The 57,671-nt window shown below is 57.9% G+C and carries 51 protein-coding genes and 3 tRNA genes (2 of these 54 only partly in view); 18 read left to right on the plus strand and 36 right to left on the minus strand.

What is annotated here, in order from left to right:
* From HNQ72_RS08325 to HNQ72_RS08335, 3 genes are all read left to right on the plus strand, one after another.
* Positions 1-7: the 3' portion of a DNA polymerase IV gene (locus tag HNQ72_RS08325; protein WP_183991537.1), read on the plus strand. 1,280 nt of this gene lie to the left of the window's left edge; 7 of the gene's 1,287 nt are visible here — the last part of the coding sequence; the start codon falls outside the window, past its left edge; its stop codon occupies positions 5-7.
* A gap of 138 nt (positions 8-145) precedes the next feature.
* Positions 146-1,477, plus strand: coding sequence for a L,D-transpeptidase family protein (locus HNQ72_RS08330; protein WP_183991539.1), 1,332 nt, complete (start codon positions 146-148; stop codon positions 1,475-1,477).
* Between the two features lie 526 nt (positions 1,478-2,003).
* A complete protein-coding gene (locus tag HNQ72_RS08335) occupies positions 2,004-3,188 on the plus strand; it encodes a GGDEF domain-containing protein (protein WP_183991546.1) in 1,185 nt (394 codons plus the stop codon).
* Between the two features lie 160 nt (positions 3,189-3,348).
* On the opposite strand, the gene dnaE is transcribed toward HNQ72_RS08335, so the two are convergent.
* Positions 3,349-6,843 (minus strand): DNA polymerase III subunit alpha, encoded by a 3,495-nt coding sequence (gene dnaE, locus HNQ72_RS08340; RefSeq protein WP_183991548.1) that lies wholly within the window; start codon positions 6,841-6,843, stop codon positions 3,349-3,351.
* A gap of 701 nt (positions 6,844-7,544) precedes the next feature.
* Here dnaE and HNQ72_RS08345 point away from each other — a divergent pair.
* Positions 7,545-8,108: a manganese efflux pump MntP gene (locus tag HNQ72_RS08345; protein WP_183991550.1), complete on the plus strand. Its 564-nt coding sequence runs from the start codon at positions 7,545-7,547 to the stop codon at positions 8,106-8,108.
* Positions 8,109-8,189: 81 nt separating this feature from the next.
* Here the strand turns inward: HNQ72_RS08345 and HNQ72_RS08350 are convergent, their stop codons facing one another.
* The 25 genes from HNQ72_RS08350 to HNQ72_RS08470 form a co-directional block, all read right to left on the minus strand.
* Positions 8,190-8,876 carry an ABC transporter ATP-binding protein gene (locus tag HNQ72_RS08350; protein ID WP_183991552.1) on the minus strand — a complete coding sequence of 229 codons (687 nt, stop codon included), beginning with the start codon at positions 8,874-8,876 and terminating at the stop codon, positions 8,190-8,192.
* Between the two features lie 14 nt (positions 8,877-8,890).
* Complete coding sequence (locus tag HNQ72_RS08355) at positions 8,891-10,198, minus strand: lipoprotein-releasing ABC transporter permease subunit (RefSeq protein WP_183991554.1); 1,308 nt, start codon at positions 10,196-10,198, stop codon at positions 8,891-8,893.
* 97 nt (positions 10,199-10,295) lie between these two features.
* Entirely contained in the window at positions 10,296-11,618 is a 1,323-nt protein-coding gene (proS, locus tag HNQ72_RS08360) for a proline--tRNA ligase (protein WP_183991556.1), read from the minus strand.
* A gap of 468 nt (positions 11,619-12,086) precedes the next feature.
* Complete coding sequence (locus HNQ72_RS08365; RefSeq protein ID WP_183991558.1) at positions 12,087-12,452, minus strand: hypothetical protein; 366 nt, start codon at positions 12,450-12,452, stop codon at positions 12,087-12,089.
* A 29-nt stretch (positions 12,453-12,481) separates the two neighbouring features.
* Complete coding sequence (locus HNQ72_RS08370) at positions 12,482-12,751, minus strand: DUF1467 family protein (RefSeq protein ID WP_183991560.1); 270 nt, start codon at positions 12,749-12,751, stop codon at positions 12,482-12,484.
* A gap of 112 nt (positions 12,752-12,863) precedes the next feature.
* Positions 12,864-13,268, minus strand: a complete 405-nt coding sequence (mce, locus tag HNQ72_RS08375) for a methylmalonyl-CoA epimerase (RefSeq protein ID WP_183991562.1) — start codon at positions 13,266-13,268, stop codon at positions 12,864-12,866.
* A 169-nt stretch (positions 13,269-13,437) separates the two neighbouring features.
* On the minus strand, positions 13,438-13,731 hold the full coding sequence (locus HNQ72_RS08380; RefSeq protein WP_183991564.1) for a hypothetical protein: 294 nt from the start codon (positions 13,729-13,731) through the stop codon (positions 13,438-13,440).
* 290 nt (positions 13,732-14,021) lie between these two features.
* On the minus strand, positions 14,022-15,692 hold the full coding sequence (locus tag HNQ72_RS08385; RefSeq protein WP_183991566.1) for a ribonuclease J: 1,671 nt from the start codon (positions 15,690-15,692) through the stop codon (positions 14,022-14,024).
* A gap of 8 nt (positions 15,693-15,700) precedes the next feature.
* Positions 15,701-16,471 carry a biotin--[acetyl-CoA-carboxylase] ligase gene (locus tag HNQ72_RS08390; RefSeq protein ID WP_183991568.1) on the minus strand — a complete coding sequence of 257 codons (771 nt, stop codon included), beginning with the start codon at positions 16,469-16,471 and terminating at the stop codon, positions 15,701-15,703.
* Positions 16,472-16,473: 2 nt separating this feature from the next.
* On the minus strand, positions 16,474-17,916 hold the full coding sequence (gene nuoN, locus HNQ72_RS08395; RefSeq protein ID WP_183991570.1) for an NADH-quinone oxidoreductase subunit NuoN: 1,443 nt from the start codon (positions 17,914-17,916) through the stop codon (positions 16,474-16,476).
* A 19-nt stretch (positions 17,917-17,935) separates the two neighbouring features.
* A complete protein-coding gene (locus HNQ72_RS08400; RefSeq protein WP_183991572.1) occupies positions 17,936-19,447 on the minus strand; it encodes an NADH-quinone oxidoreductase subunit M in 1,512 nt (503 codons plus the stop codon).
* Positions 19,447-21,438 (minus strand): NADH-quinone oxidoreductase subunit L, encoded by a 1,992-nt coding sequence (nuoL, locus tag HNQ72_RS08405; protein ID WP_183991574.1) that lies wholly within the window; start codon positions 21,436-21,438, stop codon positions 19,447-19,449. Before nuoL ends, HNQ72_RS08400 begins: the two co-directional genes overlap by 1 nt.
* A 7-nt stretch (positions 21,439-21,445) precedes the next feature.
* The gene (gene nuoK, locus HNQ72_RS08410) at positions 21,446-21,754 is read right to left on the minus strand and encodes an NADH-quinone oxidoreductase subunit NuoK (RefSeq protein WP_112511603.1); all 309 of its coding nucleotides are present in this window, start codon (positions 21,752-21,754) and stop codon (positions 21,446-21,448) included.
* A 25-nt stretch (positions 21,755-21,779) separates the two neighbouring features.
* Positions 21,780-22,394: an NADH-quinone oxidoreductase subunit J gene (locus HNQ72_RS08415; RefSeq protein WP_183991576.1), complete on the minus strand. Its 615-nt coding sequence runs from the start codon at positions 22,392-22,394 to the stop codon at positions 21,780-21,782.
* 124 nt (positions 22,395-22,518) lie between these two features.
* Positions 22,519-23,007, minus strand: a complete 489-nt coding sequence (gene nuoI, locus HNQ72_RS08420) for an NADH-quinone oxidoreductase subunit NuoI (protein ID WP_139672471.1) — start codon at positions 23,005-23,007, stop codon at positions 22,519-22,521.
* A 39-nt stretch (positions 23,008-23,046) separates the two neighbouring features.
* Positions 23,047-24,090 (minus strand): NADH-quinone oxidoreductase subunit NuoH, encoded by a 1,044-nt coding sequence (gene nuoH / locus HNQ72_RS08425; protein ID WP_183993048.1) that lies wholly within the window; start codon positions 24,088-24,090, stop codon positions 23,047-23,049.
* Between the two features lie 7 nt (positions 24,091-24,097).
* Positions 24,098-26,179: an NADH-quinone oxidoreductase subunit NuoG gene (gene nuoG / locus HNQ72_RS08430; protein ID WP_183991586.1), complete on the minus strand. Its 2,082-nt coding sequence runs from the start codon at positions 26,177-26,179 to the stop codon at positions 24,098-24,100.
* Positions 26,180-26,267: 88 nt separating this feature from the next.
* A complete protein-coding gene (gene nuoF, locus HNQ72_RS08435; protein ID WP_183826928.1) occupies positions 26,268-27,572 on the minus strand; it encodes an NADH-quinone oxidoreductase subunit NuoF in 1,305 nt (434 codons plus the stop codon).
* Positions 27,573-27,582: 10 nt separating this feature from the next.
* The gene (locus HNQ72_RS08440; RefSeq protein WP_183991588.1) at positions 27,583-28,725 is read right to left on the minus strand and encodes an NADH-quinone oxidoreductase subunit E; all 1,143 of its coding nucleotides are present in this window, start codon (positions 28,723-28,725) and stop codon (positions 27,583-27,585) included.
* Positions 28,726-28,822: 97 nt separating this feature from the next.
* Positions 28,823-30,013, minus strand: a complete 1,191-nt coding sequence (locus HNQ72_RS08445; RefSeq protein ID WP_183991590.1) for an NADH-quinone oxidoreductase subunit D — start codon at positions 30,011-30,013, stop codon at positions 28,823-28,825.
* Between the two features lie 88 nt (positions 30,014-30,101).
* On the minus strand, positions 30,102-30,704 hold the full coding sequence (locus tag HNQ72_RS08450) for an NADH-quinone oxidoreductase subunit C (RefSeq protein ID WP_183991592.1): 603 nt from the start codon (positions 30,702-30,704) through the stop codon (positions 30,102-30,104).
* Between the two features lie 18 nt (positions 30,705-30,722).
* Positions 30,723-31,304, minus strand: coding sequence for a NuoB/complex I 20 kDa subunit family protein (locus HNQ72_RS08455; RefSeq protein ID WP_148147961.1), 582 nt, complete (start codon positions 31,302-31,304; stop codon positions 30,723-30,725).
* The gene (locus HNQ72_RS08460; protein ID WP_112457281.1) at positions 31,295-31,660 is read right to left on the minus strand and encodes an NADH-quinone oxidoreductase subunit A; all 366 of its coding nucleotides are present in this window, start codon (positions 31,658-31,660) and stop codon (positions 31,295-31,297) included. The genes HNQ72_RS08455 and HNQ72_RS08460 overlap by 10 nt, the downstream gene beginning before the upstream one ends.
* Before the next feature lie 676 nt (positions 31,661-32,336).
* Positions 32,337-32,413: transfer RNA gene (locus HNQ72_RS08465), tRNA-Asp, on the minus strand.
* Positions 32,414-32,472: 59 nt separating this feature from the next.
* Positions 32,473-32,549 (minus strand) — tRNA-Asp (locus HNQ72_RS08470).
* 272 nt (positions 32,550-32,821) lie between these two features.
* Here HNQ72_RS08470 and HNQ72_RS08475 point away from each other — a divergent pair.
* From HNQ72_RS08475 to HNQ72_RS08495, 5 genes are all read left to right on the plus strand, one after another.
* Positions 32,822-32,897, plus strand: a tRNA-Val gene (locus tag HNQ72_RS08475).
* A gap of 196 nt (positions 32,898-33,093) precedes the next feature.
* The gene (locus HNQ72_RS08480) at positions 33,094-33,402 is read left to right on the plus strand and encodes a hypothetical protein (protein WP_183991594.1); all 309 of its coding nucleotides are present in this window, start codon (positions 33,094-33,096) and stop codon (positions 33,400-33,402) included.
* Positions 33,403-33,798: 396 nt separating this feature from the next.
* Positions 33,799-33,975, plus strand: coding sequence for a hypothetical protein (locus HNQ72_RS08485; protein ID WP_183991596.1), 177 nt, complete (start codon positions 33,799-33,801; stop codon positions 33,973-33,975).
* On the plus strand, positions 33,972-35,390 hold the full coding sequence (locus HNQ72_RS08490) for a hypothetical protein (protein ID WP_183991598.1): 1,419 nt from the start codon (positions 33,972-33,974) through the stop codon (positions 35,388-35,390). The genes HNQ72_RS08485 and HNQ72_RS08490 overlap by 4 nt, the downstream gene beginning before the upstream one ends.
* 242 nt (positions 35,391-35,632) lie before the next feature.
* The gene (locus tag HNQ72_RS08495) at positions 35,633-36,757 is read left to right on the plus strand and encodes a glycosyltransferase family 4 protein (protein WP_183991600.1); all 1,125 of its coding nucleotides are present in this window, start codon (positions 35,633-35,635) and stop codon (positions 36,755-36,757) included.
* Here HNQ72_RS08495 and HNQ72_RS08500 read toward each other — a convergent pair.
* The 7 genes from HNQ72_RS08500 to HNQ72_RS08530 all read right to left on the minus strand — a co-directional run bounded on the left by HNQ72_RS08500 (position 36,754) and on the right by HNQ72_RS08530 (position 42,575).
* On the minus strand, positions 36,754-38,061 hold the full coding sequence (locus HNQ72_RS08500; protein WP_183991602.1) for an oligosaccharide flippase family protein: 1,308 nt from the start codon (positions 38,059-38,061) through the stop codon (positions 36,754-36,756). The two genes, HNQ72_RS08495 and HNQ72_RS08500, sit on opposite strands and share 4 nt — an antisense overlap.
* Before the next feature lie 64 nt (positions 38,062-38,125).
* Positions 38,126-38,995 carry a glucose-1-phosphate thymidylyltransferase RfbA gene (gene rfbA, locus HNQ72_RS08505; RefSeq protein ID WP_183991605.1) on the minus strand — a complete coding sequence of 290 codons (870 nt, stop codon included), beginning with the start codon at positions 38,993-38,995 and terminating at the stop codon, positions 38,126-38,128.
* An 18-nt stretch (positions 38,996-39,013) separates the two neighbouring features.
* Entirely contained in the window at positions 39,014-39,910 is an 897-nt protein-coding gene (rfbD, locus tag HNQ72_RS08510) for a dTDP-4-dehydrorhamnose reductase (RefSeq protein WP_183991607.1), read from the minus strand.
* Complete coding sequence (gene rfbB / locus HNQ72_RS08515; RefSeq protein WP_183991609.1) at positions 39,907-40,974, minus strand: dTDP-glucose 4,6-dehydratase; 1,068 nt, start codon at positions 40,972-40,974, stop codon at positions 39,907-39,909. The genes rfbD and rfbB overlap by 4 nt, the downstream gene beginning before the upstream one ends.
* 98 nt (positions 40,975-41,072) lie before the next feature.
* A complete protein-coding gene (rfbC, locus tag HNQ72_RS08520; RefSeq protein ID WP_183991611.1) occupies positions 41,073-41,630 on the minus strand; it encodes a dTDP-4-dehydrorhamnose 3,5-epimerase in 558 nt (185 codons plus the stop codon).
* A 94-nt stretch (positions 41,631-41,724) separates the two neighbouring features.
* A complete protein-coding gene (locus tag HNQ72_RS08525; RefSeq protein ID WP_183991613.1) occupies positions 41,725-42,216 on the minus strand; it encodes a glycosyltransferase in 492 nt (163 codons plus the stop codon).
* Entirely contained in the window at positions 42,213-42,575 is a 363-nt protein-coding gene (locus tag HNQ72_RS08530; RefSeq protein WP_244654247.1) for a UDP-N-acetylglucosamine transferase subunit ALG14, read from the minus strand. Before HNQ72_RS08530 ends, HNQ72_RS08525 begins: the two co-directional genes overlap by 4 nt.
* A gap of 397 nt (positions 42,576-42,972) precedes the next feature.
* On the opposite strand from HNQ72_RS08530, the gene HNQ72_RS08535 reads away from it, so the two are divergent.
* From HNQ72_RS08535 to HNQ72_RS08550, 4 genes are all read left to right on the plus strand, one after another.
* Entirely contained in the window at positions 42,973-44,679 is a 1,707-nt protein-coding gene (locus HNQ72_RS08535; RefSeq protein ID WP_244654246.1) for a type I secretion system permease/ATPase, read from the plus strand.
* Positions 44,679-45,989: an HlyD family type I secretion periplasmic adaptor subunit gene (locus HNQ72_RS08540; protein ID WP_183991617.1), complete on the plus strand. Its 1,311-nt coding sequence runs from the start codon at positions 44,679-44,681 to the stop codon at positions 45,987-45,989. Before HNQ72_RS08535 ends, HNQ72_RS08540 begins: the two co-directional genes overlap by 1 nt.
* 176 nt (positions 45,990-46,165) lie before the next feature.
* Positions 46,166-47,302 carry a glycosyltransferase family 4 protein gene (locus tag HNQ72_RS08545; RefSeq protein ID WP_183991619.1) on the plus strand — a complete coding sequence of 379 codons (1,137 nt, stop codon included), beginning with the start codon at positions 46,166-46,168 and terminating at the stop codon, positions 47,300-47,302.
* 31 nt (positions 47,303-47,333) lie between these two features.
* Positions 47,334-48,407, plus strand: coding sequence for a glycosyltransferase family 4 protein (locus tag HNQ72_RS08550; RefSeq protein WP_210319546.1), 1,074 nt, complete (start codon positions 47,334-47,336; stop codon positions 48,405-48,407).
* Between the two features lie 126 nt (positions 48,408-48,533).
* Here the strand turns inward: HNQ72_RS08550 and HNQ72_RS08555 are convergent, their stop codons facing one another.
* Complete coding sequence (locus HNQ72_RS08555; protein WP_183991621.1) at positions 48,534-48,935, minus strand: glycosyltransferase family 2 protein; 402 nt, start codon at positions 48,933-48,935, stop codon at positions 48,534-48,536.
* An 8-nt stretch (positions 48,936-48,943) separates the two neighbouring features.
* On the minus strand, positions 48,944-49,555 hold the full coding sequence (locus tag HNQ72_RS08560) for a glycosyltransferase (protein ID WP_183991623.1): 612 nt from the start codon (positions 49,553-49,555) through the stop codon (positions 48,944-48,946).
* 321 nt (positions 49,556-49,876) lie between these two features.
* On the opposite strand from HNQ72_RS08560, the gene HNQ72_RS08565 reads away from it, so the two are divergent.
* From HNQ72_RS08565 to HNQ72_RS08585, 5 genes are all read left to right on the plus strand, one after another.
* Positions 49,877-50,932, plus strand: a complete 1,056-nt coding sequence (locus tag HNQ72_RS08565; protein ID WP_183991625.1) for an acyltransferase family protein — start codon at positions 49,877-49,879, stop codon at positions 50,930-50,932.
* A 254-nt stretch (positions 50,933-51,186) separates the two neighbouring features.
* Entirely contained in the window at positions 51,187-53,970 is a 2,784-nt protein-coding gene (locus tag HNQ72_RS08570) for a glycoside hydrolase family 5 protein (RefSeq protein ID WP_183991627.1), read from the plus strand.
* A 102-nt stretch (positions 53,971-54,072) separates the two neighbouring features.
* A complete protein-coding gene (locus HNQ72_RS08575) occupies positions 54,073-55,242 on the plus strand; it encodes an acyltransferase family protein (protein WP_280518250.1) in 1,170 nt (389 codons plus the stop codon).
* Positions 55,243-55,350: 108 nt separating this feature from the next.
* Positions 55,351-56,496 carry a glycosyltransferase family 4 protein gene (locus HNQ72_RS08580; protein ID WP_183991630.1) on the plus strand — a complete coding sequence of 382 codons (1,146 nt, stop codon included), beginning with the start codon at positions 55,351-55,353 and terminating at the stop codon, positions 56,494-56,496.
* A 494-nt stretch (positions 56,497-56,990) separates the two neighbouring features.
* Positions 56,991-57,581 (plus strand): transglutaminase-like cysteine peptidase, encoded by a 591-nt coding sequence (locus HNQ72_RS08585; protein WP_183991632.1) that lies wholly within the window; start codon positions 56,991-56,993, stop codon positions 57,579-57,581.
* Between the two features lie 88 nt (positions 57,582-57,669).
* On the opposite strand, the gene HNQ72_RS08590 is transcribed toward HNQ72_RS08585, so the two are convergent.
* Positions 57,670-57,671, minus strand: partial view of a hypothetical protein gene (locus tag HNQ72_RS08590; protein ID WP_183991634.1) — a 2-nt sliver only. Its footprint extends 676 nt past the window's final position; only 2 of the gene's 678 nt are visible here; its start codon lies beyond the right edge, outside the window; only part of the stop codon is in view: it crosses the right edge, with 2 bases visible at positions 57,670-57,671.

Genomic DNA, 57,671 nt, shown 5'->3' on the forward strand with positions numbered 1-57,671 from the left:
TCGTTGAGCCTTAAAAAGCGTGTCCGGAATTCATTTCGAAATCGCAGGAACGTGATGAATTGACACGATCCTGCCACTTTTCAGAAAATTTTCATTAAGTTTAACACGCTAAATTGCCGGCCATTGTAATGCGTAAGAGGTCTTCATGTTGCGTGGCGTTTTGTTCAGCCTCGGACTCCTGTCCGGGACCATCCTTTCTCAGTCTGCTTTTGCCGACACCGCAACGCTCCAGATCATCGTATCGAAAGACCAGCAGTCGATGACGATCTATGACGGCGAGAAGGTCGTGACGACCACGAAGGTCTCTACCGGAAAAGCCGGACACACAACGCCGAGCGGCATCTTCTCGATTCTGGAGAAGCGCAAATACCATGAATCGAACATCTATTCGAACGCTCCCATGCCCTTCATGCAGCGCCTGACGTGGTCGGGCATCGCACTTCACGAAGGCAACGTGCCGAACTATCCGGCATCGCATGGCTGCGTTCGCATTCCGACCGGAACCGCCAAGGCGATCTACGACATGACGGAACGCGGCGTGCATGTGGTGATCTCCGATGCACCGGTAAAGCCGGTCAAGGTCGAGAACGCCAACCTTTTCATGCCGCTCAAGGCCCTGCCGGCCGAACCGCTGTTCCCGAATACGGACTTGCGCCCGACCGCGATGAAGAAGGCTGCAGACGGCTCCTATGATGTGGCGATGGCCGGCACCGATCCGATGACCACGGGCTCGCTGCAATCTGTCGTCCCCGACGACGCGGCCCCCTTGCGCATCCTCGTCCATCGCCGCGGCGCGCGCGAAACCATGCTTGACGTCCAGACGCACCTGACCGATCTCGGTTTCGATGCGGGCGTCGCCGATGGCATTGCCGGTCCGATGACCCGTGACGCCATCGCCGGCTACAAGCGCTGGAAGGGCCTTCCGGCCGGTGGCGCGCTAATCAGCAAGGATTTTCTCGCGGCACTTTATCAGTCGGCAGGAGAAAAAGAGCCGCCGGCAGGCCAGATCCTGGTGCGCCGCAATTTCGAACCGCTGTTCGAGGCCCCTATCGGCATCAAGGACGCAGACCGAGCGCTCGGCACCCATTTCTTCACCGCCGATCATCTCCAGCGCAATGCTGAGACGGCGGAATGGCATGCGGTCACGCTGAAAAACGAAATGACCGCCGACGAGATGAAGGAACTCGGCATCGACAAGTCGGCAGACAGCAACCTGCAGAACGCAGCATCGCTGGCGCTCGACCGGATCGAGATCCCGAAGGATGTGCGCGAGCGGATCGGCGAACTGATGGCGAACGGGACCTCGCTGACGATTACCGACCAGGGCCTCGGCCCTGAAACGGGCAAGGGCACCGACTTCGTTACCCTCACCCGCTCGCAGGCGAATATCGCTCAGGCAGGCCTCAATCAGAGCGAACCAAAGCCTGCCCGCCGTTCGAAAAGAGAATCATATATCGGCGGCATCGGTTTGTATTAATTGAAAAAACAGGTCTTCGGCCTGTTTTTTTCCTCGCAGGCATCGCATCACAGCCGCTCGGCTGCGATGCGATGCCGGAATGCCGGAATGCCGGAACGGTGGCTAGACCAAAGTCGCATGCACAAGGCCGTCACCACGCCACATTGCAACCACGTTCATTTTCTACCTACGCAGCATGGAAGTACCCCCGAAACCCGTGTCCCCCATGGGTTGCGCTTCCATCAGTGCTGGACGGTTATGTGTTGTTTTTCTTCCATGACCGTCCTCCGGGAGGACGGGTTCTCAGCCGACACCTGAACGAACGATCTCGATTTTCGAAAAGCACAGGCTCTCGGTCCAACATCGATTGCCGTCGCACCACAACACACCTTATCGCGCTGCCCCCTATGCACAATGGGTGGCATATCTGCTAATTGATCACGCCGTGCGACCCGATATAACGGGCTCCAAAAACAATCAGTTTTCCTTTTCAGGAAACGGCGCGTCGACCCTGCAGTTGCGCCCCTTTGATTGCCGCGATGGATTGATGAACGGTGTAACCTTTTTCCTGGGTGTTAATTTCGTCGTTGCAGTCTGCTTCAGCGCCGTCTTTACCGTTGTTGCCACCCGCAGCCGGTCGCGCCGGGCGGCGCTGTGGCTGGCTGCCGGGTTCGGGATAGCCTCGCTTTCGGCCTTGTGCGAGCTTCTGGTCGCCTATACAGCCACGCCGAAGATCTGGGCACTCGGCGCCTTCGCGACGGTTCTGATCGGCATGATGCTGCTCAGGGTCGGCATGGGGCACCTTTACGGTCGCCGACTGGACAAGCGGATCGCGGCCTTCTTCGTCGGCGCAAGCATCGTGCTCAGCTACGTGATCTACGACCTGCCGCGCGGTACGCCGCTTCAGGCATTTTCCTACCAGAGCCCGTTTGCAATCGTACTGCTCGATAGCGCCTTCGTTGTCCTTTCCTTCCGCGGGCGGCAGATGATCGACCGCTTTCTCGGCGTGCTGATGCTGTTCACCGGCCTGCATTTTCTCGCCAAGGCTGGGCTGGCTGTCTGGGTAGGCGCCGGCTCCGGCGCGAAGGACTATATCCACACGAATTACGCGCTGATTTCACAAAGCACCACGGCCATTCTCGTTGTCGCCGTCGGGCTGACGCTTCTGGCAGCTCTCGTGCTCGAAATCATGGCGGACCAGCGGAGTGAATCGGAGAGAGACACGCTGTCGACGATCGCAAACAGGCGCGGTTTCAACCGGCAGGTTCAAGCCTTTCTGGGCGCAGCATCGCATGGTCAACATGCCGTCATTCTCTGCGACCTCGACCATTTCAAGCGCATCAACGACACCTACGGTCACCATGTCGGGGATATGGTGATCCAGAGTTTCGGGCAATTGATGAACGACAGTGCGCCCAAGAGGGCCGCGCTCGGTCGTATCGGCGGCGAGGAATTCGCGATATTCCTGCCCGACACGGATATCAGCGCCGCGGCGCTGTTTGCTCAGGCACTCAGGGCTGCAACGATGACACTGCCCGATCTGCCCGATGGCCTGATCGTTACCGCGAGCTTCGGCATATCTCCCGTGACATCGGCTGCCGGACTGGTCGACTCCTACCGGCAGGCGGACCTTGCGCTCTATGCCGCGAAAAATGCCGGACGTAATCAGGTCAGGCTCACAGCCCTCAACGAGGCCGAAGCAAGCGACAAGCACGTGGACACCCGCGTCTAAAGCACGTCGCGATCTTTCAGATCCGCTTGTCGCGCTTTAGCTCCTTGTTATTCCGCATGTCCTTTGCGCAAAACCGCTGCACAGCTTTGCGTGACATGATTTGCCCCATGCTTTTCACAAGACATTCAGCGTTCGCCGAACGGCCGGACAACCGAGTCTGCTACTGGACGAGTTCGACATCCAGCACGCCGGGGGCCGCCTTAAGCGCGGCCGCCATTTCCGGCGAAAGCCGATATCTCTGGGTCAGTTCCACCTCGATCTCGCGGCGGCCGTCTTCCTTGATGACGATGAAATAAACGAGGCCTTCGCCGCGCATGTTCAGATGGTTGGCAACAGTCTTGAGCGGTCCGGCATCGCGGACGAAGACGCGCAGCGCCTTCTGCATACGGATCGACTGTTCTTCCAGCGACTGGGCCGTCTGAATGCGCAGGCCGATACCTTCCGGCCGCTCGTCAGCCTGAACGGTGATGACCAGCGACTTTCCGGGCTCCAGCAGGTCGCGATACTGCGCCAGCGCTTCGGAGAACAGAACGGCCTCGAACTGGCCGGATGAATCCGAAAATGTGATGATACCCATCTTGTTGCCGGTTTTGGTCTTGCGCTCCTGACGGCCGGTCACCGTGCCCGCAAGCCGCCCGGCGGTTGCGCCCTGGCGAACGGACGTCGCAAAATCGGCGAAGGTCTGCACTCTGAGTTTCGACAGCGTTTCCTTGTAGGTATCGAGCGGATGGGCCGACAGGTAGAAGCCGAGAACCTGATATTCGCGCATCAGCATTTCGGACGGCATCCATGGATTGAATGTCGGCAGGATCAGTTTTTCCGGGCCGCTGCTGGAGCCGGAGCCGAAGAAATCGGACTGGCCTGAGACCTTCTCCTCCTGCGCGCGCTGCGCATAACCGATGATCCGGTCGAGGCCGGCGATCAGCTGGGCGCGGTCATGACCGAAGCAGTCGAAGGCGCCGGCGGAAATCAGGCTTTCCAGAACGCGACGGTTGATCTGCTTCGGGTCGATCCGCATACAGAAATCCTCGATGCCGGCGAAAGGTTTGTCGCCTCGGACTTCCGTGATGTGCTCGACAGCGGATTCACCAACGCCCTTGATAGCGGCAAGCGCATAATAGATCTTCGCCTCGCCCGTCTCAAAATGGCGGAACGAGGTCTGAACCGAGGGCGGGAAAACCTTGATGCCGAGGCGGCCGGCATCCTCGCGGAAATCGTTGAGCTTTTCCGAGTTGGCCATATCGTAGGTCATGGTCGCGGCGAGGAACTCGACCGGATAATGCGCCTTCATATAGGCCGTCTGGTAAGAGACGATGGCGTAGGCGGCTGCGTGGGACTTGTTGAAGCCGTAGTTGGCGAACTTGGCGAGCAGTTCGAAGATGTTCTTCGCCTGTGGTTTGGACACGCCATTCTTGACGGCGCCGTCGACAAAGCGCTCGCTCTGCTTGTCCATCTCCTCCTTGATCTTTTTACCCATGGCGCGACGCAGAAGATCGGCCTCGCCGAGCGAATAGCCCGACAGGACCTGGGCGATCTGCATGACCTGTTCCTGGTAGACGATAACGCCTTGGGTTTCCTTCAGGAGATAATCGATCGACGGATGGACAGACTCGATCTCTTCCTCGCCATGCTTGCGGGCATTGTAGGTCGGGATGTTTTCCATCGGACCCGGACGATAGAGCGCCACAAGCGCGATGATGTCCTCGATACAGTCGGGCTTCATACCGATCAGCGCCTTGCGCATGCCGGCACTTTCCACCTGGAAGACGCCGACAGTTTCGCCGCGCGACAGCATTTCATAGGTCAGCTTGTCGTCGAGCGGGATCTTTGCCAGATCAACATGGATGTCGCGCTTGCGGCAGAAATCCACCGCCGTCTTCAACACGGTCAGCGTCTTCAGGCCAAGGAAGTCGAACTTCACCAGACCGGCCTGCTCGACCCATTTCATGTTGAACTGGGTGACCGGCATGTCCGAGCGCGGATCTCGATACATCGGCACCAGCTTCGACAGCGGGCGGTCGCCGATGACGATACCGGCGGCGTGAGTGGAGGCGTGACGGTAAAGGCCCTCGATCTTCTGGGCGATATCGAGTAGGCGGCCGACGACCGGCTCCTTGTCGACCTCTTCCTGGAATTTCGGCTCCTCCTCGATCGCCTTGGAGAGCGGCGTCGGGTTGGCAGGGTTGTTCGGTACCAGCTTGCAGATGCGGTCTACCTGGCCATAGGGCATTTCGAGCACACGGCCGACGTCACGCAATGCCGCGCGCGCCTGCAGCGAACCGAAGGTGATGATCTGTGCCACCTGCTCGCGGCCATATTTGCGCTGCACGTAGCGGATCACCTCTTCGCGGCGATCCTGGCAGAAGTCGATGTCGAAGTCGGGCATCGAAACGCGTTCCGGATTGAGGAAGCGTTCGAACAGAAGCGAGAACCGCAGCGGGTCGACGTCGGTGATGGTGAGCGCGTAAGCGACGAGCGATCCTGCCCCGGAGCCGCGGCCCGGACCGACCGGGATATTGTGCTGCTTGGCCCATTTGATGAAGTCAGCCACGATGAGGAAGTAGCCCGGAAACTTCATTCGTTCGATGATCGACAGTTCGAAATCGAGACGTTCGCGATAATCCTTCTCGGTGAAACCGGCACTCATGCCGAGTTCTTCGAGGCGATGATCGAGGCCCTCGACCGCCTGGCGGCGAAGCTCGGCGGCTTCCTTGCGTTCGTCCTCCTCCGGATGATCACTGACGCCGGTGAAACGCGGCAGGATCGGGTTGCGCGTCTTCAGGATGAAGGAGCAGCGGCGAGCGATCTCGACGGTATTTTCCAGCGCTTCGGGCAGGTCGGCAAAAAGCTTCGCCATTTCGGCTCGGCTTTTCAGGTAATGATCCGGTGTGAGGCGAAAGCGGCTGTCGTCGGAAACGATCGCGCCATGGGCGACCGCCATAAGCGCATCGTGAGCGTCGTAATCCGCTTTCGACGGAAAGAATGCCTCGTTGGTCGCGACCAACGGGATATCGTGCTCATAGGCGAGATCGACCATGCGATGCTCATGGCGGCGATCGTAATTGCCGTGCCGCTGCAGTTCGAGATAGAGCCTGTCGCCGAACAGGGCCTTCAGCCGGAGCAGCCTGTCAGTGGCAAGCCCAGCATGCCCTTCCTTGACCGCCCGATCCACCGGGCCGGAAGCGGCGCCGGTCAATGCGATCAGACCTGCGGTGCCAAACTCATCCAGCCAGGAGGCGCAGATATGGGTCTCGCTGACGCCTTCGCCGCCGAGATAGGCCCGGCTGACAAGATCGACCAGCCGCTCATAGCCTTCGGCATCGGCTGCGAGAAGAACGATGGCGGGCAGCTTGGCAAGCTGGTTACCACGGCGATCCTCTTCCTGATCCTGCATGTCGATCGACAGCTGACAGCCGATTATGGGCTGCAAGCCGTCACCCGTCGCCTTCTGGGCGAATTCGAGCGCGACGAAGAGATTGTTGGTATCGGTGATGGCGATCGCAGGCTGATTGTCCGCGACGGCCTTGCCCAAGACCTTCTTGAGCGGAAGCGCGCCTTCGAGCAAAGAATAGGCAGAATGCAGGCGCAGATGGACGAATTGCGGGGTCTCCCCGAGAATTTCGTCCGCAGATCCTGTCTTTGCCTGTTCCGCCATATCCATCGCCATAACTGTGATTCAATCGCGCCATTTTCAAGCGCCGGACTGCTCAAGTCCAGTTTTGAATTCACCGCTCAACGGTTTTCGGTGGCGTCTGTGGAGGATGGTAGCGCCCTGAATGGGCGCCAAACCATTTCTACATTGCAATCATCAGCATCGACAGCGTGGCGAGGAAGGTTGCGATGGATGCGAAAGCGGCAATATCACGAAGAAGGTCGGTCATCGTTGTCTCCCGTGTTCGTTATGTTTTTAATTTGTTCTCTTTTTGTACGAGAGTCAACGACGGAACAAAAGGGAAACGAATTTTGCGCCATATCCACTCTCGAATAGTGAATCAAATCTTAATGGGCATCTATCATCAGGAGTGAGTGTTGCGGCGGGCTTAGCTCAGGCCAGCTCACCTCGCCCACAGTTGCAAATGCCTCTCAATTTCATAACAAACTGTTTTTGTTGACTTATTTCAATCAAATCGATATCCGGGCGTCATCGGGGAGTAGCAACTACCGGATTGCGGCCTGCGTTTTGCAATTGATGAACATCAGGTAATGCCGGTCAGGACTGCGTCAACAGAATTGCGAACGTCTGTTCGCGTGGCGCTGTCAGCCTTCATGCAAGGCCATGCGAGACCGTTGGCGGCAGCGTCCCTGGGGCAAGGGCGTTTGCGAGCCGTCCAACTCCAGTCCCGATGAGAGATATCAATGTCGCCATTCACAATCGCCGCGCTTGCTGTCGGCATGTCCATCGACGCCTTTGTGGCCTCTGTCAGCCGCGGCGCCTCCTTCAAGCGTCCGCGCTTCAAGGAAGCCATGCGCACCGGCATCGTCTTCGGTGTGGTTGAAGCCATCACCCCGCTGATCGGATGGCTGGCCGGCGTGGTTGCCAGCCAATATGTGCAGACCGTCGATCACTGGATCGCCTTTATCCTGCTCGCCGTCGTTGGCGGCCGAATGGCAATGGAAGGCTTTTCGCGCAGTGAGGAAGAGAGTTCTTCGAGTGACAATCGTTCGCTGATCGTGCTGATGGCAACGGCGATCGGTACCAGCATCGATGCCATGGCTGTCGGCGTCTCGCTCGCCTTCCTGGACGTCAATATCGTGATCGTGGCTATCGCGATCGGTTTTGCCACTTTCGCCATGTCGACAGGTGGCATGCTGCTCTCACGTCTAATCGGCCCGCGCTTCGGCAAATGGGCGGAAGTGGTCGGAGGCATCGGCCTAATCGGGCTCGGCACGTCTATTCTGGTCGATCACCTGACGGCTTGATCTACAAAATCCTGGAAAAACAAACGGCCCGAAAATCGATGTGATTTTCGAGCCGCAGCTTATTGGAATGCAGAAAAGCGATTAGAACTCCACTACCTTGCCGGCTTCCAGTGTAACCCGGCGATCCATACGGGCGGCGAGTTCGTGGTTGTGGGTGGCGATCAGGGCGGCAAGGCCGGACTGGCGCACCAGGGCTTCCAGCGCATCGAAGACGTAGGATGCGGTTTTCGGATCGAGATTGCCGGTCGGTTCATCGGCGAGAAGCACGCGCGGCGCATTGGCGACGGCACGGGCGATCGCGACACGCTGCTGCTCGCCGCCGGAGAGTTCCGCCGGGCGGTGTTCGGCGCGGTGGCCGATACGCATGTAATCGAGAAGCTGGGCCGCCCTCTCCTTCGCCTCAGCCTTCGACAGGCCGCCGATCAGCTGCGGCATCATGATATTCTCTATCGCCGAGAATTCAGGCAGGAGATGATGGAACTGATAGACGAAACCGATTTCGGAGCGGCGAATGGCGGTGCGCTGGTCATCGGGCAAGTCGTTGCAGGAGCGGCCGCCGACGAAAACTTCGCCACTGTCAGGATGTTCAAGCAGGCCCGCCAGGTGCAGAAGGGTCGACTTGCCGGTGCCGGAAGGTGCGACAAGAGCGACGATCTCGCCGCTCCTCAGTTCGAAATCGGCGCCTTTCAGAATGGAAAGCGTCGTTTCGCCCTGGCCATAATGGCGTTCAACATTTGCAAGCTTCAAAACGGATTTGCGAGGTGCCATGAGGTACTGGGATCCTATTCGTAGCGAAGCGCCTGGACAGGATCGAGCCTCGAGGCTCTCCATGCAGGTAGAATGGTGGCGATGAAGGACAGGGTCAGCGCCATGCCGACGACGGAAACGGTTTCGCTGACGCTCATTTCGGCCGGCAGTTCGCTGAGGAAGTAGAGTTCCGGATTGAACAGGACCGTGCCCGAGAGCCAGGAGAAGAACTGGCGGATACTTTCAATATTGAGGCAGACAACGACACCCAAGGCGACGCCCGCAAACGTGCCTACCACGCCGATCGCGGCCCCCGTCATGAAGAAGATGCGCATGATCGCGCCCGAGCTTGCCCCCATGGTGCGCAGGATGGCGATGTCGGAGCCCTTGTCCTTGACCAGCATGATCAGGCCGGAAATGATGTTGAGCGCAGCCACAAGCACGATCAGCGTCAGGATCATGAACATGACGTTGCGCTCGACCTGAAGCGCCGAGAAGAAGGTCTGGTTACGCTGGCGCCAGTCGGTGATGAAGATCTGGCGGCCGGCGGCCTCTTCGATCTTCGGCCGCAGCGCATCGACGTCATCGGGATCACCGACGAAGAGTTCGATCGACTGGACGATGCCTTCGGCATTGAAATAGAGCTGCGATTCTTCGAGCGGCATATAGATGATCGTCGCGTCATATTCCGACATGCCGATCTCGAATATGCCGGCGATCGTATAGGACTTGACGCGCGGATTGACGCCCATCGGGGTAACGTCGCCCTCCGGCGAGATCAGGGTGATCTGATCACCGGCGTTCAGCCCGAGCTGGGCGGCAAGCCTTGAGCCGACGAGGACGCCCTGCCCCGAGGCGAAACCGACGATATCGCCTTGCTTGATATTGCTCGAGACCTCGGTGAGCTTTTCCAGATCCTCGGCGCGGACACCGCGGACCAGTGCGCCGGAACCTGCGCCACCGCGGCCTGAGGCGAGCGTCTGGCCCTCGACCAGCGGCAAGGCCATCTTCACGCCCGGCACGGCGGAAAATTTCTTCGTCAGTTCGGCGTAATCATTCAGCGGCGTGTCGACCGGCTGCACGATCATGTGGCCATTGATGCCGAGGATGCGGGAAATCAACTCGGTGCGGAAACCGTTCATCACCGCCATAACGATGATGAGGGTGGCGACGCCCAGCATGATGCCGATGAAGGAAAAACCGGCGATGACCGAGATATAGGCTTCCTTGCGGCGCGAGCGCAGGTAACGCCAGGCAACCATGCGCTCGAAGCCTGAAAAGGCGCCGGCACTCGGGGCCTTTTCGACTTTCTGCTTTTCTTGACCCGCCGCGACGCTTGCCATTCACGTTTCCTCGTCTTGATCGGCGCCGGATCAGGCCATTCCGGCCTGTCCCGCACCCAATTCTGTCATCCGGCCGGAAACCCGAACGGCAGTATTATCAGCCGGTTACCCGGTTCAGCGCAGCCTCGAGCGTCATCACTTCGCGGGCACCGGTTTTGCGATCCTTGACCTCGACCTCGCCTGCGGCTGCAGAGCGCGGGCCAACGATGATCTGGACCGGTACACCGATCAGGTCAGCGGTGGCGAACTTGGTGCCGGCGCGATCGTCGCTGTCGTCGTAAAGCACGTCCTTGCCGGCATTGCCGAGCGAGGCGTAGAGCTTTTCCGAAATATCGTCGCAGGCGGCATCGCCCGGCTTCATGTTGATCACCACGACATCGAAGGGTGCGACCGATTCGGGCCAGATGATGCCGTTTTCATCATGCGATGCTTCGATGATGGCGGGAACAAGGCGGGTCGGGCCGATACCATAGGATCCCATGTGGACAGGATGTTCCTTGCCATCCGGTCCCTGCACCTTTGCGCCCATCGGCTCGGAATATTTGGTGCCGAAATAGAAGATGTGGCCAACCTCGATGCCGCGGGCGGACAGGCGATCGCCTTCCGGAATGGCGTTGAAGGCTGCCTCGTCGTGCATTTCAGACGTCGCGGCATAAACCGAGGTCCACTTGTCGAAGATCGACTGCAGGCCTGCGACATCATCGAAATCGGTGTTTTCGGCCGGGATTTCGAAATCGGTGAAAGCCTTGTGGCTGAAGACTTCCGATTCACCGGTGTCTGCGAGGATGATGAATTCGTGGCTGTGATTGCCGCCGATCGGGCCGGTATCGGCACGCATCGGGATGGCGCGCATGCCAAGCCGCGCAAAGGTGCGCAGATAGGCGACGAACATCTTGTTATAGGAATGGATCGCGTCTTCGCGGGTCAGGTCGAAAGAATAGGCATCCTTCATCAGGAATTCGCGCGAACGCATGGTGCCGAAGCGCGGACGGATTTCGTCGCGGAACTTCAGCTGGATATGGTAGAGGTTGAGCGGCAGGTTCTTGTAGGTCTTGACGTAGGACCGGAAGATGTCCGTCACCATTTCCTCGTTGGTCGGGCCATAGAGCATCGGGCGCTCCTGGCGGTCCTTGATGCGCAGCATTTCCTTGCCATAGGCCTCGTAACGACCGCTTTCCTGCCAGAGCTCGGCAGACTGCAAGGTCGGCATCAGAAGCTCGACTGCGCCGGCGCGGTTCTGTTCTTCGCGGATGATGTTATTGACCTTGTCCAGCACCTTCTTGCCCAGCGGCAACCAGGAATAGATGCCCTGGCTCTGCTGGCGGACCATGCCAGCGCGCAGCATCAGGCGGTGCGAAACGATTTCCGCTTCCTTGGGATTTTCCTTCAGGATGGGCATAAAATAGCGGGACAGACGCATGGTGATTTCCGACTTTTGACTGGCCTCCCGCATCTCGCAGGAATCGGCCGATTTGAAGACCATTTGCGTGGCTTATTACCGGTTCCCAGACGTCAAGGAAACCCGGCTGCTATCGAAAAGCCGGTGGATTACCGAAGCGAAAATCGGCCCGGACTTGCGGAAAATGTGATTTTCGTGAAGGCAGGGGTGCGACAAATGCGCCAAGGGCAATTTTTTCCACACCTGTCACAAAAATACAAAAAAAGAGGATGACAAAGCCCAACCTATGAGCTAGTTTCAGCCCATAAAACAGGCATGAAGTTCAAATTCATGCCAATCGCGGTAAAGTCTTGGGAGGATCAGATCTTAGGCGCGCTAGACGCTGCCCCGGAAACGGTTAGGATCACGCGAAACTAAAAAACAAGGCTTCAACGCCTTGTTTTTTTTTGCCTTTCGATTGGAAACGATGCGTCCAGCGGGCCTTTTGGATTACAGTTTACCAATGATATCGACGCGATCGCAGCTGCCGGCTGCAGGTCTCACATCCAGCTTTTGGCCAATTTCATGGCGGTGACGCCCGCGATCAATCTCCTTTTCCGTCCTGCATGTGACGATCTGGCCGTTTGCCTCACGGGTGAATTCAAGAAGACCGATGATCGCGACATATGGCCCGGAGCGTCCGCCATCTCGTTCTTCCTCCCTTATATCGATGATCGTTGCGACCGAATGGGGGAATGTGAAGCGGCGATAGGCTTGAACGCCCAAAAGCATAACAAAAGCAAGCGCCGCGACTGTGTAGACGATAACCAGAACGATCCGCCGCTCCCCGCTATTTCGAAACTCACCTACCCGCATCAGCTCGATCCTTAGCCGGTACTGAAGGATTATTTGAAGCTCGGCATAATGTTCGGGATGTTGCCGATCCCGAAGCCGAAATAGACCGATGCAAGATGATAGGCGAGATAGACCGCTGCGGAAATTACGGTGGTGAGCAGAATAACGCGTCCGCCACGGAATTTTGCCGGTGCGCTTTCCACGGTTCCAAGCGTCACCTCGCCCTCGTCACGCTGGCTGCGGTAACCGAGTGGCAGGACCATGAAGAGGACAGTCCACCAGAGAATGAAATAGATCGCGACGACTGTCAGGATTGGCATGCGGAAACTCCATCCTGGTGTTTAACCAACGGAACAAGCGGTTGAAGCCGTTGATAAAATGATTCCGATCCTTTGGCAGAGTCATTGATTTTGTTCGTCATTGCACATCGCATCAGACTTCCTCCAGCTCGATCAGCGTGCCGTTGAAATCCTTTGGGTGGAGGAAGAGAACCGGCTTTCCGTGCGCGCCGATTTTCGGTTTTCCATCGCCAAGAATACGTGCGCCAGAGGCCCTCAACTTTTCGGCGGCAGAGGCGATATCGGGCGTTTCGTAGCAGATGTGGTGGATGCCGCCGGAGGGATTGCGTTCAAGGAAGGCGGCGATCGGTGACGCCTCATCGAGCGGTTCGAGCAGCTCGATCTTGGTATTTGGAAGTTCGACGAAAATGACGGTGACGCCGTGTTCGGCAAGGGTTTGCGGTTCGGAGACCTTCGCACCGAGCGTATCGCGATAGATCGCGGCGGCTTCGTCCAGGATCGGGACGGCGATGGCGATGTGGTTGACGCGACCTAGCATGTATTCCTCCCTTTTTCAGCCGCCCGCTTTCGACAGGCGACCGCCGCCCATCCGCCTGCCGGCAGCTTCTCCTCGTAGACGACTTGAAGCACCCCGCCCGGCTTGACGTCCCGCCGGTGCAGGGTTGAGTGGTGGGAGCTGCACTTTGGTCGCCTTGCCCGCAAACTTCTTAATCGCCCGATGGCAGATTGAATATCTGGCGGCTAACAATTTTCAGGCTTCGATCTGGCTGTATTCGGTAGCGTTCAACAACCCGGTTACCGAAACTATTGTTAAACTCATGATCGAAGCTGCTGCCGACGGGCGCTTTTGTAAGACGGCTTTTAGGTTGACCGCCGTATGTGATGCTACCCGCGATCGGCGCGATGTCGGTTCCGTAGTCGCGCGCGACCAATTCGGGATCGACGGTAGTGCTGCACGCAGTGAGCGTTGCAACGACCAAGGAAATTAACGTTTTTCTCATCGTGGTCATCTCCTCTTTGGAGGCTGACGGGGTAAAGAACGTCTGTCGAAGCTCCACTCTGGCCGACGCCCATGACCGATTGAAGCGCTAAAACATATCGCAATCCTGCAGTTTTGCTCGTGGTGTTTTAGGTCTTTGTTTTATAGCATGCCTGTTGCGCAAAACCGCTGCACATTTTTGCGCAACAGGCTCGATTTACGCGCGCCGGGAAGATGCCATCGCTACCGAAATACCTCTCCAAGGGAGATGCGGAGTGCAGCTCGCTACACTCCCCATAAGAGGCAAGCTACCTACTGAACCCTTGTTACGAACACCGTGACCACAGGCTTCTTGCCCCAGGCGATATTGGCGGCCGAGCGGACGGCGCGGCGGACGGATTCGCGGACCGTGTCGAGATCCTTGCGGCGGGCGCGCGGGATGCTTTCGACGGCGCCGAGAACGGCATCATAGAGGCCGTCATCCATGTCCTCGCCCTCGTCGTCGAATTCCGGCAAGCCGAAAGAGACGAGATCGGGGTCGGCGAGGAATTCATAACGCTGGTCGAGCACGATGTTGACCGAGACATGGCCGACAAAGGAGAGCTTGCGGCGATCGCTGATGCCCATCTCGTCCAGATCGCCGATCAGCTTGCCATCCTTGTAGATGCGGCCGAAGGGAGCGTCGTCGATGATTTCGGCGGGACCGGGCGCGAGGCGCAGGATGTTGCCGTTACGGACCCGCGGGATCTGGCCGATGCCGGCGGATGCGCCCAGTTCGGCCTGGGCCGTGAGATGCGCTGCCTCACCGTGAACGGGCACGAGGATCTGCGGTTTCGTCCACTCGTACATCTTCAGAAGTTCGTTACGGCGCGGGTGGCCGGAGACGTGGACCAGCGCATCGGAATCGGTGACGATCTTGATGCCTTGCTCAATCAGCGCATTCTTGATCTCGATAATCGGCTTTTCATTGCCCGGGATGGTGCGTGAGGAAAAGACGACCGTATCGCCCTTGGTGAGCGCCACATGGCGCATCTCGTCACGGGAAATCTTGGCAAGGGCCGCACGGGACTCGCCCTGGCTTCCTGTCAGGATGACGACGACCTTGTCGCGCGGGATGTAACCGTATTCGTCTTCGGCAAGAAAAGGTTTCAGGCCTTCCATGATGCCGATATCCTGAGCAACGTTGACGACGCGCTTGAGCGACGAACCGAGCAACAGGACTTCGCGACCAGCTGCGTTTGCTGCTTCCGCGATCGAGCGGATACGGCCGACATTGGACGAGAAGGTAGTGACAGCTACCCTGCCCTCGGCTTCCTCGATCACCTTCTGCAGGCCGGCGGAGACTTCTTCTTCTGACGGCGACACGCCTTCGCGCAGTGCGTTGGTGCTGTCGCACATCAGGGCCAGAACGCCCTCGTCGCCAATGGCGCGGAAACGCGCCTCGTCGGTGAGCGGGCCGAGCGTCGGCTTGGCGTCGATCTTCCAGTCGCCGGTATGGACGACATTGCCGAGCGGCGTGCGGATGACCAGCGACATCGGCTCGGGGATGGAATGGTTGACGCCGACGGCCTCGATCTCGAACGGGCCGACATTGATGCGGTCGCCGGCCTTGAAGATGGTGATCGGGATTTCGGCGCGGTCGCCTTCGTACTTGCGCTTGGCTTCCAGCATGCCGGCGGTAAACGGCGAGGCATAGACCGGTACGTTGAGGCCCGGCCACAGATCGTTCAGCGCACCGTAATGGTCTTCGTGGGCATGGGTGATGATCATGCCCTTGAGATTGTTGCGCTGGGACGCGAGGAAACGGATATCGGGAAGAACGAGATCAACGCCGGGAAGATCGGGACCCGGGAAGGTCACGCCCGCATCGACCATGATCCACTGACGCTTCTGTGGCGGTCCATAGCCATAAAGAGCGAGGTTCATGCCGATCTCGCCCACACCGCCCAGCGGCAAAAACACCAGTTCGTCTTGATTAGCCATTCTTCTTCTTATTCCGTTTTCATAAAGAATACATCACCTGCCGCGATCGGCAGGACTTGTCCACCCCCCATGTCGAGTAACAGCAGGCCGCCGTCGTCGATCCCGGCAAATCTGCCCTCCAGCGACCTGTCGGGAAGATTGACGGTTATGCGTTCGCCGACACCGCAGGCGACCTCCCGCCAGCGGCGCACGATCTCGGCCGTGCCCCTACCCTCATCCCATATTTCGAGCGCAATTGCCATGGACTTGAAGAGGTGGGCGAAAAGCTCGTCTGGCGACACGGCCGCACCATGATCGACAAGACGAGTGACGCCATAAGGCGCGCTGTCGGGCATATGGCGGATATTGATGCCGATGCCGATGACCAGTGCCCTTCGTCCGTCGGGGAGCGGCTCGCCTTCCAGGAGGATGCCGCAGGTCTTGCGGCGATCGATCAGGATATCGTTCGGCCATTTCACCTGAAGGGCAGCGTCCCCCGGCGGCAATACCGCACCAACCGCATCGTGGACGGCAACTGCGATCGCAAGCGGCAGGGACGCGACACGGTCCATGGGCGCTGGATCAATCAGCAGCAGGGAAGCGTAAAGATTGCCCGGTTCAGAGGTCCAGGCACGGCCGCGCCGGCCGCGACCTTCGGTCTGGCGGGCGGCAGTCACCCACAACAAACCGGGATCGCCCGCGCGAGCGCGGGCGAGACATTCGTTATTTGTGGAGCCTATGTCGTCAAGCGCGACATGACGGAAAGCTTCGAGCGAGAAGCGGCCCTTTTGCGCCGCCATCCTCAGAAGAACGACCGTGCGGCAGCATCCGCTGCAGAGGCGATCGGTCCACCATAAAGGATGTAGGTCGTGATCAGCAGGCCAGAAATGCCGAAGATGAAGCGCAGTTCACCGGGAGTGCGTTCGAACTCGCCCTTCGGTTCATCGAACCACATCAGCTTGACGATGCGTAGATAATAATAGGCAGCCACGACCGAGGTGAGGAAGCCGACGACGGCAAGCGTGAAGAGGCCTGCTTCGACAGCCGCCAGGAAGACATAATATTTGGCGAAGAAGCCTGCCAGCGGCGGAATGCCTGCCATGGAGAACATCTGCGCCGTCAGCACGACTGCCATGAAAGGCTTTCTTGCAAACAGGCCTGCAAGCTCGTCGATCTCCTCGACATAGGTGCCATCCGGGCGGCGCATCGACATGATGCAGGCGAAGGTGCCGAAAGACATCATCATGTAGATGAGCATGTAGAGAGCGACACCGGAAACGCCGCTTTCGCTACCTGCCGAGAGGCCGACAAGCGCAAAGCCCATGTGGCCAATCGAGGAATACGCCATCAGGCGCTTGATGTTTTTCTGGCCGACGGCTGCAAACGAGCCCAGCGCCATGGAGGCAATTGCCACGAAAACGATGATCTGGCGCCAGTCGGCTATGAGCGGCAGGAAGGTTTCCGAGGTCAGGCGGATGAGGATTGCCATGGCGGCGATCTTCGGGCCGGCAGCGAAGAAGGCCGTGACCGGAGTCGGTGCACCTTCATAAACGTCCGGTGTCCACATGTGGAAGGGAACGGCGGAGATCTTGAAGCAGGCGCCGGCGAGCATGAAGACCATGCCGAAGACGAGGCCCAAGCCGCGGGTTTCCGAGGAGAGCACGGTGGCGATTTCCTGGAAGCCGGTATTGCCGGTGAAGCCGTAGACCAGCGACATGCCGTAAAGCAGCATGCCTGAAGACAGCGCGCCGAGGACGAAATATTTCAGGCCGGCTTCCGTCGAACGCAGGCTGTCGCGGTTGAATGCGGCAACGACATAAAGCGCCAGCGACATCAGCTCGAGGCCGAGATAGAAGGCGATCAGGTCATTGGCCGAGATCAGCAGCAGCATGCCGAGCGTCGAGAGAACCAGCAGGACCGGATACTCGATCTTGTCGAGCTGCATGGCCTTGCCCTGAACAGCAGACATGGCGAGCGCGAAAATCGAGCCGGCGATTGCCGCGACCTTCATGAAGCGGGCGAACGGATCAACGATGAAGGCACCGCCGAAGGCTTCGCCATTGCCGGAAGAGACCGTGATCAGCAATCCGACGACAGCGAGAAGTGCGATGGACAGCCCTGAAATGAGCTGGTTCGACTTTTCGCCGATAAAGACACCCATCATGAGGAGCACGAGCGCGCCGACCGCCAGAATGATTTCGGGCAGAGCAAACTGCAGACTTTGAGAGAAGAGTTCAGGAGTCATAGTCTTATCTGTCCCGTCATCAATTCGCAGCCTGAGCGGCGGTCGCCACGGCCTGGATGGCCGCATGGTAATTGGTTACTATCCTGTCGACAGTCGCTGCGGAGGCGTCGAACACCGGCGCAGGATAGATGCCAAAGAAGATGGTCACAACGATCAGCGGCCAGACGATGCAGTGTTCGCGGAAGGAAATGTCCACAAGGCCCTGCATCAGTGGCGACTTCGCCTGACCGAAGATCATGCGGCGGTAGAGCCACAGCATGTAGGAGGCGGAAAGAACGACACCCGTGGTCGCAAAGAACGCCGTCCAGACACTGACACGGAAGACGCCGACAGTCGCCAGGAATTCGCCGACGAAGGCGGACGTGCCCGGCAGGCCGACATTGGCCATGGTGAAGATCAGGAAGGCCAGCGCGTATTTGGGCATGCGATGCACGAGGCCGCCGTAGTCGCCGATGTTACGCGTGTGGGTGCGCTCGTAGACGATACCGACGCAGAGGAAGAGCGCGCCGGAGATGACGCCGTGCGACAGCATCTGGAAGATCGCGCCGTGCAGGCCTTGCTGGTTGACCGCGAAGATTGCCATCGTCACGTAGCCCATGTGAGCGACGGAGGAATAGGCGATCATCTTCTTGATGTCGGTCTGCATCAAAGCCACGAGCGATGCGTAAATGATAGCGATGACCGACAGCGTCAGGATCATCGGCGTGAAATAGTCTGACGCCAACGGGAACATCGGCAGCGAGAAGCGCAGGAAGCCGTAGCCGCCGAACTTCAGGAGCAGAGCTGCAAGGTCGACCGAGCCTGCAGTCGGCGCTTCGACGTGCGCATCCGGCAACCAGGTGTGGAACGGCCACATCGGCACCTTGACCGCAAAGGACAGGAAGAAGGCCAGGAACAGCCAGTACTGCATCTCCGGCGAGAACTTGTAGGCAAGCAGGACCGGAATGGAAGTGGTACCAACTTCCGCATACATGACCAGGATGCCGACCAGCATGAAGACCGAGCCGGCCAGCGTGTAGAGGAAGAACTTCATCGACGCGTAGATACGACGCGGTCCGCCCCAGACACCGATGATCAGGAACATCGGGATCAAGCTCGCCTCGAAGAAGACGTAGAAGAGGACGAGGTCCATCGACACGAAGACGCCGACGATCAGCACTTCCAGGATGAGGAAGGCAATCATGTATTCACGCGCATGCAGCGTGATCGCCTTCCAGCTGGTCAACACGCCGAACGGCATGAGGAACGTCGCCAGCACGACGAACATGACGGACAGGCCGTCGACGCCGATATGATAGCTGATGCCCTTGCCGAGCCAGTAATACTGCTCGACCATCTGGTAGTCGGCGCTGGTGCCATCGAAACCGTACCAGACGACCAGCGACAGGAGGAAGGTGATGATTGTCGTGATCAGCGAGATGATCATGACGTTCTGGCGACCGTCGTCGGTGTCGTCGCGGGTAAAGACCAGCAACAGCACGCCCACCATCGGGAGGAAGGTGACCGTGGAAAGAATAGGCCAATCGGTCATCAGACAGAACTCCCGAGCATCATCCAGGTAATCAGGGCAGCGACGCCAAGCAGCATCGTGAAGGCATAGTGATAGAGGTAGCCGGTCTGCAGGCGCACGACGCGGTTGGCAGTGTCAACAACCCGGGCGGCAACGCCATTGGGTCCGAAGTGGTCGATCGTACCGACATCGACCTTCTGCCAGAAGAAGCGGCCGAGAGCCTTAGCGGAACGGACGAACAGGAAGTTGTAGAGTTCGTCGAAATACCACTTGTTGAGCAGGAACTGGTAGAGGCCCGGCTGTGCCGCCGCGAGCTTCTTCGGCGTTTCCGGCGACTTGATATAGAAATACCAGGCAGTGAAGAAGCCGATCAGCATGGCGATGAAGGGTGACAGCACGACGAGGAACGGCACGTGGTGGAATTCGTGCAGCAGTTCGTTGTGTTCCGAAGTGAAGAGCGCGCCCTTCCAGAAGGTGTCATAGGCGTCGCCATAGAACATGCCCTTGAAGATCACGCCTACCAGAACTGCGCCGACGGCGAGAACATAGAGCGGGATGAGCATGACATTCGGGCTTTCATGCACGTGATGCATGACCTCGTGGCTCGCGCGTTCCTTGCCGAAGAAGGTGAGGAAAGCAAGACGCCAGGAGTAGAAGCTGGTGAACAGTGCCGCGATGACGAGAAGCGTGAAGGCAAAACCCGAGACCGCCGAGTGCGAGGCATAGGAGGCCTCGATGATGACGTCCTTGGAGAAGAACCCGGCAAAACCGATCGGCGTGAACGGGATACCAACGCCGGTCAGCGCCAGCGTGCCGATGGTCATCATCCAGAAGGTAACCGGGATGTGTTTCCTGAGGCCACCCATCTTGCGCATGTCCTGCTCGCCATCGACGGCATGGATGACCGAGCCGGCGCAAAGGAACAGCAGCGCCTTGAAGAAGGCGTGGGTGAAGAGATGGAAGATCGCCGCGCCATAGGCACCGACGCCGAGCGCGACGAACATATAGCCGAGCTGCGAGCAGGTCGAGTAGGCGATGACGCGCTTGATGTCGTTCTGGACGAGGCCGACGGTCGCCGCGAAGAAGGCGGTGATCGCACCGATGATGGTGACGACGGTCAAGGCATCAGGCGACTGTTCGAACAGTGGCGACATGCGGGCGACGAGGAAGACGCCGGCGGTAACCATGGTTGCGGCATGGATGAGAGCCGAGACCGGAGTCGGGCCTTCCATCGCGTCCGGCAACCAGGTGTGCAGCAGGAACTGCGCCGACTTGCCCATTGCTCCCATGAAGAGCAGCAGGCAGGCGGCAGTCATGGCACCCTCGCGGGTCAGCGTCAGGCCGAAGACGTCAAAGACGGCGCGTGCGGCATCAGGAGAGCCTTCTGCGGGCAAATAGGTACCCGCATTGGCGAAAATCGTTTCAAAGTTGATCGAGCCGAACATGACGAAGACGGCGGCGATGCCGAGCATGAAACCGAAGTCACCGACGCGGTTGACGATGAAAGCCTTCATCGCGGCGGCATTGGCCGAGGGGCGATCATACCAGAAGCCGATCAGGAGATAGGATGCGAGACCGACGCCTTCCCAGCCGAAGAACATCTGCAGCAGGTTATCCGACGTGATGAGCATCAACATCGTGAAGGTGAAGAGCGACAGATAGGCGAAGAAGCGCGGACGGTGCGGATCGGTGTGCATGTAACCGACGGAATAGACATGCACGAGGAAGGAGACCGTGTTGACGACGACGAACATGACCGCCGTCAGCGTGTCGATGCGCAGTGCCCAGAAGACGTCGATGTTGCCGGACTGGATCCAGCGCAGAACCTCGACGCTCATGGTTTCCTGGGAACCGAGCGCAACCTGGAAAAAGACGATCCAGGACAGGACGACGACGATCGCCATCAGGCCGCAGGTGACGAATTCGGAGGCCTTTGCGCCGATCTGGCGACCGAAAAGGCCCGCGATCAGGAAGCCGACCAGAGGAAGGAAGACGATAAGCTTGTAGATCATGACCCGATCAGCCCTTCATCACATTGACGTCGTCGACGGCGATCGAGCCGCGGTTGCGGTAGAAGACGACAAGAATTGCAAGACCGATGGCGGCCTCCGCAGCCGCGACAGTCAGAATGAACAAAGCAAAGACCTGGCCGACGATGTCGTTGAGGAACGACGAGAAGGCGACCATGTTGAGATTGACCGCGAGCAGGATCAGCTCGATCGACATCAGGATGATGATGACGTTCTTGCGGTTCAGGAAGATGCCGAAAACGCCGAGCGTGAAGAGGATGGCGCTGACCGTGAGGTAGTGGGAAAGACCGATTTCCATTTTACTGTTCCTTTTTCCCGCTTCCTCAGAGCCCTTGGCCCGGCTTGACCTTGATCACTTCGACGGCCGTTTCCGGCGTGCGAGCGACCTGGCGCGAAACATCCTGTCGCTTGATGTTCTGGCGATGGCGCAAGGTCAGCACGATTGCGCCGATCATCGCCACCAGCAGAACCATGCCGGCGATCTGGAAGAAATAGACGTAGTGGGTGTAGAGCACGTCGCCGAGGGCGGCGGTATTGGTCCGCTCCGCCGGGTTCGGGATCGGCATGGTGATGGAAGATGCCGCTTCCGGCGACAGAACGCTCGAGCCGATGACGAGGATCAGCTCGGCCGCAACCACCAGACCGACCAGCATGCCGATCGGCGCATATTGCAAGACGCCGGATTTCAGTTCGGCGAAATCGATGTCGAGCATCATCACGACGAAGAGGAAGAGAACCGCCACCGCGCCGATATAGACGACCAGCAGGATCATCGCGAGGAATTCAGCGCCGGTCAGAAGGAAGAGACCGGCCGCATTGAAGAAGACCACGATGAGAAAGAGAACCGAGTGGACAGGGTTCCTGGACGAAATGACCATGAACGCCGACGCGACGGCGATGAACGCGAACAGATAGAAGAATAGTGCCTGCAGACCCATCGTGGTGCCTTCTCGTCCCTCGTCGAGATCGGGCTTTGCGCCCTACCCGCCTGACCGGTGCCATTTCGGCGCCAGCATGAATTTGAATGAGCCGAAAGCCTCTCAAGCCTTCGGCGAATGCGCCTTACCGGTAAGGCGCATCCATTGCGATATTGCGGGCGATCTCCCGTTCCCAGCGATCGCCGTTTTCCAGAAGCCGTGCCTTGTCGAAATAAAGCTCTTCGCGGGTTTCCGTCGAGAACTCGAAATTCGGGCCTTCGACGATCGCGTCGACCGGGCATGCTTCCTGGCAAAAGCCGCAATAGATGCACTTCACCATGTCGATATCGTAACGCACCGTGCGGCGGGTGCCGTCATTGCGGCGCGGACCGGCTTCGATGGTGATCGCCTGAGCGGGACAGATCGCCTCGCACAGCTTGCAGGCGATGCAACGCTCTTCGCCGTTCGGATAACGGCGCAGCGCATGCTCACCGCGGAAGCGTGGGCTAACCGGCCCCTTTTCGAACGGGTAGTTGATCGTGGCCTTCTGCTTGAAGAAATACTTCATCGACAGGAAGAAGGCGCCGACGAACTCCTTCAGGAACAGCGAGTTGATAGCCTGTGCAATAGCCATCTTATTCTCCAATGATGCCGAGGGACGAACCGGACATGATCAAGCCCATCCCGTCAGTTTCAGCACGAATGCAACGATGATCAGCATGATGAGCGACAGCGGAAGGAAGACCTTCCAGCCGAGACGCATGAGCTGGTCATAACGGTAGCGCGGTACGAATGCCTTCACCATGGCGATCATGAAGAAGACCATAGTGCCCTTGAGCACGAACCAGATGACACCCGGGACCCAGTTCAGGATTGCGATATCAACCGGGGGCAGCCAGCCGCCAAGGAAGAGGATGGTCGTCAGCGAGCAGACCATCAGGATGGCTGCATATTCCGAGAGCATCAACATCATGTACGGAGCCGAGCCGTATTCGACCATATAGCCGGCGACCAGTTCGGATTCAGCTTCCGGAAGATCGAAAGGCGGACGGTTGGTTTCGGCGAGGCCCGAGATGAAGAAGATCACGAACATCGGGAAGAGCGACAGCCAGTGCCAGTCGAGGAAAGAGTTAGGCAGACCGAGCTTGGTGCCGAGACCGTCCTGCTGCGACATGACGATATCCGTCAGGTTCAGCGAGCCGACGCAGAGAAGGACCGCGACGATGACGAAACCGATCGAGACTTCATAAGACACCATCTGGGCCGCGGAACGGAGCGCGCCGAGGAACGGGTATTTGGAGTTGGATGCCCAACCCGCCATGATGATCCCGTAGACCTCAAGCGAGGAGATCGCGAAGATGTAGAGAATGCCGACATTGATATCGGCAATCGCCCAGCCTTCATTCAGCGGGATGACAGCCCAGGTGGCAAGCGCCAATGTGACGGAGACGAGCGGCGCCAGGAGGAAGACTGCCTTGTTGGCGCCGGCCGGAATGATCGGCTCCTTGAAGACGAACTTCAGAAGGTCGGCAAAGGACTGGAACAGACCGAAAGGACCAACGATATTCGGGCCGCGGCGCAGCTGTACGGCAGCCCAGATCTTGCGGTCAGCCAGCAGGATATAGGCGATGAAAACCAGAAGGCACACCAGGAGCAGAAGCGACTGCCCCAGCATGATGAGCGCCGGCCAAACGTAGGTCCAGAAGAACACATCCATATTCATATCACTCCGCCGCAGCCTGGAAGTTGTTGCGGGCCAATGCCGAGCACTCGGCCATGACGGCAGAGGAACGGGCAATCGGGTTGGTCAGGTAAAAATCCTTGATCGGCGAAGAGAAGCCGCCCTTGGTCATTTCGCCAGCCTTCTGTCCGAGCGCGGCCACATCGTTGACCGAGCCTGCAGCGATCTCGTCGATCTGCGCAAAATGCGGATGGTCCTGATAAAGCTTGGCACGCAGAGCATGAAGGCTGTCGAAGGGCAGCTTCTTGCCGAGCACATCGGAGAGCGCACGCAGGATCGCCCATTCTTCGCGAGCTTCGCCCGGAGCAAAGCCTGCGCGGTTGCCCATCTGGACGCGGCCTTCGGTATTAACCCAGGTGCCGGACTTTTCGGTATAGGCCGCACCCGGCAGGATGATGTCGGCATTCATTGCGCCGGCATCACCGTGGCTGCCGATATAGATGGTCGTTTTGGCGTATTTGGCCGAGAAGTTCATCTCGTCGGCGCCGAGCAGGAAGAGGACATCCATCGAGCGCAGCATGGTCGCAGCATCTGCGCCCTTCGCACCCGGAACGAAACCGAGATCGAGGCCGCCGACGCGGGAGGCTGCCGTGTGGAGGACTGCAAAACCGTTCCACTCTTCGGTCAATGCACCGACGGAACCTGCTAGCTGTGCCGCGGCCTGAAGAACGGCGAGACCATCCGGACGGGACAGAGCCCCCTGCCCTACGATGATCATCGGGTTCTTGGCGGAACGGAGCTTTTCGGCAAAGCCGTTGGCACCCGATGCGAGATCGGCAAGCGTTTCCGGGCCTGCGCCGAGATAGTCATAGACGTAACGCAGTTCGTTGACTTCGCCGATCACGCCGATCGGGAAATTGCCGCGGCGGAAGCGCTTGCGGATGCGAGCGTTGAGGACCGCGGCTTCCAGGCGCGGGTTGGCGCCGATGATGAGCAGCGCGCCGGCCTGTTCAATGCCCTCGATGGTCGGGTTGAAGAGGTAGCTCGAGCGACCAAGCGACGGATCAAGCGCCGTCCCGTCCTGGCGACAGTCAAGGTTTTCCGATCCGAGCGAGGTCAGAAGCTGCTTCAGGGCATACATTTCCTCGACGGATGCGAGATCGCCGGCAATCGCGCCGATCTTGTCGCCCGAGGTTGCGGAAACGGCAGCCTTGACGGCCGCGAAGGCTTCACCCCAGCTTGCGGGCTGCAGACGGCCATCCTTACGGACGTAAGGACGGTCGAGACGCTGGGTCTTCAGGCCATCCCAGATGAAGCGGGTCTTGTCGGAAATCCACTCCTCGTTCACCTGCTCGTTGACGCGCGGCATGATGCGCATGACTTCGCGGCCACGGGTATCGACGCGGATGGCGGAGCCCACGGCGTCCATGACGTCGATCGATTCCGTCTTGCCGAGTTCCCAGGGACGGGCGGTGAAGGCAAAAGGCTTGGAGGTCAAAGCGCCGACCGGGCAGAGGTCAACAACATTGCCCTGCAGCTCGGAGGTCATGGCCTGTTCGAGATAGGTGGTGATTTCGGCATCCTCGCCACGGCCGATCAGGCCGAGCTCGGAAATGCCGCCGACTTCGGTGGTGAAACGGACGCAACGCGTGCAGTGAATGCAGCGGTTCATCACGGTCTTGACCAGCGGGCCGATATACTTGTCTTCGACGGCGCGCTTGTTTTCACCATAACGCGAGCTATCGATACCGAAGGCCATGGCCTGGTCCTGCAGGTCGCATTCGCCGCCCTGGTCGCAGATCGGGCAATCCAGCGGATGGTTGATCAGCAGGAATTCCATCACGCCTTCGCGGGCCTTCTTGACCATCGGCGTATTGGTGAAGATTTCCGGCAGTTCGCCATTCGGGCCGCCACGGATATCGCGCACGCCCATGGCGCAGGAGGCCGTCGGCTTCGGCGGACCACCCTTCACCTCGATCAGACACATGCGGCAGTTGCCCGCCACAGACAGACGCTCGTGGAAACAAAAGCGCGGAATCTCGGCACCCGCTTCCTCGCATGCCTGGAGCAGCGTGAAATGGTCAGGAACTTCGATTTCGTTGCCGTCAACCTTCAGCTTTGCCATCGTATCACTTACGTCCTGTGTTCAACCCGGGCATCCAAGGCCCGGAAATAGTTCATTTCAACAACCGAAACCCTGCGTCTCGCAGGCCTTATTCGGCCGCCTCCATGACGGCGCCTTCAGACGTCGCATTGTATGTATATTGGTCGATCCGAGCTTCGATCTCGGAGCGGAAATTGCGGATCAAGCCCTGAATCGGCCAGGCGGCTGCGTCGCCGAGCGCGCAGATCGTGTGGCCTTCGACCTGTTTTGAAACCTGGAACAGCATGTCGATTTCACGCTTCTGGGCGTTACCGCGCACCATGCGTTCCATCAGGCGCATCATCCAGCCGGTGCCTTCGCGGCACGGCGTGCACTGGCCGCAGCTCTCATGCTTGAAGAAGGCCGCGATACGCCAGATTGCCTTGATGACGTCCGTCGACTTGTCCATGACGATCATGCCGCCGGTGCCGAAGGAAGACTTCACCTCGCGCATGCCGTCAAAGTCCATGATCGCGTCGGCCATGTCTTCGCCACGCACGATCGGGCAGGATGCGCCGCCGGGAATGACGGCCAGCAAATTGTCCCAGCCGCCGCGGATGCCACCGCAATGATGCTCGATGATCTCGCGGAAGGACAGACCCATCGCCTCTTCGAAGGTGCAGGGCTTGTTGACGTGACCCGAAACCATGAACAGCTTGGTGCCGACATTGTTGGCACGGCCGATCGAAGAGAACCAGGACGCGCCGCGACGAAGGATGGTCGGAGCGACCGAGATCGATTCGACGTTGTTGACCGTGGTCGGGCAGCCATAGAGACCCATGTTCGCCGGGAACGGCGGCTTCATGCGCGGTTGGCCCTTCTTGCCTTCGAGGCTCTCGAGCAGCGCTGTCTCTTCACCGCAGATATAGGCGCCGGCGCCGTGATGTACGACGATATCGTAATCCCAGCCATGGACCGTGTTCTTGCCGAGCAGGCCTGCCTCGTAGCATTCGTCGATCGCCGCCTGCAGCGCTTCACGCTCGCGCATGTATTCGCCGCGGACATAAATGAATGCCGTGTGGGCGCCCATGGCGAAACCGGCGATCACGCAGCCTTCGATCAGCGTATGCGGATCGTTGCGCAGGATTTCGCGGTCCTTGCAGGTACCGGGCTCGGATTCGTCGGCATTGACGACGAGATAATGCGGACGGCCGTCAGATTCCTTCGGCATGAAGGACCACTTGAGGCCGGTCGGGAAGCCAGCACCACCACGACCGCGAAGGCCGGATGCCTTCATCTCGTTGATGATCCAGTCCCTGCCCTTTTCGATGATGATCTTGGTGCCATCCCAGTGGCCACGGCTCATCGCGCCCTTAAGGGACTTGTCCTTGAGGCCATAGATATTGGTAAAGATGCGATCCTGATCGTTAAGCATATCTCACCCCTTACCGTGGCTTCTTGCCGAAGACTTTAATGTATTCGGCTTCGCCACCCTTGGCGAGCGCCTTGGCCTGGTTGAGCCAGTCGTCACGTTCGATGCGGCCCTTGAAATTCAGGTAACCGTCCACCCATTCCCGCTCTGCCTTCTTCCACGATGCGACTTGCGCGAAGGTGAATATGCCGAGTTCGTGAAGAGTTGCTTCGATCTTCGGACCGACGCCGGAAATCAGCTTCAGGTCATCAACCTCAGCCGGCTTCTCGATGCCCTTCGGGCGGTTCTTGTCTTCCAGCGACGGCTTTTCGGACTTCGTCGCAGGAGCAGCCTTGACCGGTTCGGCTTTCGCAGTGCCCGATTCCGCCTGGGCCTCAGCAGCCTTAACGTTATTTTCCGCAGCCTTCGGCGCCGTAACCGGCGTCTTCAGCTTGGGATCGGTTTCTGGCGCGGTATCCTTGGGCTTGGCAGCTTCGGCCGGCGGCACGGGCGCTGCATCGGCATGCGATTCCGGCTGCGGCTCGAGATTGGTGCGGACCGGCTTGATCTCGTCGTTCAGCGTGACCGCACCACCTTCCGGCGCGGAGAGATGGCGGTCGATCTGCGGGCCGGGCTTGATTTCGTCACCCTTGCCTGCCTCGAACGCGTCGATGATTTCCTCAAGACGTTCGGGCGTCAAATCCTCGTAGGCATCCTTGAAGATGATGACCATCGGTGCGTTGACGCAAGCGCCCTGACACTCGACCTCTTCCCAAGACAGCGTGCCATCGGCATTCGGCTGCAGCGGATCGTGATGGATCTTGTGCTGACAGACCTTGATCAGCTCTTCGGCACCACGCAGCATGCAGGGCGTCGTGCCGCAGACCTGGATATGGGCTCGGGTGCCGATCGGCTTCAGCTGGAACTGCGTGTAGAAGGTCGCCACTTCCATGACGCGGATATAGGGCATGTCGAGACGTGCCGCGACATGCTCGATCGTGGCGCGGGTGACCCAGCCTTCCTGCTCCTGCGCTCGCATCAGAAGCGGGATGACGGCCGACTGTTGCCGGCCTTCCGGGTATTTCCGGATCGTTGCCTCGGCCCAGGCCGCATTTTCCGCGTTAAACGCAAAGCTGGCGGGCTGAAACTGCTCTTCGGCTAGTCGACGAACGGACATTCTTTCTCACGCCTTCAGTTTATTGAGACACGCCGCGAGACCGCTGTAAAAGCGGCTTCGCAGGCATTGGCGGGGATGATCGCAACGACTTCAGTCATCAGCGGTCAACCTCACCGAACACGATATCGAACGAGCCCAGCACCGCCGAGACGTCCGCCAGCTGATGCCCGCGACAGGCGAAATCCATCGCCTGAAGGTGCGCATAGCCCGGAGCACGGATCTTGCAGCGGTACGGCTTGTTGGTACCATCGGCCACGAGGAACACGCCGAATTCGCCCTTCGGGGCTTCGACAGCGGCGTACACTTCGCCGGCCGGAACGTGGTAGCCTTCGGTATAAAGCTTGAAGTGGTGGATCAGCGCTTCCATCGAGCGCTTCATCTCACCGCGCTTAGGTGGAACGACCTTGCCGTCGGTGGCCGAGAACGGGCCGGTCTTGGCATCGCCGAGCAGGCGATTGACGCACTGCTTCATGATTTTGCAGCTTTCGCGCATCTCGATCATGCGGATGAGATAGCGGTCATAGCAGTCGCCGTTCTTGCCGATCGGGATGTCGAATTCGAGCTCGGAATAACATTCGTAAGGCTGCGCACGGCGCAGGTCCCAGGCCGCGCCCGAACCGCGCACCATGACGCCTGAGAAGCCGCGCGCCCAGGCATCGTTGATATCGATGACGCCGATATCAACGTTACGCTGCTTGAAGATGCGGTTGCCGGTCAGGAGGTCGTCGATGTCGTCCAGTTTGGACGGGAACTGATCACACCATGCGCCGATATCCTCGACCAGTTCGTGCGGAAGGTCCTGATGGACACCGCCCGGACGGAAATAGGCTGCGTGCATGCGCGCGCCACAGGCACGCTCATAAAACACCATCAGCTTTTCGCGCTCCTCAAAGCCCCAGAGCGGCGGCGTGAGCGCGCCGACGTCCATGGCCTGGGTCGTGACGTTCAGAAGATGCGACAGGATACGGCCGATTTCGGAATAAAGGACGCGGATGAGCTGGCCGCGGATCGGGATTTCCAGACCGAGCATCTTTTCGACGGCCAGCGCAAAGGCGTGCTCCTGGTTCATCGGCGCGACGTAATCGAGGCGATCGAAATAAGGAACGGCCTGAAGATAGGTCTTCGTTTCGATGAGCTTTTCAGTGCCACGATGCAGAAGGCCGATATGCGGATCGACGCGCTCCACAATTTCGCCGTCGAGTTCCAGCACAAGTCGCAGAACGCCGTGCGCTGCCGGGTGCTGCGGCCCGAAATTGATATTGAAGTTACGAACGTTGTGCTCGGTCATCTGCGGCTCCATGCCAGTACTCAAGCGTACCGGGCGGGAAAAACTTGGCGTCAAACCGGCGCTTACGCGCCAGTCTCAGATCTCAGCGTCAGGTATTAGCCTTCTCGTCCCCAGGAAGGACGTATTCCGGTCCCTCCCACGGGCTCAGGAAATCGAAGCTGCGGAACTCCTGGCGGAGTTCGACCGGTTCGTAGACGACCCGCTTGAGGCTGTCGTCATAGCGAACCTCGACGAAACCGGTGGTCGGGAAATCCTTGCGCAGCGGATGACCTTCAAAGCCGTAATCGGTGAGGATGCGACGAAGATCCGGATGGCCTGTAAACAGGATGCCGTACATGTCCCAAGCTTCGCGCTCGGCCCAGTCGGCACCCGGATAAATCGAGGTTACAGACGGAACGGGCTCGTCCTCAGCCGTTTCAAGCTTCACGCGGATGCGCTGATTCTGCTTCGGCGACATCAGGTGATAGACGACATCGAAACGCTTGACGCGAGCCGGATAGTCGACACCACAGGCATCGATGAAGTTGACGAAGTCACAGCGGGGATCGTCGCGCAGGAAGGTCAGAAGCTCGACGACATTCGCGCCGGTCGTCACCAGCGTCAGTTCGTCATAGGCAATTACTGCGTCCTCGACGAGCGACGGGCGCGCTTCGCGGATATAGGCGGAAAGTTCGCTCAAGGCTTCAGTCATGATATCCTCCTTGAAGCCTCAGCGTTCGATCGTGCCGGTGCGGCGGATCTTTTTCTGCAGCAGAAGCACGCCGTAAAGCAGCGCCTCTGCCGTGGGGGGACAGCCTGGCACGTAGATATCGACCGGTACAACACGGTCACATCCGCGCACCACCGAATAGGAATAGTGATAATAACCGCCGCCATTGGCGCAGGAGCCCATCGAGATGACGTAACGCGGCTCCGGCATCTGGTCGTAGACCTTGCGGAGCGCGGGCGCCATCTTGTTGGTCAGCGTGCCAGCAACGATCATCACGTCGGACTGGCGTGGGCTAGCGCGCGGTGCAAAACCGAAACGCTCGACGTCATAACGCGGCATGGAAAGCTGCATCATTTCGACGGCGCAACAGGCGAGACCGAAGGTCATCCACATCAGCGAACCGGTGCGAGCCCAGTTGATCAGCTCGTCCGTCGAGGTGACCAGAAAACCCTTGTCGGCGAGCTCGTTGTTGATCTCGCCGAAAAATGCATCGTCGCTGCCGATCGGCTTGCCGGTATTGGGATCAATGATGCCTTTAGGCTGAGGCGCAACGAGGGTGCTGCCGCTATCGACTACTCCCATTCCAGAGCTCCTTTTTTCCATTCGTAGATAAAGCCGACCGTCAGAACAGCAAGGAAGACCATCATCGACCAGAAGCCGAACCAACCGATCTCACCGAAGGACACCGCCCAGGGGAAAAGGAACGCCACTTCGAGATCGAAGATGATGAAAAGAATCGACACAAGGTAGAATCGAATATCGAACTTCATGCGCGCGTCATCGAATGCGTTGAAGCCGCATTCATATGCCGACAGCTTTTCAGAATCAGGAGCCTTATAGGCGACGGCAAACGGCGCGATCAAAAGCGCCAGGCCGATAACCATGGAGATTCCGATAAAGATCGCGATCGGGATGTAAGAAGCGAGAAGTTCACTCATGATATCCAACCCCTGCCTGCAAGAAGCGCCGAACGACGCATTTTTAGGCAATGCGCGGGCAAGCGAACGTGCATTGCAACAAGCCGTGACTATCGCAGCAGCGTTTCCCACGCAAGTGCTTTAACAAGCCACCCCACACGCATAGAGGTGCGAAAGACGACAAAATGTCGCGGAGGATGCCGGAAAGCCTGAAACGATTGAAAAACGACAAAGCGATAGAGCCGGGAGCATCGCAAAAAGTTATTAACAGGAGCAAAAATATCAACGTTTGCAGTAGATTTGCGTTTTGCCAAGTCTACGCACGAAAAAATCACCCCTGCGACAATTGTCCGCACGGCATAAGCCCCACAAAAACAATCCCGACGGTTGCAGGCAGCTCCGAAAACACAGGCGAAACACTCTGCATCGGAAAGCCATCTCGCGCATTACGGGAAATCGTACCGCCCCGGACAGCATAACCGAAATCGACACAAAATTGCCCACACGAAAAAGGTCGATCACGCAATTGCGAACGGGAGACCACCCTCCCCCAAAGATAAGGAGAGGAAACAGCAGCCGAGCAATCAGCAAGGCCGCGAAATGCAGGACGGAAGGAACAGGGCGACAACAGTCGACAACCGACCGTCATGCGGTGTCGGACACCGCAGAAGTAGATACAAATATGGAGGAAAAAGAATGGCGCGAGTGACGGGGCTCGAACCCGCGACCTCCGGCGTGACAGGCCGGCACTCTAACCGACTGAGCTACACCCGCGCATTTTGCCTTTTACGGCGGACCAACCGGGGTCAACCGATTGATCAGTGAGAGAAGAATGGCGCGAGTGACGGGGCTCGAACCCGCGACCTCCGGCGTGACAGGCCGGCACTCTAACCGACTGAGCTACACCCGCACTTTCTTCAAGAAATCAACCTCCGGGAAGGGAAACCTCTTGGCCGGGCGACCTCAATCGCTCGGTTGGCGGCTGTCTAAGAGGTTCGGGATCGGGTGTCAAGCAGGTTTCAAGACAAAAGGATGACGCCTTCAATGTTTTATCCACAGCCGCTCTTTTTTGCGCATATCCGACGAAAAATTCAAAAAAACATCACGAAGGCTCTTGCGGTTTTTTTCCGATCCGCATAGATCACGGCCACCGACGCGGCGGACATGATCCGGTCTCGCGAAGGGCGATTAGCTCAGTTGGTAGAGCGCCTCGTTTACACCGAGGATGTCGGGAGTTCGAGTCTCTCATCGCCCACCATTCTTCTTCATCTCCATAGACTGATGCAAAATTTGATGTCTCGGACATATTCGAGCCGTGATCGCACAGTTCTCCCTATTCGTTGCAAAATCGGCGCTGCCGCTCCTCCAAGCCTGTGATATGCAAGGCGTGAGCAGCAGGCTGCGGAAGAGTGTTCGTTCCGCAGCCACATCAAACTTGTGAGAGAGCCGACCCGATGCGCATCGCCTGCCTCCCCCTACTCTTCGCTGCAACATTCTGTGTTTCGCCAGCCGCGGCAAAGGACACAGCAAAGCTTCGTCCCGCAACGGCAACGGAAATTCGGCAAACGCTGACAAAGACGTCCAAGCTCAAAGATGCCCCAAATGGCTACCAGTACCGGGAAGGCGGCAAGATCGGCTACAGGATCGACGACGGGAAGATCTGCGTGCTCCAGCAGCGCAAAAGCGAATGCGTCACAGTTTATACCGATGGCAAGCGGCTTGAGACGATCGATCGCCGTGGAAATCGCAGCTTCCTGAATTGATTCGACCGGATTGCGGCAAAGGCGCGAATTCAGCCCTGCCCTTAAAAATCCCGACATTACACATCGAGCGACCGTTTTTTGACGGCTTCGCCGCCATAGTCTTTCGATAGGTACCGATCTGAAAGATTCGCGGAGCAAAGCTTCGCCTCGTGCAAAACGGGGAAGCGACGAAGCGCTTCACGCACATGTTCGGCTTCAAAACCTTTTCAGAATCAACATTCCGGCTTTTTCACACCGCCGAAGACTTCGCTTTTGCCAGGCGTTTTATCCCCGCCATCCCAACACCTTCTAGAATCAAGGCCCGCGCCAACAGCGCAGTGACCAGAAGGGATGGCAGAATGAAGAAAAGAATAGCCTCACGACACAAGGCTTGCAGACCGGTGCGAGGTGACAGTCATGCTTGACCTGTGCCTTTCCACCACAAGTCTGGCGACAATCCTGGCGAACAAGGTCGCCATCGTACCGCCCTACCCGGCGCCTTCGGGCTATCGCTGGGAAACAGTCACCGAGAGCGGTGTCGTCGTACGCGAAAAGAATCAATCCGTTATCGAACTTGTAAGGACCGCCGCATGAGCGAACTGCTTTCCATTCGTCCAGCCGCCATGCGCCAAGCTGCCACCCGCTGCTTTCCGCCACTCAACTGGAATGCGACACTTCCCTGGCTGAGAGCCATTACGGTTCACACTGCACGCAGAAGGCTGATCAATCCGCGCGTCGTCTATCCGAACTGGAGAATGAGCGGTTCGTCCGAAGCATCGAGCGGTGCCGGGACGCTGAAAGTCTCGCTTGAATATCCAGCCGGTGTCTTCACACTCGCAAATGAGTGTATTGCAGCAGGAAGTTCCGCTGTCGCGTTTCCCGTCGGAAATCTTCCGCTGACATTCAACGTGGCTGTCCCTCGCGGAGCCAAATTCTGGTTGAGACCACTCGTCAACATTCCCTCGGGCGTCAACTGGACCCAAATGGCCGGAGGCAACGAGTCCAATTACGGCATTGCATCCGGCGACTTCATGGACATCAGCACGAGCGCCGTTGCCGACCACACCGATGGCGGCGCAGTAGGCGCCGCAAACGGCAGCCTCTATCTTCCCATGGTCATCGCCACGGAGCATAGGGAAGCTGCCCCGATCATCTTCGGAACCAGTCGTGCTGCCGGCGGCACCTATATCAATGACAGCAACGGCGATGCCGGTATCGAGTGCGTCATCCTGGGCAGAAACCACGGCTACACCAACCACGCCATCGCAGCCACGCTTCTGGCAAGCTGGAATGCCGGCACGCATACCTATCTCGGGCAGTTGATCACAGCGGGCTACTGGACGCATGTGATCAATGAATACGGCATCAACGATACCGGTGACACCGCCGCTGCCCTTGCCGCGCGCCGAACAACCTTTGCCAGCTGGGTGAAGGGACTTCGTTCGGATATCGTCGTTATCGGCGAAACGCTCTATCCACGGACCAGCAGCACGGATGGCTATGCCAGCAAGGCAAACCAGACGATTTCGAGCCAGCCGATCGCAGAATTCAACAACCTGGTACGCACCGGGATTTCCGGCGAGGACTACTGCTGGGATGCGGCTGACGGGCTCGACCCGACTCGCGAGGGGAAATACCCGGTTACACGCAATCCCAACGACGCCTCCCATACGCCGACACTTTTCACCGCGGGGCTCTCAGGCACGACGCTGACAGTTTCATCCGTAACATCCGGCCCGGCACTAGGTGTGGGCGTGCCGATCAACGCCGCCGGCGCCGCGCCCAGCCTGTGGATCGTAAGGCAGTTGAGCGGCACAGCGGGAACTGTCGGCACCTATGAAGTCAATCGCGCCCATAATGGATTCCCGAACAAACCTGCCCTCGCCACCGGGACTAGTTTCACGACCGCGGGTTACATGACAAGAGATGGCCTGCACGCAGAATGGCTCGGGGCAGAAATGATCGTCAACAACAAGGGACCAGCGCTGCTGGCCCTGCTGGCGGCTTGAGTACAGACCCGCGTCATACGATGATCCCGCTTCATATGGAGCGGGATTTTTTTATCGCAATTGCCATTTCGAGATCTCAGGGCATGCGACTATGACCTGACACAATTGCGTGCAGATGCCAGGAGTGAGAAATCAATGGAAAACGGCAGCGATATTCTCCGGCATTCATCGGTTATATAGAAGACTGTGCTGGAAAGACTTATTGCCTATTCAAAGCACAAAGACGAAAGATCGATCCTGCGATGTCTCTTCCAAAAGAAAACCTTGTTATAGTCCAATACGCGGGCGATTTTCGTGAGGCGGCATTGCGGCTTTCCGAGGGTGGGGCAGAAACCTACCGGGCACAGCGCCACACGGTCGACTATGTGCAGTCTCTCGCGAGCCGCTATCATGTGACCACGATTACCGGCTTTACCGCCGAGCCTTATGACAGCGTTCTTCCAAGCGGCGCGCGTGCCATCGGTGCCGGGTTCACAGACCGCTTCCACGCCCCGACAATTCTCGATCTCGTTCGAAAAACCAATCCCGATCGCCTGATCCTGCGTCTGCCCAACCCGATCCTGCTGAGATGGGCAGCCCGCAAAGGGATACCGACGCTCGCACTTCTTGCCGACTCGTTTCCTGCCAAAACCCTCAAAGAGCGCTTCAAGCGCCGTGTTATCGCGCACTATCTCAAGTCTCCCAACGTTACGCTTGTGGCGAATCATGGAAGAAGGGCTACGCGCCAGCTGGTCGATATCGGCGTGCCTGCAAATAAGGTCGTCGCATGGGATTTTCCGGCACAGGATACGCCATACGACAGAGAGGCGAAGCTTTCGGCTCAAGGCCGCGAAATCCTGTATGCCGGTCTCCTGAGTGCACCGAAGGGCGTCGACGACCTTTTGCATGCCGCTGCCAGCCTGAAGCGGGATGGCAAACCGATCACGGTCGATCTTTATGGCAAAGGGGAAACCGACAGGCTGACCCAACTGGCGAAGACGCTCGGGATAGGAACTGAGGTAACCTTCAAGGGGCTTGTCGCCAACAGCGAGATGGTTCCGGCCATGTCCGCCGCAGATATCGTCGTCGTGCCCAGCCGCCACGATTATTCGGAAGGGCTGCCGCTGACGATTTATGAAGCGCTTTGTTCCAGAACTCCGCTGGTGGCTTCCGACCATCCGATGTTTCTGGAGAATATCGAGGACGGTTTCAGCTGCGTCATGTTTCCCAGCGGAAACGCGAGTGCGCTCGCGACAAAGATCGACGGGTTGCTGACCGATGCCGCTCTCTACTCGAGGCTCTCTGCCAACGCACCGGAGGCATGGGAAAAGATCCAGATTTTGCTAAAATGGGCGGACGTTATCGAAGGCTGGCTGGCCAGCCGTTAGACGAACTGGTGCATAGCAAACGCCAGGACCGAAAGAGCGATCAGCAGAATCGTGAACATGCCCTGGCGGCGAACAGGATAACCGCACATTTTCCATAGGATGATGTAATCCGCATAACTGCGCAGACCATAGGCAATGGCTGCACCGAGCGTGCCGTAGTGGTATGTCAGCAGCACCAGCGCCACCAGGTAGAAGGGCATTTCGAGAAGATGCACTTTCAGGATCGTGGTGGAGCGCCCCCAGGCTTGCAGAGCGGTGTAGGGAAGTATGCCGAGGCAATTGGCCCAAAGCCCGACTGCATAGATTTTTGCGACCGCGCTGACTTCGACATAGATGGGGTCCCTGAGCCAGAGATAGTAAACCAGATCGCTTGCGACGATCGCCGCGCCGCAAATGCCAAACCATATCCAGATGATCTTGCTCTTGGAGGAAAACAGCGCCTCCCTGTGGTCATCGGCCGTTCCGGTCGAGAGTTTCGGAAAGATCGATCTGGACATCGCCATCGGCAATATCCCCAACCGGCCGATCGAATTTACCGCGATACTGTAGGCGGCGACATCCGAGGCACCGGCGAAACGGGCAATGATGACCTGATCGATACGGGTAAAAATAGGATCTAGGATGTTCACCGCTGCGATCGAAGATCCGAATTTCAGCAGTGAAATCATCGTGGACTTCGACACGGAGAAAAGCGCCGCCAGATCGAACAGGCGCCCAACCACGATGCAGTAAAGCGTCAGGAGAACCAGGCGGCACAGAATAACGGCGATGATCAGATCGGGCAGATGATCGGAGACATAATAGGCCGTGAACAGCGGCACGAGCTGATAGAGTATCGACCCGACCAGTTGCAGGCTGTTTGCCATCTTGAAACGCTCCTCGCCATCGAGAGCACCGTTCAAGGTGGACGTGATCATCAGCACCGGAATGCCGAGCATCATCCAGGGGAGCGCAGTTGCGACTTCCACGACCATCGGGCTTGAGCTGTAACGGGCGTAAAGGAAAAACGCTCCTCCCCCGACAATCGCGATCAAGGCCCCCCAGCCCGTATTCAACGCAGCGGCCGACCAGATGATATCTGCCTTTGCCTGCCTGCCTTCGGCGCGGCTGATGGCCGTAGTCACCGATCTCGAAATACCGAAATCGAGAATGCCGAAATATCCGAAAACGATCCAGACAAGTGACAAGGCCCCGTATTTCTCGGCGCCGATGGCGTGGAGATAAAGCGGGACAGTAATAAGAATGATCAATATCGGGAGAGCAGACCCGAGAAGATTGACTGCAATATGCCTGATATTAAACACGCACGCCCCACGATTCAGTTAGTGAACCGACGCGGCATTGGCACCGCGCCGGAAAAGGCCCGGATCAGCCTTCGAGAACTTTCTCTCTCAGATACTTTCCATAGGCGCTCTTGCCGTAGGCTTCGGCGAGTTTTGTGAGGCCAACCCCGTCAATGAAGCCCATTCTGTACGCGATTTCCTCTGGGCAGCAGATCTTGAAGCCCTGGCGGCGCTCGAGCGTCGCGACGAATTCGGAGGCTTCCAGCAGGCTGTCCGGGGTTCCGGTATCGAGCCAGGCATAACCGCGGCCCATCTGTTCGACATTGAGCGCGCCGCGTTCGAGATAGGCGCGGTTGACGTCGGTGATCTCGAGTTCGCCCCGTGGCGACGGCTTCAAGTTGGCAGCGATCTCGACCACGTCCTTGTCGTAGAAATAAAGACCGGTCACGGCCCAGCTGGAACGCGGAGCTGCCGGCTTTTCCTCGATCGAGACGGCCCGCATCGACTTGTCGAACTCAACGACGCCATACCGTTCCGGATCGTTGACGTGATAGGCGAAGACTGTTGCGCCATCCGGCCGTTTCATCGCATTGGTCAGAAGCTCGGTAATGCCGTGGCCGTAGAAAATGTTGTCGCCGAGGATCAGGCAGGACGGGCTGTCACCGATGAAGTCGGCGCCGATGATATAGGCCTGTGCCAGACCATCCGGCGACGGCTGAACCGCATAGCTGAGCGAGATCCCCCATTGCGAACCGTCACCCAGAAGGCGCTCGAACAGAGGCATGTCGGCGGGCGTCGAGATGATCAGGATCTCACGGATCCCCGCCAGCATCAGCGTCGACAGCGGATAAAAGATCATCGGCTTGTCGTAGATCGGCATGAGCTGCTTCGAGACGACCCTGGTCATCGGGTGAAGCCGCGTGCCGCTGCCGCCGGCGAGAATAATGCCCTTCATATGTATCGCCCCTGATGCTTAAGCTCGAGCCAGTCGCTCGACGATGATGGAAGTGGACTGTCTCCAGTCGGGAAGGTTCACGCCGTGCCGCGCCTTAAGCAGGCTGCAGTCGAGCCGCGAGTTGGCAGGCCTTTTTGCCGGCGTCGGATAGGCGCTCGACGGAATGCGTCCGACACCAGCGGTCGGGCCGCCGACATCGGCTGACCTTGCGAAAATCTCGATGGCGAAATCCGCCCAGCTCGCCTCGCCTGCGCCTGTCATGTGGAAGGTCCCACGCAGAGCAGGATCGTCGCTGTCGATAAGATTGGCCGCGATGGTCAGGACCGCATCGGCGATATCGAGAGCCGAGGTCGGGTTGCCGATCTGATCGTCGACGACATTCAGGCTGTCGCGCGTCTCGGCAAGCTTGAGCATGGTTTTCAGGAAGTTCTTGCCGAAAGGGCTGTAGACCCAGGCGGTGCGCAGGATGGCATGGTTCGGCGTTGCCGCGGCAACCGCCTGTTCACCAGCAAGCTTGGAACGGCCATAGGCGCCGATCGGCGCCACGGGATCGCTTTCGATATAGGGGGCGGCCTTCGAGCCGTCGAAAACGTAATCGGTGGAGATGTGGATGACCGGTACGCCAAGTGCAGCCGCCGCTTCTGCGATCTTGCCGGCCGCCAGGCCGTTGATGACGGTGGCCGCCTCTTCATCGGTCTCGGCCTGATCGACGGCCGTATAGGCGGCGGACGAGACGATCACGTCCGGCCGCGCTTTTTCCAGTGCAGCCTCGATCGTCTCCGGTGCGGAAAGATCGAGTTCGGGGCGACCGAGTGCGATCACCTCAAAACGTCCGTCCTTGGCACCACGCTCTAGGAGTGAAAGAACGACCTGTCCTTCTCGGCCGGTGACGACCATGCGCTTGCGGGTACTCATGCCGAAACCTGCTTGCCGGCATCGAGCAGACCGAGACGGTTGCCTTCATATCCTTTGCGCAGCGGTGCCCACCACCACTCGTTTTCCAGATACCAGCGTACGGTCTTTTCGATGCCGGTGTCGAAATTCTCCTCGGCCTTCCAGCCGAGTTCGGTTTCGAGCTTCGTCGCATCGATCGCGTAGCGGGCGTCGTGGCCGGGGCGATCGGTTACATAGGTGATCAGCCGGGAATGCGAGACCTGCTGCGGACGAAGCTGATCCATCAGGTCGCAGATGCGGGTAACGACATCGAGATTGCGGCGCTCGTTGCGGCCGCCGACATTGTAGGTCTCGCCGATCCTGCCGCGCTCGGCAATGATATCGAGCGCGCGGGCGTGATCCTCGACATAAAGCCAGTCGCGAATATTGGCGCCATTGCCGTAGACCGGCAGCGGCTTGCCATCGAGCGCGTTGAGGATCATCAGCGGAATGAGTTTTTCCGGAAAATGATAGGGGCCGTAATTGTTGGAGCAGTTCGACACCACGACCGGGAAGCCATAGGTGCGCGCCCAGGCCTTTGCCAGATGATCGGATGCGGCCTTGGAAGCCGAATAGGGAGAGCTTGGATCATAGGGCGTTTCTTCGGTGAACAGCCCGTCATCACCCAGCGAGCCGTAGACCTCGTCGGTCGAGACATGCAGGAAGCGGAAGGCCTGCTTTTCGGCGGCATCGAGCGTCAGCCAGTACTGGCGGGCGCATTCGAGCATGGTGAAGGTGCCGATGACGTTGGTGTCGATAAAGTCCTTGGCGCCGGTGATCGAGCGGTCGACATGGCTCTCTGCCGCAAGATGCATGATCCGGTCGGGCCGGAAGTCTACAAGCGCCTGTTCGATCGCAGCACGATCACAGATATCCGCCTGCAGGAACCGGTAACCGGGGCGATTGCCGACCGCCTTCACCGAGGTTTCCGTGCCGGCATAGGTCAGCTTGTCGATGTTGAGAACCTCATAGCCCTTGTTAAGGACGAGATGCCTGACGACCGCCGATCCGATGAAACCTGCTCCACCTGTCACCACTACGCGCATCTGAAGAATTCTCCGTACATCATCGCGGATCATCGCCGCGGCAGGAAAGTCGAGGAAGGCAGCTGAAAAGCCGCCTTCCGGGCAAGATCAGGTATGCCTCAATAGGTGAAAACGGTGCCGAGGTCGGCCAGCGATGGCTGTTTCCTGTCCTTGTCGGAAAGCGCCGCCTTGTCCGCCTCTACCGGCCAGTCGATGCCGAGCGCCGGATCGTTCCACAACAGGCCGCGATCATGTTCGGCGCTGTAATAGTTGGTCACCTTGTAGCTGATCTCGGTATTCGGCGTGAGCGTGCAGAAACCATGGGCAAAACCGGGCGGTACCCAGAGCTGCCTGCCATTCTCGGCCGTCAGTTCGACCGCGACATGCTTTCCATAGGTCGGCGAGCCGGTTCGGATATCGACTGCGACATCAAGTAGCGCACCTGCGATGCAGCGCACCAGCTTGCCCTGAGCCATCGGACCCAGCTGGAAATGCAGTCCGCGCACCGTGCCGACCTCAGCCGAAAGCGACTGGTTGTCCTGCACGAAATCGAAGTCACCGACATCCTCGGCAAACAGCGACTGGCGGAACGTCTCCATGAAATAGCCGCGGCTGTCGCCGAACTTCTTCGGTTCGATCAAAACGACGTCAGGGATAGCAAGCTTTGCGAAATTCATATCGTCCGACAATCCTTAAATTCAAAGTGAGCTTCGGCACATCGCCGCTGCAGCGAGTGACCGACATTCCGAGTGCCAGTCCCGCCTGCCCTGATCAATGCTCGTCATTGTCAATCCGACGGATATAGTTAGCAATACCGCGGCCGAGCTTCGACCCTGCTCCAATCGACGTCGGTTCGGTGGCGATAGCTGCCAGATCGGTACGCAAAAGATCTCTCAATTCAGTTTCGTCATAGGCAACGGAAAGACCCGGCGCGCCATCTAGCTGCTGGCAGGTCGCGAGTTGGTGGTCATTGCGATGCTCGCCCAAGGATGCCCTGCGGGGAAAAAGAATGATCGGCTTGTGATACCGGCGCGCCGTCAGCACACTACCCGTCCCGGCATGAGAAACGATACGGCTGGCACTGGCGAACTTCTCGGCAAGCTCTTCAGGCAGAGCCATACGGCAAAATTCGAAATTGCGCGGGATATATTGACCGTGACCGATCTGGGCAAATATCGTTTCGGAAAGATCCGGCGCGATTGTATCCATGATCTGCACCAGGCGATCGAAGGGCAACTGCGTACCCACAGTCAGCAAGATCACAGGATACTACCCCAATAAAGAGGTCCTTTTGGACGGGACAGATGCTGCCATTGCGTGAGCCAAAGATCAGCAAACTTGCCTGCAATGCGACCGCTCATGGAAAGCTCGATCGAATTCGCGACGCTCTCCACCCATATGGTCCTGCAGCCGAACATCTTTCCGATCATTATCGCGATAAGCCCAGGTGCCGCGCCCGTCGAGATGATAAGATCCGGCCGCTCCCTGCGTATCAGCAAGAAGATATCGCGGGCACACCTGACCACAGACATGGGGGTATCCCGGTTACAATCTTCAATAATGTAACATTTCTCCAATCCGGCGTTCTCTGCCAGCCCCGGAAAGGTGTTCGCATAGATCATTTCGACTCCGGTCAGATCCTCCCGCAAGACCATCATCTCATCCCAATGGCCCCCGCCAGAGGTTATTGCGAGTACCCTAGTCAAAATTGAACGCCCCTATATTCAACTCAGTTCTTACTATAACGAACCGACAAACATTATTTGCCATCGAACTATGTCTACAGCAACGCAATTGAAACTCGCCCACGTGCTTTTTTAATTTATTATTAACGCTGATGATGTGGTTTTTCTGCCGCGAGCGTTCCGGATGCCTCTATTCCCGAGACAAGTCCGATCAGCAAACACATGAAGCAGCTTCGGAAGTTCGACCAATTCGGCATGATTCATCAAATGTGAACCCCACCTCTCGTAACCTTGCTCACTCATCCCTGGTATTGGCATGTTAATGAGGCATTGCTTGGCTACGAATAACGGGCATCCCTCAATCCGATCGGCCCTTGCCGCCACACGGCAAGCATTTGTCGGCGTTGCCATTCTGAGCGCCGTCAGCAACATCCTGATGCTGGTCAGTCCGCTGTTCATGATGCAGGTCTATGACCGAGTCCTGACAAGCCATAGCATTCCCACACTTGCAGCGCTTTCGCTTCTCGCTGCCGGCATCTATGCCGTTCTGGCAATCATCGAGATCCTGCGCTCGAAAATCCTGCTGCAGATAGGACGCCGCCTCGACGAGCAGTTGAACATGCCGTCGATCATGGCGACGCTTGCCGTGCCTGTCGCCGGCCAGGAAGGCGCTCAATCTGCGCCGCTTCGTGATCTAGACCAGATCCGGCAGTTCATGAGCGGCCCCGGCCCGATCGCGATCGCCGATCTGCCATGGATGCCTATATTCGTCTTCCTGCTTTACCTCTTCCATCCGCTATTCGGCCTTGCCGTCATCGGCGGTGCAATCGTCCTGTTAAGCCTGACGCTTTGCAGCGAGTTGCTGCTGAGAAAACCAAGCAGGCAAGCGGCGCAGCGGTTGGCCAGTCGCTGGGAGCTTTCCGAAGCGGGCCGCCGTAACGCAGACAGTCTGCGCGCAATGGGCATGAAAACCGGATTTGCGAAGCGCATCGAAACGGCCCATGAGCAATATTCAGCGGAAAACCTTCGCAGCAGCAATCTGACTGCAACCTTCACCGCCATCGCGAAAATCTTCCGGCTCGCGCTTCAATCAGGCATGTTGGCGCTCGGTGCGCTCCTGGTCATCGACCAACTCGCCTCAGCCGGCGCGATCATCGCTGCATCCGTCTTGACTTCCAAGGCGCTTGCCCCGATCGAAATGGCGACCGGACAATGGCGCAATTTCATCTCGGCTCGCCAGTCCGCTCGACGTCTGCAGGACACTTTCGACCGGATCAGGCCGGAAGCCGCGGAAATGCAATTGCCCGTGCCAAGCCGCTCGCTTTCGGTGGCAGGCCTTGCCGTCTCGGCACCGGGCGACGGAAAAACGCTTGTCCAGAATGTCTCCATCAGCCTGTTTTCCGGTCAGGGCGTCGGAATAATCGGGCCGAGCGGCAGTGGAAAGTCCAGCCTCGGCCGTGCGCTGACCGGCGCCTGGCCTGCCCATAAAGGCACGATCCGGCTGGATGGCGCCGAACTCACGCAGTGGGATAGCGACAGGCTCGGACCTTCGATCGGATATCTGGCGCAGAATGTAGAGCTTTTCGCCGGCACAGTCGCCGACAATATCGGGCGATTTTCGTCCTCGGCGACGTCGGAAAAAATCATGGAGGCTGCCAAGCTCGCCAATGTCCACGAGCTGATCCTGTCGCTGCCGAACGGCTACGATACGCAGGTCGGCACCGGCGGCAGCACGCTTTCGGGCGGACAGCGCCAGCGCATAGGGTTGGCGCGCGCGCTCTATGGCAATCCATTCCTCATTGTGCTCGACGAACCGAATTCCAACCTAGACGCTGAAGGCGAGGAAGCGCTGACATCCGCAGTGATGGCTGCGCGGCAGAAAGGGGCGATCGTCGTCGTGATCGCCCACCGCGCCAACATGCTGAAGGTCGTCGACCATGTGCTTGTGGTCAACAACGGCACCATGACTGCATTCGGGCCGCGCGACGAGGTTCTGGGCAAGCTAAAGACCAGGCCAGACGAGAGCCGGAGGATCGCATAATGGGAGCGATATCGGAGAGCCCGGCCAACAGGGCTATCAGACGATATATGCTGCTCGCCGGGGTGACGCTTGGCGGCCTGGTGGTTGGCGCGGGCGGATGGGCCGCGACAATGAACATCAGCGCCGCGGTGATCGGCAGCGGTGTCATCGGCGTCGAAGGCAACACGAAGAAAATCCAGCATGGTCAGGGTGGCGTCGTTCGCGAGATACGCGTTAGCAACGGCACACTGGTTCGCGCCGGCGACATACTTTTGCGCCTGGACGGCGTGGAGGCCTCCACCACTCTGGCTGCGACGATCAAGGAAATCGATCAGCTGGACGCACGACGCCTGCGGTTGATTGCCGAGCGCGACGGCGTCGAAGAACTTATCGACCCGATACAACAGATAGCGCGACTAGAAGACGGGCAGTTCATCGAAGGCTTGAAATCCGAGACCTCGCTGTTCAAGGCGCGACGCGAACAAATCGATAGCAAGACGGCGCAGCTGAAAGAGCAGATCGCCCAGATAGAACAGCAGCGGGATGGCACACGCCAACGGCTTATTTCCAATGCGGAAGAAGCTTCGTGGAGTGAGCAGCAGGCGCAGAAGATCGAAAATCTTGCCAAGGAAGGGCTGGTACAGTTCTCACGGCTGGCGGATTCCAAGCGCATGGTCGCACAACTCAGCGGCGAGCGCAGCCAGCTTCTGTCGGATGAGGCCACGGCCGGAAAACGGATCACTGAAATCGAGCTGCAGATCGCCCAGCTCGACAAAGATCGCCGAGCCGAAGTCCTTACCGATCTACTCGACACGAACGGTAAACTTGCAAAGCTGGCCGAGCAGCGGCTGGCACTCGAAGACCAGATAGAACACCTCGATATTCGCGCTCCGGTCGATGGCATCGTCCATCAGTTGGCGACACATACGATCGGCGGACTTCTCAGCCCCGGCGAAACCGCAATGAATATCGTTCCGACCCGGGACATGCTGACTGTCGACATGCGGATCAAGCCGAACGATGTCGACCAGGTTTCAATCGGACAGGCTACACGGTTGCGCTTCTCGGCGTTCAACCAAAGAACCACCTCCGAAATCGAGGGCCGGGTTGAAAGCCTGTCGCCGGATGTCAGCGTCAACGAGCAGACCGGTGAGACCTGGTATTCCGCCAGGATCGCTATCTCGCCGCAAGAACGGGCAAAGCTTGGCGAACTGGCGCTTATTCCCGGCATGCCGGTAGAAGCTTATATCAAAGCGGAGCCTCGAACCGCTCTCGCCTATCTCATCAAGCCAATCAGCGACCAGATGGAACGGGCAATGCGGGAGAACTGAATTCGTTGGTATTACTAGATGCCGTGACCTTCTGCGTTAACTGAGAATAGTCGTTTCCTCTAAGCGAATAATAATAGGCTTTCCGTCACGCCGAACCAATAGTATATCCCAATTCAAAACAATCCCTTCCACTTCTCGGCCAAACCGGGATCACCTTTATTTCGGGGCTTCAAGATATGAAGTATAAAGGGATGCTCGCAGCATCGCTTCAGGATGCCGAGGTTACTCGTGTCAGACCAGCGCCCCGCGGCGTGGTGATTGTCTCCACAGGCGGCGTGAAAGGTGGCGGCGGCATCGGTTCCGTCACACGCATGATGACCCGATGGATCGGGGACAATCGCCCGGACATTCACGTAAAACCCATTGATCCGCGTGGTGAAGGTTCGATCGCCTGGTCGCCGTTTTACATTGGCGCCGGACTTGCCAAAATCCTTGCGCTCAGACTTTCGGGCAGAGCCGACATACTTCATCTCCAGGTCTCGGAACGGATGAGTTTTCCTCGCAAGGGAATCTTCCAGATATTCGGCCGGCTGATCGGCATGCGGGTTGTGCTTCACCATCACGGCGCGGAACTGGTGCCGTTTTATCGTGAGGCCTCGCCACGGATGAAATCCCTCGTTCGCCGAATGGTTCATGGGGCCGATATCAACATCGTGCTCGGAGAGGTCTGGCGCAAACTGCTGATAGACGAGATGGATCTCGACCCTAAAAAGGTGACCGTGCGTTTCAACGCGGCGGAGAATGTCGGGGCCGGAGCGGATGCTGTCGACCCATGGCATTTTCTGATCGTTGCAAACCTCTCCCCCCGCAAGGGCGTGGGCGAGTTGCTTCAGGCTGTGGCACGACTGAAGGCCGACGGCCATCCGATCCGCCTCACTCTTGCCGGCGGCGGGCAGATCGACCGTTATAAGGCAGAGGCAGAGGAACTTGGCATTACCGGGTGTGTCGACTTCACCGGCTGGGTGTCCGGCAAGGATGTGCACGGCCTTTTACGCTCTCGCAGCGCGCTCGTGCTGCCGAGCTATCAGGAAGGTTTTCCGATGGCGATCATCGAATCCCTTAGTGCCGGCCTTCCGGTGATCGCGACGCCCGTCGGCTCGATCGGCGAAATGATGAAGAACGGTGACGACTGCCTGCTCGTTCAACCCGGCGATGTCGACGGGCTGACTGCCGCACTGTTGACGATGGCGACCGACGTGGCCTTGCGCGACCGCTTGAAGGAAAATGGAAAGGCGCTCTATGCCCAGCATTTCGACATCGACGGCTACATGCAGCGCATGATCGCGCTTTACGGAAAGCTGCTGGTGGCCTGAAAACCACCGATCAAATCAGGACTTTTTCACTATGGCTTTTCACATTGTCCTCAACCGCCCCATGGACCTCGCCGCGATTGCGAAAAGTGCTGAAGAAGGCTTGAACCCCGGCAATTCCATGGCGGAGCTTCAGCGTGAACTTGGTGCACGTGTCCATGACGGCTCGGACGTCAGGCCGGACTGGCTCGACAAAAGCATCGGTAAACTGACACGCATGTCTCCGCTCTGGTGGGCGATCGCGCGCAAACTGCGCCGCGAAGTGCGCCCCGGTGACGCAATATTCTGCACCGGTGAAGATGTCGGCCTTCCCGTTGCAGCACTTTGCGGCGGCGCGGCCGATGTGCATGTGACGATCATGAACCATTCGGTCGACAGCAGAAAAAAGCAGCTTGCGCTCACGCTTTTGAGGGCTCGCAACAGGGTTTCGGTGTTTTTCGCCGTCTCCAAACACCAGGTCTCGTTTCTCCGCCGCTATCTACAACTGGGCGAGGACCGGGTTAAATTCGTCTGGGACCAGACAGATACTCAATTCTTTACCCCCGGTCCGGTTTCGCCCGACAAGGCGCGCCCTCTGGTGATGAGCGTCGGCCTGGAAAGACGCGATTACAGCACACTCGCCGCTGCCACCGCCGACCTCGATATCGATGTCAAGATCAGCGGCTATTCGGCCGATACGCGCGTGCTTTCTCGCGCCTTTCCGGCGACGCTGCCGGAGAACATGACACGCAAATTCTATTCCTGGCCGGAGCTACGCCAGCTTTATCGCGATGCCGATGTCGTGGTGGTCAGCCTCTTCCCGAATACCTATGCTGCAGGGGTACAGGGGTTCATGGAGGCCCTGTCTTCCGGACGTCCCGTCGTCGTTACCGGAACAGAGGGGCTGAAGGGCTATCTGGAGGATGGGGGGCCAGTCCGTCTCGTCGCGCCGGGTGATGCCATCGCAATGAAGAAAGCGATCACCGGTCTGATAGCAGAGGCAGCAAACGCCCCTTCCATGTCCGACCAGGCGATAAGTCTGGCACAGGAACGCCATAGCTGTGAGGGCTATGTTTCGACGATAGCCTCGACACTACGTGCGCTCACGGTTGGCGCGGAGAAACGCTAAAACACGTCGTGATTTTTCAAATTCGCGTGCCGTGCGTTAGTTCTTTGCCTGCACATGTCTTTATCCCGAAACCGGTGACCGCCTTCAGGAGACATGCTGTTGGATCCGTGTCGGCAGGCGATCCACTTATTTCGCGGGAACGAACGGCAGGCCAAAAAGGGCGCGCATCAGCGTGATTAGCCGCTTGGTCTGTTTTCTACGCAAAGAACGAACGACATTACGACCGATATCGAAGACCACAAAGGGAAGCGAAACCCAGGAATATCGCGCGCAGAACCGAAGCTGGTTACGGATCATGTAATATTCGGACAAAGGCGATGATTGCCCTTCGGTGTCGTGCGTGCCTATCGATGCGCCGACCTTGTGATAAACCACGGACCGAGGTGCATACCCCAACCGGAACCGCCCTTTCGCACGCGTCGCCCACTCGATCTCCTCCCAATAGAGGAAATAGTCTTCCTTCATCAGACCGACCTTCTCGAGAAAAGCCCTGCTGACGAACATTGAAGCGCCGTTCACATAGGTCATTTCCGCCTCTACGGCTGTGGCATCGATCGGATCGTCGCGTTTGGCGAAAGCACCGAGTGCAAAGGCCCAGCCGCGCAATGGCCTGAATTTGGATCCGCCCCATGTCTGGATGTATCGCGCTGTCCTGCATAAACGAGCGTCGATCCGCAGATACCGATCTCGGGGTCAGCCTGCATCCGCTTGCACAACCAGGTCAGAGCGTCGGGTTCGACTTCGGTGTCATTGTTGATAACCCAGAAATAATCGCAGCCGTCCTTCAATGCGCGGCGCATGCCGACATTGTTGCCGAAAGCGTATCCACCGTTTCGCCCGGTCTGCAGGAGCGTCAAACTGTTTTTGCCGCCGACTTCGGGGATGCTGCCGGTATCGCCGCTGGACGGCAGGTCGAACAGATCACGCAGCTCAAAGGCCGTTCTGCCAGATGCTTCGCGAAGCATGTTCAAGCGATCTAGGGACAGACCAATCCAAGCCCGTATCTGGCGCACTGAATTGTCCGAGGATGCATTATCACATACGTAGATGTGCAAATTCTCGTTCTCAAGTCCGATCAGGCTCTCGATGCAAGCATTCGTATCGGACCAACCATTCCAGTTCAAAACGACGACAGCAAGTTTTGTCATAAGATATCCATTGAGCTATCCCCCAGTATTACCATGAGAGAATAAATTGTCGCGAAATAAGTCCCGTGATTGTTAATTCCGAGCGGCATCAATGGATGCGATAAACGTGGATAGGTTTTCCAAAAGACGCTAAAACGCGCCTGCACGGGCAATTAAACCTTATAGGCGGTGTCTATCACAGCCTTCTTATGCTTATATGCCTTGCCGAAAGCCGCCAAATACCATCATCATGAGCCGAAACGAGAACTTGCGATTTCCTTTCCCGGTTGCGCCAAGCGTTATTTTATAGACAAGTAATTCAACACAGAACGGAATTCTGCCATGCTCATATCGGTGCAATATGCTCGCGCAGTAGCCGCTCTACTTGTGGTTACCGGGCATGTTTCCGGTTTTTCGGCATTTCAGGCTGCTTCCACGACCCATTTCGGCGGCGTTGGTGTCGATATATTCTTTGTCATCAGCGGCTTCATCATGTGGGAGACATCGAAGGATCAATCCCCTGCTGATTTCCTCCGTCGACGCATAGCAAGGATCGTTCCGCCCTACTGGTTCTATACGACACTGCTGGTGCTCCTGGCACTTGCTGTTCCGGCATTCACGCCGAATATAGAACTGAGCACAAAGGCATTGCTCGGCAGCTATTTCTTCATTCCGTATACGGATCATCGTGGCTTGATGAACCCGATCCTGCTGCAGGGATGGACGCTCAATCTTGAAATGTATTTCTACATTGCTTTCGCATTCAGCCTATTCCTTGCAGATCGCCGGGCACGCTTTCTCGCCGTTTCGGCCTTCTTCGTGATTGCAATCCTGATCGGTCTTTTTGCCGACAGTTCCTGGGCAGCCGTCAGCCGCTTTACCAGCACAATTCTTCTCGAATTCGTCATGGGAATGGCAGTTTCAGCGATATGGCAGCGCTGGAAGCTCAGCTTTTCGGCTGCATTGGCAATATTGCTGCTCAGCGTAGCAGCTCTTCTCTACGCAGAGATCAGGCTGCAGAATTCAGGCATCAACTTCATCGTCTTCGGTATTCCCGCCGCATTTTTCCTGCTGGGATTGCTGAACATGGAAACGTTCCTGGCAAAAAGGCCCCTACCCTGGCTGGTCGCAACAGGCGATGCATCATATTCGCTTTATCTGGCGCACCCATTCATACTGAGCGCAGTTCACATCATCTTTCAGCGTTGGCTGCAAAACTATCTGGGATCGGATAGCATGGTCTTGGCCATAACCTTCGCCCTGACCGCAATAATCACTTCTGTAATCATCAGCTATCTTTCCTATAGGTTGCTGGAAAAGCCTGCGGGGCAATTTGTACTCAAGCAACTTTCCGGAGGCCGGAACATCGAGCGGAAGCGCAAAATGGCTACGGTTTGAGGCGATTATTCAAGCGGTTCGCCTGTTTGGATTGGCTGCAATATTAAATTGATACACTCACCCAAACGCAACCAACAATCGCGCATATACAAAAGAGCTAGACAGTATATATTTACCATCTCCGTGCATCTCCTGAGATAAAACCGCGCAAATACCCGAATAAAGACCAGATAGATAAAATTCTAAATTTTATTTTTGCCTGAAAGTGAAAGCGGATCCGTAAAACATCCCCATATTTTAAAGGGGTATCGACGATGGATCTTGGCATTAATCTTTGGGGAGCAGACTGGGTCTTCGATGGCACCTACATGGTACCAACCACATCGCAGATCGACTATTTCGCCTCCAAAGGTTTCACAAACATCCGACTGCCCTTCAATTGGGAGACGATGCAGAGTTCGCTTGGTGGCCCCCTCAACGCCGATCTTCTCAAGAGCATCCACGAGGTCGTCGACTATGCGGCCTCGCAAGGCATCAGTGTCATCCTTGACGTTCACAATTACGGAAAATACAACGACGAGCTGATTGGCAGCCCGGAGGTCCCGGTCTCGTCATTCGTCGACCTGTGGAGCAAGATCGCCAGCGAATTTGCGGATGACAGCAACGTTCGCTTCGGGTTGATGAACGAACCGCAGCAGGAGAATGCCAGCGACTGGCTTTCCATCAGCAATGCTGCGATCGCTGCCATTCGCGAGACCGGCGCCACCCAGCAAGTGCTGGTGCCGGGCATCGGCTGGACCGGGGCGTGGAGCTGGATGAGCGGCGACAATGCCAAGATTATCGGCGCCGAGGGCGCCATCGTCGATCCCGCCAACAACTACGCAATCGAGGTCCACCAGTATCTCGACGATACTTCCGGCCAGCATGAGTGGGTGGTTTCGGCGGATATCGGCGTGGAACGACTGACGGCCATTACCGAATGGGCACGCGCAAACGGTGTTTCGCTTTATCTGGGCGAATTCGGGGTGGCGGACAATCCGCAGGCGCTCGAAGCACTCGACAAGATGATGGCTTATCTGCAGGCCAATGACGACGTCTGGACCTCCGCATCCTACTGGGTCGCGGGAACGGCCAACCCGACATATATCTACACCGTACAGCCTGACCTCGGCGTTCTGGACGTGCCTCAAATGGACGTACTGGAGAAATATACCGGTGCGGTCGTTGCAGAGACGGTCCTCAAGGACGGCACCGTCCGTCACGATGTCTACGCCCAGGACGGCAAAACAGTCACGCTCAGCGACCTCCTCACCAAGGACGGCGAGCTTTTGTCTCGCAGCATTTTCGATGCCGATGGCAACCTGAGCTCAAAGGCTGTCATTGCGGCCGATGGAGGCATAACGGTCACCGTTTACGGCGAGGCTGGCAAGGCCTACCCGGCGACCGAAACGGTCTACAATTCCGATCACGAACGCATTCAGGACAGCGTCACCGATGCGGCCGGCATCACGATCGAGAAGCACTATGAGCCCGGCGCCCATGAAGCCTATCAGGAGACCAGCTATCACGCGGATGGCAGCCTGAATTATGTAACCGAGCATATCGACGGACAGCATATCAGCGAGACCTACGAAAATGGCGTTCTGGCCAAGATCGAGGTCTATAACAGCTCATGGGCGCTCGTCAGCCGCGACAGTTTCGATGCCTCCGGAAACCTGACCGGGCGGCAGGTCGACAATGCAGACGGCAGTCACGACCTTTCAACCTTCAACACCAAGACCGGCATTATCCAATCCGTGACCGAATATGCGGCGAACTGGACGGTTTCGGGTACGACAAGCTACGATTCCAAGGGATATCCAACGCGCCAGGTTTCCTACGAGGCCGATGGCGGCCGCACGATTACCTCCTACAAGAGCGGAAGCGATGCGCTGTCGCAGTCGCAACATCTAACGGCAGAAGGAAAGCTCGCCTCGCTTACCACCTATAACGAGGCCGGGCAGACGACGAGCACATATGCGCCACCGGGTTCCGCGCTCGTGGATTCCACCATCATCATCGAAAATGGCGTGGTGGTCTCATCGGTCCAATATGCCTATGACGCCAAGGGGCTCATCACCACAGTCGAACATGTCGAAGCAGACGGCAGCCGCATGATCGAAACCTATGACGACACGCACCAGGCCAACCCCGTTTCCACCACCGCTTACGACGCATCCTGGAAGCTAATCAGCGTCACCTATTTCGACGATAATGGTCAGGTGAGCATCATCAATGCTGCCGGAGACAATGGCGTCAATACGCTAACGAGTTTCGTTCCCGGCACCAGTGCCGTTTCGCAGGTCGAGGTCTATATCGACTGGAAACTGCAGTCCCGCACCAACTACGACGAGAACGGTTCGATTTCGAAAATCCAGACGGATCATAGCCAAGGCACGCATGAGGTTCAGACCTTCACGCCCGAACAGCAGGATCATCCGACATCCACGACCCTCTATGATGCCTCATGGAAGCTCGTCAGCGTCAGCTACTTCGATGACCTCGGCCGGACGACGGTTGTGAACGTCGCTGGCGAGAACGGCCTTAACACCCTCACGAGTTTCGTTCCAGGTACAGACGACATCAGACAGGTCGAGGTCTATGTCGACTGGAAGCTGCAGTCCCGCACCGATTATGACGCGGATGGCAAGATTTCGAAGATCCAAACGGATAACGATGACGGAACACACGAGGTTCAGGTCTTCACAGCCGAGCAGCAGGATCACCCGTCATCGACCAGCCTCTATGATGCATCCTGGAAGCTCGTCGCGTACACCACGTTCGACAGTCATTCCAATGACGGTTCCGGTTCGATGAGCTTCCTCGTGGCCGGCGACAGCGTCGATGCCACCTATTTCGAAAGCGCAGCGCCGGGCGGCGAAACCGCCCCCCACATGTATGCCTTTGCATTCGACGATCAGGCAGGAACGAATTTCAGCGACGAAACCTTCTCTTCCCCGGAAGCCGGTTATTCTGATGAGGCCTTTTCCACCGCTAACCATATATTCAACGCCTTCGACGACACTACTGTCGTATCCCCGCATTATGATTTAGTGTAGTCGTGATATGTGAGCCTGAAGACTGAAGAGGGTGCGGCATCCTTCCGTGTTATTTTGGCCATTGAAATATATTCACGATTTTAATCTCGGGGCACGCCAAATATGACTGGCAGACTGCATCTTTCACCTGCGGAATGGCCAGCACGCTCCGGAAATGTCCCTTCCCTCGACGGCGTACGTGGATGCAGCATATTGCTGGTCCTGATTGGCCACATGCTGCTTCCTTCAAGCCTTGTCGGAATAAGCGCGATCGGTCTGAAGGTCTTCTTCGTGCTCAGTGGCTTCCTGATCACAAGACTGCTGCTGGCCGAGAACAAGAATTCGGGCGGTATCAGCCTCAAAAACTTCTACATCCGCCGAGTGCTGCGCCTCTATCCGGTCCTCATCGTCTATGTCGGCGTCACCGCGACCACCATGATGCTTCGCGGACAGCCTGTCGTCCCGGTGGAAGTCGCGTCTGTCTTTTTCTACTTCGTGAATTATCTGATCATCCACTACGATCACATGGGTTACCCGCTGACGCTGCCCGTCGGGATACTCTGGTCGCTATCGGTGGAAGAGCATTTCTATCTTTTTGCTCCGCTCGCACTGGTTCTGATGCGGGGTGAGGCCAGGAAAATGCTGATGCTGGCTTTGGCGATCTGCGTGATCGCGCTCTGCCTGCGGCTCATCTATGCCTATAACGAGCCGGGCATCGTCAATACGCTCGAACTCTACCAGCGCTCAGAAACAAGGTTCGATTCCATCGCCTTCGGCGCGATCCTTGCATGTCTGCCGGAGTTTGACTGGGGCCGCCGCCTGATCACGTTCATGACCAGAAGGTCCGTGTTCTTCGTCTCGATGGCCATCATGCTGGCAACCTTTGCCCTTCGCGACAGCTATTTCCAGAATACGTGGCGGTTTACCTTCCAAGGCCTTGCGCTCATGCCGATCCTGGCATCGGTTATCTTCGCCAAGCCGGTTCCGCTTTTCAACCGCGTCCTCAATCTTCCGGTTATGATCTGGGTCGGGGCTTTGAGCTATTCGCTTTATGTGTGGCATGGAGCCGTCGTTTTCTTCTTTTCGGCGTGGCTCGAATTGCTACCCCATGCAATCATTTCTTGGGTTGAATTCGCGATCGCCTTCGTTTTTGCCATCCTGTCCTATTATCTGCTTGAGAAGCCCATCATGGGGCTTCGCAAGCGGTTCGGACATCGGATCACGCCGGTGGAGGCCACACCGTCACGCCTCCAGACTTCCGTGCAGACGAGCTCTGCCGCGAGCCCGAGCTGATCAGGCGCTGCACGGGTTTCTCATTCCAACCCTGCCCTAATTTCAAGACATTGAAGATCGCAGCGATATAAACCCAAGTCTAATTGAACCCTATTGCCGAGGACCTGCATGCCTGAGATTTGCCTGATGACCAAGGCCTGGAGATCAGGTGCCGCATGGGTTGCCCAGATGCTGGCTCAAGCGATTGCCGAGCAAGGTGCAACCATCGCCTTCGTCGCGCCACTTGCAGATCCCGCTGAACGTGATCCCAGACATCCTAATCTTAGCCGCATCGCCCAGCCGCGCGAACTTGTGGGAGACCACCCCAAGATCAAGAGGATCGTCGCTTCCCTCTCCCGCATCGGGCTTAGCGTCTTTTCCGTCCTGAAGCTCAGGTTCACAACACGCAATTTCATCTTCACGATTCCTGAGCCGTTGCTCTTCACGCTGCCAATGCTTGCCATCCTGCGCCTGACGGGCGCGAAAGTGATCTTCATTGTGCACGACGCGCAACCACACGCCTGGGCACTTCCCAAAGCACTTCGCGGGATCGAACGCGGCGCCCATGCGCTATCATATCGTCTGTCGACGATGCTGGTCACGCTGACGCCTGCGGCGAGAGACGCGCTGATCGAAGATTTCGGCATTCGTGACAGCAAAATTCACGTGATCCCACACGGTCCCTTTACGCTTGGCAAGGCGACCCCGCTTCCCGGCTCCGGCCGACTGCTCATCTTCGGTTCGCTGAGGCGGAACAAAAGCGTGCTTGAGGTCATTCAGGGGGTCACTCTGGCGCGTCGTGCCGGATCGGATGTGACACTTGTGCTTGCAGGCGAGCCGCTTAAACAGGAGCCTGGCTATTGGGATGAATGCCTTGCGGCCATTGCGGAAGACCCTGCCGGCTTCGATGTCAGAGAAGGCTTCCTGCCGGATGAAGCACTTCCCGACCTCATCGCGACAGTCGACTGTTTCATGCTCGCCTATCAGAATTTCAACTCCCAGAGCGGCGTCGGAGTTCTGGCCGCACTTGCGGCAAGGCCAGTGATCGGCACGAGATCAGGCGGTATTGATGAGCTTTTCGAGCGAGGGCTGGCTGGCCAGCTGATACAGGATGCTGTGACGCCTGAAAGTATCGCCGCAGCTATCATCGAGTTCCGCGGGGAAGACCTGAGCGCATGGCGACAAAAGGCCGAAGATGGTGCCATCAAGATCGCTGACACGCTTCGCTGGGATACTATCGCGGACGACTACATAGCACTCTGCCGCAAATCCTGAACGGGTTTGCCCAACGATATGCCTGTCTCTGGCATACCATATATCGGGCCGGACAGGTCGTTGTTTACCATCAATATATTGCAGGTGCGGAAGAAACGCGCATCCATTGATTGTGACCGCCAATTACATTATTATTTACTAATAAAAATATTGGGAGGCATCAATGGCGGTGTTTCACCTCGAAAGAGCATCCGCTGACGGCAATAAAAAGAAGGCAGGATCGAATTTGCGCGGGTGGCCACAGCGGCTCGGTGCGGCGATCATGGTTCCCATTGTCCTTGGGCTTATCGTATTGAAGCCGACATGGTTTGAGCCGGACGAGTAGTATCTCGCAAATTCGGTTCCACGTATTGGCCCGGTCCGAATTGATACGATTAGCAACCGTTCGCTAAAATTCGAGCATTGCACTTAAACAGACAGAAAATCGCAGGTGGTACACCCTTGAGAAGGCGGGATCACATAACGATCCCAGGTACTTTTCGTCGGAGAGCATCATGCTTGCCAAGACTGTTCTGGCTGCTTTGCTGATATCATCGGCCCTCGGTGTGGGTAGCGCTTTCGCCGGCCCTGCCGCGGGACTTGCGCGCCCTTTGCGCAGCGCGCCTCCCAGCCAGTTTATCACGGCGACAAAGTTTACCCTGGCACCCTTCGCTTTTGTGCGCTTCTGCAAGGACAATAGCGGAAGCTGCGATGCTGGCCGCGGCGATGCGGAAGTCTCAATGACCCCTGCGCTACGGGCCGAACTGCTGCGCATCAACTCCACGGTGAACAGAACGATCATCGCGCAGAATGACGATGACGGCGACGATGTTTGGGCACAGGACGTCACATCCGGCGACTGTGAAGACTTTGCGCTGACAAAACGTCATCAACTGATCAAAGCCGGATGGCCGACCAGAAGCCTTCGCATCGCAGTTGCTAAAACCCGCGCCGGCGAAGGCCATGCCGTACTTGTCGTTCGCACATCAGAGGGAGATTTGGTGCTCGACAACAGGACCTCGGCGGTCAGGACCTGGAACCAGACGGATCTGAAATGGATCAAGATCCAGTCGGGTGACAATCCTCGCCTGTGGTACGACATCTGACGACTTTTAACGCCCGCTCGCCGATTTCAAGCTTCGGGTAGGTCTGTAAGTTTTTGACCCGGTGGCGCCGGCGCCTGCCAACCTGGCTTC

Origin of the sequence: Aliirhizobium wenxiniae (assembly GCF_014201355.1) — a bacterium.
Taxonomy (GTDB): Bacteria; Pseudomonadota; Alphaproteobacteria; order Rhizobiales; family Rhizobiaceae; genus Neorhizobium; species Neorhizobium wenxiniae.

Bases quoted from the DNA above. Each gene is read 5' to 3' on its own strand.
- HNQ72_RS08330 (WP_183991539.1), top strand. From the start codon at position 146: ATGTTGCGTGGCGTTTTGTTCAGCCTCGGACTCCTGTCCGGGACCATC.
- HNQ72_RS08555 (WP_183991621.1), bottom strand. From the start codon at position 48,935: ATGACCTATGTGAACGGCGCTTCAATGTTCGTCAGCAGGGCTTTTCTC.
- HNQ72_RS08440 (WP_183991588.1), bottom strand. From the start codon at position 28,725: ATGTCCGTTCGTCGACTAGCCGAAGAGCAGTTTCAGCCCGCCAGCTTT.
- HNQ72_RS08400 (WP_183991572.1), bottom strand. From the start codon at position 19,447: ATGACCGATTGGCCTATTCTTTCCACGGTCACCTTCCTCCCGATGGTG.
- HNQ72_RS08450 (WP_183991592.1), bottom strand. From the start codon at position 30,704: ATGACTGAAGCCTTGAGCGAACTTTCCGCCTATATCCGCGAAGCGCGC.
- rfbB (WP_183991609.1), bottom strand. From the start codon at position 40,974: ATGCGCGTAGTGGTGACAGGTGGAGCAGGTTTCATCGGATCGGCGGTC.
- HNQ72_RS08445 (WP_183991590.1), bottom strand. From the start codon at position 30,013: ATGACCGAGCACAACGTTCGTAACTTCAATATCAATTTCGGGCCGCAG.
- rfbD (WP_183991607.1), bottom strand. From the start codon at position 39,910: ATGAGTACCCGCAAGCGCATGGTCGTCACCGGCCGAGAAGGACAGGTC.
- HNQ72_RS08355 (WP_183991554.1), bottom strand. From the start codon at position 10,198: ATGGCAAGCGTCGCGGCGGGTCAAGAAAAGCAGAAAGTCGAAAAGGCC.
- HNQ72_RS08350 (WP_183991552.1), bottom strand. From the start codon at position 8,876: ATGGCACCTCGCAAATCCGTTTTGAAGCTTGCAAATGTTGAACGCCAT.
- rfbC (WP_183991611.1), bottom strand. From the start codon at position 41,630: ATGAATTTCGCAAAGCTTGCTATCCCTGACGTCGTTTTGATCGAACCG.
- HNQ72_RS08415 (WP_183991576.1), bottom strand. From the start codon at position 22,394: ATGGGTCTGCAGGCACTATTCTTCTATCTGTTCGCGTTCATCGCCGTC.
- HNQ72_RS08455 (WP_148147961.1), bottom strand. From the start codon at position 31,304: ATGGGAGTAGTCGATAGCGGCAGCACCCTCGTTGCGCCTCAGCCTAAA.
- HNQ72_RS08580 (WP_183991630.1), top strand. From the start codon at position 55,351: ATGCCTGAGATTTGCCTGATGACCAAGGCCTGGAGATCAGGTGCCGCA.
- HNQ72_RS08370 (WP_183991560.1), bottom strand. From the start codon at position 12,751: ATGCCAATCCTGACAGTCGTCGCGATCTATTTCATTCTCTGGTGGACT.
- HNQ72_RS08495 (WP_183991600.1), top strand. From the start codon at position 35,633: ATGTCTCTTCCAAAAGAAAACCTTGTTATAGTCCAATACGCGGGCGAT.
- HNQ72_RS08365 (WP_183991558.1), bottom strand. From the start codon at position 12,452: ATGCGGGTAGGTGAGTTTCGAAATAGCGGGGAGCGGCGGATCGTTCTG.
- HNQ72_RS08335 (WP_183991546.1), top strand. From the start codon at position 2,004: ATGAACGGTGTAACCTTTTTCCTGGGTGTTAATTTCGTCGTTGCAGTC.
- nuoF (WP_183826928.1), bottom strand. From the start codon at position 27,572: ATGCTTAACGATCAGGATCGCATCTTTACCAATATCTATGGCCTCAAG.
- HNQ72_RS08550 (WP_210319546.1), top strand. From the start codon at position 47,334: ATGGCTTTTCACATTGTCCTCAACCGCCCCATGGACCTCGCCGCGATT.
- HNQ72_RS08565 (WP_183991625.1), top strand. From the start codon at position 49,877: ATGCTCATATCGGTGCAATATGCTCGCGCAGTAGCCGCTCTACTTGTG.
- HNQ72_RS08530 (WP_244654247.1), bottom strand. From the start codon at position 42,575: ATGATCTATGCGAACACCTTTCCGGGGCTGGCAGAGAACGCCGGATTG.
- HNQ72_RS08570 (WP_183991627.1), top strand. From the start codon at position 51,187: ATGGATCTTGGCATTAATCTTTGGGGAGCAGACTGGGTCTTCGATGGC.
- HNQ72_RS08390 (WP_183991568.1), bottom strand. From the start codon at position 16,471: ATGGCGGCGCAAAAGGGCCGCTTCTCGCTCGAAGCTTTCCGTCATGTC.
- HNQ72_RS08560 (WP_183991623.1), bottom strand. From the start codon at position 49,555: ATGACAAAACTTGCTGTCGTCGTTTTGAACTGGAATGGTTGGTCCGAT.
- nuoK (WP_112511603.1), bottom strand. From the start codon at position 21,754: ATGGAAATCGGTCTTTCCCACTACCTCACGGTCAGCGCCATCCTCTTC.
- HNQ72_RS08490 (WP_183991598.1), top strand. From the start codon at position 33,972: ATGAGCGAACTGCTTTCCATTCGTCCAGCCGCCATGCGCCAAGCTGCC.
- nuoL (WP_183991574.1), bottom strand. From the start codon at position 21,438: ATGATCTACAAGCTTATCGTCTTCCTTCCTCTGGTCGGCTTCCTGATC.
- dnaE (WP_183991548.1), bottom strand. From the start codon at position 6,843: ATGGCGGAACAGGCAAAGACAGGATCTGCGGACGAAATTCTCGGGGAG.
- HNQ72_RS08545 (WP_183991619.1), top strand. From the start codon at position 46,166: ATGAAGTATAAAGGGATGCTCGCAGCATCGCTTCAGGATGCCGAGGTT.
- nuoH (WP_183993048.1), bottom strand. From the start codon at position 24,090: ATGGATGTGTTCTTCTGGACCTACGTTTGGCCGGCGCTCATCATGCTG.
- nuoI (WP_139672471.1), bottom strand. From the start codon at position 23,007: ATGGCTATTGCACAGGCTATCAACTCGCTGTTCCTGAAGGAGTTCGTC.
- rfbA (WP_183991605.1), bottom strand. From the start codon at position 38,995: ATGAAGGGCATTATTCTCGCCGGCGGCAGCGGCACGCGGCTTCACCCG.
- HNQ72_RS08485 (WP_183991596.1), top strand. From the start codon at position 33,799: ATGCTTGACCTGTGCCTTTCCACCACAAGTCTGGCGACAATCCTGGCG.
- HNQ72_RS08480 (WP_183991594.1), top strand. From the start codon at position 33,094: ATGCGCATCGCCTGCCTCCCCCTACTCTTCGCTGCAACATTCTGTGTT.
- proS (WP_183991556.1), bottom strand. From the start codon at position 11,618: ATGCGTCTGTCCCGCTATTTTATGCCCATCCTGAAGGAAAATCCCAAG.
- mce (WP_183991562.1), bottom strand. From the start codon at position 13,268: ATGCTAGGTCGCGTCAACCACATCGCCATCGCCGTCCCGATCCTGGAC.
- HNQ72_RS08540 (WP_183991617.1), top strand. From the start codon at position 44,679: ATGGGAGCGATATCGGAGAGCCCGGCCAACAGGGCTATCAGACGATAT.
- nuoG (WP_183991586.1), bottom strand. From the start codon at position 26,179: ATGGCAAAGCTGAAGGTTGACGGCAACGAAATCGAAGTTCCTGACCAT.
- HNQ72_RS08385 (WP_183991566.1), bottom strand. From the start codon at position 15,692: ATGGCTAATCAAGACGAACTGGTGTTTTTGCCGCTGGGCGGTGTGGGC.
- nuoN (WP_183991570.1), bottom strand. From the start codon at position 17,916: ATGACTCCTGAACTCTTCTCTCAAAGTCTGCAGTTTGCTCTGCCCGAA.
- HNQ72_RS08585 (WP_183991632.1), top strand. From the start codon at position 56,991: ATGCTTGCCAAGACTGTTCTGGCTGCTTTGCTGATATCATCGGCCCTC.
- HNQ72_RS08575 (WP_280518250.1), top strand. From the start codon at position 54,073: ATGACTGGCAGACTGCATCTTTCACCTGCGGAATGGCCAGCACGCTCC.
- HNQ72_RS08460 (WP_112457281.1), bottom strand. From the start codon at position 31,660: ATGAGTGAACTTCTCGCTTCTTACATCCCGATCGCGATCTTTATCGGA.
- HNQ72_RS08380 (WP_183991564.1), bottom strand. From the start codon at position 13,731: ATGAGAAAAACGTTAATTTCCTTGGTCGTTGCAACGCTCACTGCGTGC.
- HNQ72_RS08345 (WP_183991550.1), top strand. From the start codon at position 7,545: ATGTCGCCATTCACAATCGCCGCGCTTGCTGTCGGCATGTCCATCGAC.